The sequence below is a fragment of the Streptomyces sp. NPDC057702 genome (genome assembly GCF_042799315.1).
Lineage (GTDB): Bacteria > Actinomycetota > Actinomycetes > Streptomycetales > Streptomycetaceae > Streptomyces.
Genome location: NZ_JBHVJC010000051.1, coordinates 1 through 48,616, shown reverse-complemented (window position 1 = coordinate 48,616; position 48,616 = coordinate 1). Strand labels below are relative to the sequence as shown.

The 48,616-nt window shown below is 74.9% G+C and carries 35 protein-coding genes; 12 read left to right on the top strand and 23 right to left on the bottom strand.

Going from position 1 to position 48,616, the window contains the following annotated elements; genetic code table 11:
* Window positions 1-315: 315 nt before the first annotated feature.
* Window positions 316-678 carry a hypothetical protein gene (locus ACFVFR_RS29330; RefSeq protein WP_383707160.1) on the bottom strand — a complete coding sequence of 121 codons (363 nt, stop codon included), beginning with the start codon at window positions 676-678 and terminating at the stop codon, window positions 316-318.
* Between the two features lie 198 nt (window positions 679-876).
* Here ACFVFR_RS29330 and ACFVFR_RS29325 point away from each other — a divergent pair, with 198 nt between their 5' ends.
* Window positions 877-1,113, top strand: coding sequence for a hypothetical protein (locus tag ACFVFR_RS29325; protein ID WP_383707158.1), 237 nt, complete (start codon window positions 877-879; stop codon window positions 1,111-1,113).
* A 267-nt stretch (window positions 1,114-1,380) separates the two neighbouring features.
* The gene (locus ACFVFR_RS29320; protein WP_383707156.1) at window positions 1,381-1,626 is read left to right on the top strand and encodes a hypothetical protein; all 246 of its coding nucleotides are present in this window, start codon (window positions 1,381-1,383) and stop codon (window positions 1,624-1,626) included.
* A 289-nt stretch (window positions 1,627-1,915) separates the two neighbouring features.
* Here the strand turns inward: ACFVFR_RS29320 and ACFVFR_RS29315 are convergent, their stop codons facing one another.
* Window positions 1,916-2,734, bottom strand: a complete 819-nt coding sequence (locus ACFVFR_RS29315; protein WP_383707154.1) for an IclR family transcriptional regulator — start codon at window positions 2,732-2,734, stop codon at window positions 1,916-1,918.
* 1,120 nt (window positions 2,735-3,854) lie between these two features.
* On the opposite strand from ACFVFR_RS29315, the gene ACFVFR_RS29310 reads away from it, so the two are divergent.
* A complete protein-coding gene (locus tag ACFVFR_RS29310) occupies window positions 3,855-12,554 on the top strand; it encodes a type I polyketide synthase (protein WP_383707152.1) in 8,700 nt (2,899 codons plus the stop codon).
* A 648-nt stretch (window positions 12,555-13,202) separates the two neighbouring features.
* Here ACFVFR_RS29310 and arsB read toward each other — a convergent pair.
* The gene (gene arsB, locus ACFVFR_RS29305; protein WP_383707150.1) at window positions 13,203-14,315 is read right to left on the bottom strand and encodes an ACR3 family arsenite efflux transporter; all 1,113 of its coding nucleotides are present in this window, start codon (window positions 14,313-14,315) and stop codon (window positions 13,203-13,205) included.
* Window positions 14,312-14,620, bottom strand: a complete 309-nt coding sequence (locus ACFVFR_RS29300) for an ArsR/SmtB family transcription factor (protein ID WP_383707148.1) — start codon at window positions 14,618-14,620, stop codon at window positions 14,312-14,314. Before ACFVFR_RS29300 ends, arsB begins: the two co-directional genes overlap by 4 nt.
* A 239-nt stretch (window positions 14,621-14,859) precedes the next feature.
* Here ACFVFR_RS29300 and ACFVFR_RS29295 point away from each other — a divergent pair, with 239 nt between their 5' ends.
* Window positions 14,860-15,276, top strand: coding sequence for an arsenate reductase ArsC (locus ACFVFR_RS29295; protein WP_383707146.1), 417 nt, complete (start codon window positions 14,860-14,862; stop codon window positions 15,274-15,276).
* A gap of 113 nt (window positions 15,277-15,389) precedes the next feature.
* Here the strand turns inward: ACFVFR_RS29295 and ACFVFR_RS29290 are convergent, their stop codons facing one another.
* The 3 genes from ACFVFR_RS29290 to ACFVFR_RS29280 all read right to left on the bottom strand — a co-directional run bounded on the left by ACFVFR_RS29290 (window position 15,390) and on the right by ACFVFR_RS29280 (window position 17,652).
* Entirely contained in the window at window positions 15,390-15,914 is a 525-nt protein-coding gene (locus ACFVFR_RS29290; RefSeq protein ID WP_383707144.1) for an AAA family ATPase, read from the bottom strand.
* Between the two features lie 126 nt (window positions 15,915-16,040).
* Entirely contained in the window at window positions 16,041-16,778 is a 738-nt protein-coding gene (locus ACFVFR_RS29285; RefSeq protein WP_383707142.1) for a TetR/AcrR family transcriptional regulator, read from the bottom strand.
* Window positions 16,779-16,956: 178 nt separating this feature from the next.
* Complete coding sequence (locus ACFVFR_RS29280) at window positions 16,957-17,652, bottom strand: MBL fold metallo-hydrolase (RefSeq protein ID WP_383707140.1); 696 nt, start codon at window positions 17,650-17,652, stop codon at window positions 16,957-16,959.
* Window positions 17,653-17,832: 180 nt separating this feature from the next.
* Here ACFVFR_RS29280 and ACFVFR_RS29275 point away from each other — a divergent pair, with 180 nt between their 5' ends.
* Entirely contained in the window at window positions 17,833-18,330 is a 498-nt protein-coding gene (locus tag ACFVFR_RS29275; protein WP_383707138.1) for a metallophosphoesterase family protein, read from the top strand.
* 174 nt (window positions 18,331-18,504) lie between these two features.
* Here ACFVFR_RS29275 and ACFVFR_RS29270 read toward each other — a convergent pair whose 3' ends face one another.
* From ACFVFR_RS29270 to ACFVFR_RS29255, 4 genes are all read right to left on the bottom strand, one after another.
* Entirely contained in the window at window positions 18,505-19,185 is a 681-nt protein-coding gene (locus tag ACFVFR_RS29270) for a hypothetical protein (RefSeq protein WP_383707136.1), read from the bottom strand.
* Window positions 19,186-19,322: 137 nt separating this feature from the next.
* Window positions 19,323-19,889, bottom strand: a complete 567-nt coding sequence (locus ACFVFR_RS29265) for a DUF6114 domain-containing protein (RefSeq protein WP_383707134.1) — start codon at window positions 19,887-19,889, stop codon at window positions 19,323-19,325.
* On the bottom strand, window positions 19,880-20,500 hold the full coding sequence (locus ACFVFR_RS29260; protein ID WP_383707132.1) for a DUF6230 family protein: 621 nt from the start codon (window positions 20,498-20,500) through the stop codon (window positions 19,880-19,882). Before ACFVFR_RS29260 ends, ACFVFR_RS29265 begins: the two co-directional genes overlap by 10 nt.
* Before the next feature lie 310 nt (window positions 20,501-20,810).
* The gene (locus ACFVFR_RS29255; RefSeq protein ID WP_383707130.1) at window positions 20,811-21,254 is read right to left on the bottom strand and encodes a DUF3093 domain-containing protein; all 444 of its coding nucleotides are present in this window, start codon (window positions 21,252-21,254) and stop codon (window positions 20,811-20,813) included.
* A 271-nt stretch (window positions 21,255-21,525) separates the two neighbouring features.
* Between ACFVFR_RS29255 and ACFVFR_RS29250 the strand changes: the two genes are divergently transcribed.
* A complete protein-coding gene (locus ACFVFR_RS29250; RefSeq protein WP_383707128.1) occupies window positions 21,526-22,026 on the top strand; it encodes a DUF5709 domain-containing protein in 501 nt (166 codons plus the stop codon).
* A 138-nt stretch (window positions 22,027-22,164) separates the two neighbouring features.
* Here the strand turns inward: ACFVFR_RS29250 and ACFVFR_RS29245 are convergent, their stop codons facing one another.
* From ACFVFR_RS29245 to ACFVFR_RS29205, 9 genes are all read right to left on the bottom strand, one after another.
* Window positions 22,165-24,963, bottom strand: a complete 2,799-nt coding sequence (locus tag ACFVFR_RS29245; protein WP_383707126.1) for an ABC transporter substrate-binding protein — start codon at window positions 24,961-24,963, stop codon at window positions 22,165-22,167.
* A gap of 528 nt (window positions 24,964-25,491) precedes the next feature.
* On the bottom strand, window positions 25,492-26,676 hold the full coding sequence (locus tag ACFVFR_RS29240) for a 4-hydroxybenzoate 3-monooxygenase (RefSeq protein WP_383707124.1): 1,185 nt from the start codon (window positions 26,674-26,676) through the stop codon (window positions 25,492-25,494).
* Entirely contained in the window at window positions 26,676-27,962 is a 1,287-nt protein-coding gene (pcaD, locus tag ACFVFR_RS29235; protein ID WP_383707122.1) for a 3-oxoadipate enol-lactonase, read from the bottom strand. Before pcaD ends, ACFVFR_RS29240 begins: the two co-directional genes overlap by 1 nt.
* Window positions 27,959-29,329 carry a 3-carboxy-cis,cis-muconate cycloisomerase gene (gene pcaB, locus ACFVFR_RS29230; RefSeq protein WP_383707164.1) on the bottom strand — a complete coding sequence of 457 codons (1,371 nt, stop codon included), beginning with the start codon at window positions 29,327-29,329 and terminating at the stop codon, window positions 27,959-27,961. Before pcaB ends, pcaD begins: the two co-directional genes overlap by 4 nt.
* 118 nt (window positions 29,330-29,447) lie before the next feature.
* The gene (pcaG, locus tag ACFVFR_RS29225; RefSeq protein ID WP_383707120.1) at window positions 29,448-30,005 is read right to left on the bottom strand and encodes a protocatechuate 3,4-dioxygenase subunit alpha; all 558 of its coding nucleotides are present in this window, start codon (window positions 30,003-30,005) and stop codon (window positions 29,448-29,450) included.
* Window positions 30,005-30,754, bottom strand: coding sequence for a protocatechuate 3,4-dioxygenase subunit beta (gene pcaH / locus ACFVFR_RS29220; protein ID WP_383707162.1), 750 nt, complete (start codon window positions 30,752-30,754; stop codon window positions 30,005-30,007). The genes pcaG and pcaH overlap by 1 nt, the downstream gene beginning before the upstream one ends.
* A 99-nt stretch (window positions 30,755-30,853) precedes the next feature.
* On the bottom strand, window positions 30,854-32,044 hold the full coding sequence (locus ACFVFR_RS29215; RefSeq protein ID WP_383707118.1) for a thiolase family protein: 1,191 nt from the start codon (window positions 32,042-32,044) through the stop codon (window positions 30,854-30,856).
* 78 nt (window positions 32,045-32,122) lie between these two features.
* A complete protein-coding gene (locus ACFVFR_RS29210) occupies window positions 32,123-32,767 on the bottom strand; it encodes a CoA transferase subunit B (RefSeq protein WP_383707116.1) in 645 nt (214 codons plus the stop codon).
* A gap of 4 nt (window positions 32,768-32,771) precedes the next feature.
* The gene (locus ACFVFR_RS29205) at window positions 32,772-33,578 is read right to left on the bottom strand and encodes a CoA transferase subunit A (protein ID WP_383707114.1); all 807 of its coding nucleotides are present in this window, start codon (window positions 33,576-33,578) and stop codon (window positions 32,772-32,774) included.
* Window positions 33,579-33,830: 252 nt separating this feature from the next.
* On the opposite strand from ACFVFR_RS29205, the gene ACFVFR_RS29200 reads away from it, so the two are divergent.
* Complete coding sequence (locus ACFVFR_RS29200; RefSeq protein ID WP_383707112.1) at window positions 33,831-35,510, top strand: IclR family transcriptional regulator C-terminal domain-containing protein; 1,680 nt, start codon at window positions 33,831-33,833, stop codon at window positions 35,508-35,510.
* A gap of 174 nt (window positions 35,511-35,684) precedes the next feature.
* Here ACFVFR_RS29200 and ACFVFR_RS29195 read toward each other — a convergent pair whose 3' ends face one another.
* The 3 genes from ACFVFR_RS29195 to ACFVFR_RS29185 form a co-directional block, all read right to left on the bottom strand.
* Complete coding sequence (locus ACFVFR_RS29195) at window positions 35,685-37,142, bottom strand: benzaldehyde dehydrogenase (protein ID WP_383707110.1); 1,458 nt, start codon at window positions 37,140-37,142, stop codon at window positions 35,685-35,687.
* Between the two features lie 49 nt (window positions 37,143-37,191).
* Window positions 37,192-38,790, bottom strand: a complete 1,599-nt coding sequence (locus ACFVFR_RS29190; RefSeq protein WP_383707108.1) for a thiamine pyrophosphate-dependent enzyme — start codon at window positions 38,788-38,790, stop codon at window positions 37,192-37,194.
* A gap of 111 nt (window positions 38,791-38,901) precedes the next feature.
* The gene (locus ACFVFR_RS29185; RefSeq protein WP_383707106.1) at window positions 38,902-40,386 is read right to left on the bottom strand and encodes an MFS transporter; all 1,485 of its coding nucleotides are present in this window, start codon (window positions 40,384-40,386) and stop codon (window positions 38,902-38,904) included.
* 895 nt (window positions 40,387-41,281) lie between these two features.
* Between ACFVFR_RS29185 and ACFVFR_RS29180 the strand changes: the two genes are divergently transcribed.
* From ACFVFR_RS29180 to ACFVFR_RS29160, 5 genes are all read left to right on the top strand, one after another.
* The gene (locus ACFVFR_RS29180) at window positions 41,282-43,621 is read left to right on the top strand and encodes an MMPL family transporter (RefSeq protein WP_383707104.1); all 2,340 of its coding nucleotides are present in this window, start codon (window positions 41,282-41,284) and stop codon (window positions 43,619-43,621) included.
* A gap of 117 nt (window positions 43,622-43,738) precedes the next feature.
* Entirely contained in the window at window positions 43,739-44,527 is a 789-nt protein-coding gene (locus ACFVFR_RS29175; protein WP_383707102.1) for an IclR family transcriptional regulator, read from the top strand.
* A gap of 187 nt (window positions 44,528-44,714) precedes the next feature.
* On the top strand, window positions 44,715-45,767 hold the full coding sequence (locus ACFVFR_RS29170; RefSeq protein ID WP_383707100.1) for a glutathione S-transferase family protein: 1,053 nt from the start codon (window positions 44,715-44,717) through the stop codon (window positions 45,765-45,767).
* A gap of 598 nt (window positions 45,768-46,365) precedes the next feature.
* Window positions 46,366-47,382, top strand: coding sequence for an SAM-dependent methyltransferase (locus ACFVFR_RS29165; RefSeq protein WP_383707098.1), 1,017 nt, complete (start codon window positions 46,366-46,368; stop codon window positions 47,380-47,382).
* Window positions 47,383-47,516: 134 nt separating this feature from the next.
* Window positions 47,517-48,389, top strand: coding sequence for a polysaccharide deacetylase family protein (locus ACFVFR_RS29160; RefSeq protein ID WP_383707096.1), 873 nt, complete (start codon window positions 47,517-47,519; stop codon window positions 48,387-48,389).
* The last annotated feature ends 227 nt before the right edge of the window (window positions 48,390-48,616 follow it).

Sequence of the window (48,616 nt, the reverse complement as noted above, 5' to 3'; positions counted from 1 at the left end):
GCCCCCCCCCCCCCCCCCCCCCCCCCCCCCGCGCCGCGGCCCCCCCCCCCCCCCCCCCCCCCCGGCGCGCGGCGGCACGGACGCCGCGGCCCCTGCCAGGGGGCGGGTGCCCGGCGCCGCGGCCCGGCCCGCCCCGTGCGGCGGCCTCGTCAGCCGCCCCCGGGCCTCGCCGACGCGCCGGAGCCCGCCCCCTTCCCGCGCGACGCGCGCCACCGACCTCGCCGTCGGGCGTGACGCGCTCGCGCCCGGTCGCCCTCGGGTCAGCGTCTGCCGCGATCACGCGCCGGCCCGAGGGCGCTCAGGGCGGCGACCCGCTCAGGCGCTCCCGTCCGCCGTCGCCTCCCGCTCGGCCGTCCGCTCGCGTGCGTGCTTGAGCGCCATCCGCCCAGCCGGCACCCGGGGCCCCGACAGCGTCGCCCAGAACGGGTGCTGGCTCACCGTGGCGGCCAGCGTCAGCTCGCGCTCGCGCAACTCCGCCACCTCGGCGCGCTCCTCCGTCGGCCACCCGGGGGAGTCCGGTCGCTCGCGGGGTCGCCACAGGTCGCGGTCCGCGAAGCCCGCCACGGGTTCCACCGACCACGGCAGCCGCCCGTAGAGCGCCAGCAGGCGCGCACGGACCTGGTGCAGCTCGTCCTGGGCTGCCAGAAGATCACGAGGAAACTCGAACGTTTCGGCCATACCGAGAATGATACGACTGTTCGAATCTGATCGACGAAAGCCACGCCGACCAGCGTCTTCGTGTACGCCAAGAGGCGATACGAGCTCACAGCCTGCGCTTTTCAGACATCGATCGGGGCGATCACCCGCCGACGGCCCGGTCCGGGTCCGGCTCGGTGCCGGGATGCGGGCGTCGGTGGGCCGCCGCAGGGTGGAGGCATGGACGAGACGAATCGGCGCGGGTCGCCACGCGTGGTCGTGGACGCGCCGCTGGACGGGCGACGTCGGGTGACGATCGACGGCCGCGATGTGGGGGTGGCGGTCGAGCCGGCCGAGGTGGTGCGCATGATGCGCCACGCGGGCGTACCCGAGGAACACCTCACGCTGGACGACCCCACCGTGGTCGAGTGGCACGGCGGCGGCGCCGACGCGTGGCTGGACGCACCGCCGCGCTGAGACCCCGGCCGCCGCGGCCCCAGGCGTGGTCGCGGCGGGTCGGGGCGCGGGCCCGTGGCGGGCGTGAGCGCCCCGAGCGGCACGTGCCCCACCGGGCGGCCCCTGGCGGGGGTGCCAGCGTGCACGCGCTCCCCGGCGGGTGTGGCCGCTGGCGGGTGCGGGCGTACGAGTGGTGCGGTTCGGGCGGGACGCGCGCGGGCGCGGGGTCGGCCACCTCGGCCCGGTCGTCGGTGTGCGAGAGCGTCGAAGAGACGGCACCGTAGAGGCATGACCGAACGCGACAGTCCGCACATCTCGGCTCCCCGGTTCGTCGTGCTGCCCGTGCAGCCGGGCAGCCCGCCGTTTCGGTTGGTGGAGGTCGGCGGGGAGCTGGCGGGTACGGCCAGGTCGGTGGTGGACGTGATCGAGATCGCCCAGCAGCTCGGCGTGCACCACCTCGACCTGGAGGACCCGGACGCCATCCGGTGGGTCGGCGGCGACCAGTTCACCTGGACCCCACGCCGGCTGACCTGACACCCGTCGGCCCAGGCCGACGCGCGAGCCCGCGGCCGACAGACGAGCGGGACGGAGCGAACAGCCCGCCACCGAGGTCACCCTTCGCCGGCGTCGCCCCTCGGCCGCCGGCACCGTCCCGGCCCGCCGCCCCCCGGGCGGCCGTCGCGACCGCCTCTCCGCACATACCCGGACCGCCGTGGGCGTCGGGCCACCCGCCCGGCTCGCCACACACGCCCGACCGTCGTCCGCGCCCACGCCGGTGTCGCGAGGTCCCAGGCGCCGACCCGAGGCGGTTGGCGGGGGGGGGCTAGCTCGTACGGGCGGCCAGTTCCGCGGCCACGCGGATCGTCGTCCGCGCCGTCCGGGCGATCCACGCCTCGTTCGCACGCGACTTCGGCGCGGTGGTCACCAGCGCGGCCACGGCCCGCCCGCCACGGTCACGGACGGCCACGCCCACCGCGCTCACGTCGTCCTCGCTCTCGGCCCGGTTGACCGCGTACCCGCGCCCGCGCACCGCGTCCAGGTGGTCGCGCAGCGCCGAACGGGTCGCGGGGGCCCGCTCGGTGGGGGTGTCCAGCTGCTCGCAGGGGTACAGCGCGACCAGCTGATCCTCGCTCAGTTCGGCCAGCATGGCCTTGCCCGCCGCCGTGGCGTGCGCGGGCAGGCTCCAACCGATCCGGCTGCTGACCCGCACGGTCTGCTCACTCTCGACGCTGTCGACGTACAGCATCTGGGTGCCACGCCGCGTCGCCAGGTGCACCGTCTCGGTCGTCTCGTCGCGCAACCGCACGAGCGAACTGCGCGCCTGGACACGGATGTCCATGTTCCGCACCACGGACAGGCCGATGTCCACCAGCGCGGGTCCGGGGCGGTAGGCCCGCGACTGCGCGTCCTGCTCGACGAACTGGTGGTAGCCGAGCGTCGAGAGCAGGCGGTGCACGGTGGACCGCGAGAGCCCCATGTCCCGGCTGATCTGGTTGACGCGGATCACCTGGTGGTCCTCGAACAGGCTCAGCAGGCGCAGCACGTTGTCCACGGCGCCGATCAGCCCGGCCGGGCGGCCCGTGGCCGACTGCTCATCCGGCCCCCCGGCCCGCTCCAGGGCCCCGGCCTCCTCCGCGTCCATGCCCTGCACCGTAGCGCAGCCGCCCGGGACTTCCGTAGGGCCGCGACGAGTCGACAACACCCTTGCGACGCCTGACGACATGTAGCAGTATCCGGTCTGGTGTTCCTCATCGTGATACGTAACCTGCCCATCCGGCCCAGCGGTTGAGTCCTCACCACCTCGCGGCGTCCGTCGACGGGCATCGGGCCGACCGGATCGGATCGGGGTGGCGGACGGGCGCTGACCCGGTGCCCCGTCGCGATCCGGACCGCCAGGTGGGATGGGGCACTCGGCGTCCGACACGGGGCGGACGGCGAACGACCACACCACGACGCCGGGCGCGCGCCCGCGCGGGGACGGACGCGCGCCCGGTCGTACGCCGGCCCGCTCCCGAACGCGGGCACCCCCGGTGCGGGCCAGTCCGGAGAGCGGCGCCGACCTCCACGCCTCGCCGGCCGGCCGCGCACCGTCGAACGCGGCGACCTGACGGCCGCACCCTCCCAGGCCGAGGCCGTCATCGCGGCAGCCGACCGGGCCGGGGCGTCGACCCGGGCCCGGACCTCGCGGTCCAGCGACGCACCCCCCGACATCCCCGGCCGGCCCGTGGCGCGTCGCCCACGCCAAGCCCCGGCTCGCCCGCCTGAGGCGGACGACGGCCATGCCGTACGCCGCCCGCCCCGAGCCCGACGGCGCGGTATGTGCCGGCGGTGCGCGCCACGGACCGACCCGTGAGCGCGACCTCGGGCCCACGGGTCGACCGGCTCCGCCCGCGAGGGGGCGAGGCCGGCGACGGCCGGCCGCGTCGCTGGCCGCTGGGCCCGGGCCGCGTCGTGCGCCCGCCGCGCCGACCCGGTTCGTCCGGGTCCGCCACCGCGCCATGCTCAGCCCTGAGCTACCTCCTGTGGGTGATCAACTCTTCGGCGTGTTGGTCAACTTGACATAGATATTCAGCCAGGGAGGCGAGATTTTCGGTTTCTCCGTGTGAGCATCTGAAGGCATAGAGTGATTGCCCTGGGGAGTGGGGCGATTCGCGGAGAGCTGGCAGTCGACCCTCAGCAGCCACACGACGCGCTGCGGTGCGCGAGCCCCGGGCCCGACCCGTCAGCCTCCGCTCACGGTGTCGCGGGGGAGGAGCTGTTCAGTGACGGGTGGAGCGCACGAAGAACCCATCGCCGTCGTCGGGTTGGCCTGTAGGTTGCCCGGGGCCTCGGGCCCCGAAGCCTTCTGGCGCCTGCTCGCCGAAGGGCGCCACGCCATCGGGGAGGCCCCCGCCGAGCGCCGGTCCGCGCTCGCCACGGCCCCGGGCCAGCCCGGCCCCCCGGGCGGCTACCTGGAGCGGGTGGACGCCTTCGACCCGGCCTTCTTCGGCATCTCACCCCGCGAAGCCGTGGCCATGGACCCCCAGCAGCGGCTCGTCCTCGAACTGGCCTGGGAGGCCCTGGAGGACGCCGCGATCGTCGCCACCACCCTTCGCGAGAGCCCGACCGGGGTGTACGTGGGCGCCATGTGGAGCGACTACGCCACCGTGCTGCACCACGGTGACCCCGCCGCCGTCTCCCGTCACTCCATGACCGGCACCCACCGCAGCCTGCTGGCCAACCGGGTGTCCTACCTCCTGGGGCTGCGCGGCCCCAGCCTGACGCTCGACGCGGGCCAGTCCTCCTCCCTGGTGGCCGCGCACCTCGCCGTCACCAGCCTGCGCACCGGCGAGTCGCGGCTCGCCCTGGTCGGTGGCGTCAACCTCATCCTGACCAGCGACAGCACGACGACCTCCGAGCGACTCGGCGCGCTCTCGCCCGACGGCCGCTGCTACGTCTTCGACGCCCGCGCCAACGGGTACGTCCGCGGCGAGGGCGGCTGCGTCGCGGTCCTGAAGCCACTGCGCCACGCTCGCGCCGACGGCGACCGGATCTACGGCCTCATCCACGGCAGCGCCGTCAACAACGACGGCGCCTCCACCGGTCTGACCGTGCCCCACCAGGCCGCCCAGGAGCAGGTGCTGCGCCAGGCCTACGCCCGCGCCGGCCTCGCCCCCACCGACGCGCAGTACGTCGAACTTCACGGCACGGGCACCCCCGTCGGCGACCCGGTCGAGGCCGCCGCGCTGGGGGCCGTACGCGCGGGCGGGCATCCGGCGCCGGCGCCGCTGCGCGTCGGCTCGGCCAAGACCAACGTGGGCCACCTGGAGGGCTCGGCCGGCATCGTCGGGTTGGTCAAGACCCTGCTGAGCCTGTACCACCGGCAGCTCCCGCCCAGCCTCAACTACCAGAGCCCCCACCCCGACATCCCCCTGGCCGCGCTCGGCATCGCCGTACAGCGCGAACTGGAACCGTGGCCGGCGGCCGACAGGCCGCTGGTGGCCGGGGTGAGCGCGTTCGGCATGGGCGGCACCAACTGCCACGTGGTGCTGGGCGAAGCCCCCCGCGCACCGGTGTCCGGCGCCCCGCCCCGCACCCCGTGGACGCGCACCGCGTCCACGCCCCCCGCCGCGCATACACGTACTGACGCCGCCGCACGGACGGGTGCCACCTCGGCCCCGCCCGCCGCGGCCGACGCGCCGCCACCGGCCGCCGGGTGTCTGCCGTGGGTTCTCTCCGGCCGTGACCCGCGCGCGCTGCGCGCCCAGGCCCGGCTGCTGGCCGCCCACCTCGCCCGCGACCCCGCGCCCCGGCCGTGTGACGTCGGCTGGTCGCTGGCCACCGGGCGAACCCCCTTCGAGCACCGTGCGGTCATCGTCGCGGACGACCACGCGGGCTTCGCCGCCGCTCTGGCCGCGCTCGCGCGCGGGGAGAGCGCTCCCCAGCTCGTCGAGCCCCCGGTGGGCGGCGCCGGTCCGGTCAGTCAGCGGGCCGTCTTCGTCTTCCCCGGCCAGGGGTCACAGTGGGCCGGCATGGCCACCGAACTGTGGGACCGGGCACCGGTGTTCGCGCATCGGATGGCCGAATGCTCCGAGGCGTTGGCCGAGTTCGTGGACTGGGACCTGGAAGCGGTGCTGCGCCAGGCACCCGGCGCGCCCCCGCTGGCGCGCGTGGACGTCGTGCAACCCGCCCTGTTCGCCGTGATGGTCTCGCTGGCCGCCCTGTGGCAGGCCCACGGCGTGGTCCCGGCGGCCGTCATCGGCGCCTCCCAGGGCGAGGCCGCCGCCGCCTGTGTGGCCGGCGCCCTCTCCCTGCGCGACGCGGCGCGTGTGGTGGCCCTGCGTTCACAGGTCATCACCACCCTCGCGGGCGAGGGCGCCATGATCTCTCTCGCCCAGGGCCCCGAGGAGGTGGCCGACCGGATCGCCGCCTGGTCCGGCCGGCTCTCGCTGGCCGCCGTCAACGGCCCCGCGTCCGTCGTCGTCTCCGGCGAGGCCGACGCCGCGGCCGAACTGCTGGCCCAGTGCGCCACCGAAGGCGTCCGCGCCCGCTGTGTCCCTGTGGACTACGCCTCCCACTCGGCCCAGGTCGAGCCCGTCCACGCGCGCCTGACCCGCGCCCTGGCGGGCATCGAACCCCGCGCCGCCACCATCCCGCTCTACTCCACGGTCACGGCCCAGCCCCTGCGGGGCACCGAGCTGGACCCCGAGTACTGGTACCAGAACCTGCGCGGGACCGTGCGCTTCGCCGAGACCGTCGACGCGGTCCTCGACGCGGGCGACGCCGTCTTCGTAGAACTGTCCCCCCACCCCGTGCTCGTCCACGGCATCGAGCAGAGCGCCGAGGCGCGCGGCGCCGAGCACACCGTGGCCATCGGCGCCCTGCGCCGTGGCGAGGGCGGCCCGCGCCGCCTGACGACCTCGCTGGCCGAGGCGTACGTGCACGGCGTCACCGTCGACTGGACGGCCTCCTTCCACGGCACCGACGCCACCCGCACCGACCTGCCCACCTACCCCTTCCAGCGGCAGCGCTACTGGCCCGGCGGGCACAGCCACCAGGCGTACGAGAGCCCCGAAGGCGACGACGGGCCGCCGCGCGCCCGGCTCACGACGGCCGACGCGGGCCAGCGGCGCCGAGCCGTGGCCGAACTCGTGCGCTCCCAGGCCGCCGAGGTCCTGGCGTACGCACCGGACGACGTCGACGCCCGACGCACCTTCAAGGACCTGGGCTTCGACTCGCTGGGCGCGGTCGACCTGCGCAACCGCCTCGGGCGGGCCACCGGACTCCGCCTGCCCTCCTCGCTGCTCTTCGACCACCCCACCATCGCGGACCTGGAGCGACACCTCGACGCCGCGCTGGCCCCCGTCGCGCCCGACCGTCGCCGCGCCCCGGTCGCCTCCCCCGAGCCCGGCGCCCCGGCCGCCCTCGCGAGTGCCGGCGACGACATCGCCATCGTCGGCATGGCCTGCCGCTACCCCGGCGGTGTCACCTCGCCCGCCGACCTGTGGCGCCTGGTCGCCGACGGCCGCGACGCCATCACCGGATTTCCCTCGGGGCGCGGCTGGGACGAGGAACTGTACGACCCGGACCCGGAGCGGTCGGGCAAGAGCTACGCCCGCCAGGGCGGGTTCCTCCACGACGCCGGCGACTTCGACGCGGCGTTCTTCGGCATCTCGCCCCGCGAGGCGCTCGGCATGGACCCCCAGCAGCGACTGCTGCTGGAAACGGCCTGGGAAGCGGCCGAGCGCGCCGGCCTGGACCCCACCACACTGCGGGGCAGCGCCACCGGCGTCTTCGTCGGCGGCACCGCCCTCGACTACGGCCCGCGCATGCACGACGCGCCCGAGGGCGTCGAGGGGCACCTGCTCACCGGCGGCCACACCAGCATCCTGTCCGGACGCATCGCCTACCACCTGGGGCTGACCGGCCCCGCTCTCACCGTGGACACCGCCTGCTCCTCCTCGCTGGTCGCCCTCCACCTGGCGGTGCGCTCGCTGCGGCAGGGCGAGAGCGAACTGGCCCTGGCGGGGGGCGCGACCGTGATGGCCACCCCCGGCATGTTCCTCGAGTTCTCCCGGCAGCGCGGCCTGTCACCGGACGGGCGCTGCAAGCCCTTCGGCGCCGGAGCCAACGGCACCGGCTGGTCCGAGGGCGTCGGACTGCTGATGCTCGAACGCGTCCGGGACGCGCGGCGCAACGGCCACCCCGTGCTCGCCGTGGTGCGCGGCACCGCGGTCAACCAGGACGGCGCGTCCAACGGCCTCACCGCGCCCAACGGCCCCTCCCAGCAGCGCGTCATCCGACAGGCACTGGCCGACGCGCGCCTGGGCGCCGGCGACGTCGACGTGGTGGAGGCCCACGGCACCGGCACCGCGCTGGGCGACCCCATCGAGGCCGAGGCCCTGCTTGCCACCTACGGCCGCGACCGGCGCGGCGTGGAACCGCTCTACCTGGGCTCCCTCAAGTCCAACGTCGGCCACACCCAGTCGGCGGCCGGGGTCGGCGGCATCATCAAGATGGTCCAGGCCCTCCACCACGGCCTACTCCCCAAGACGCTGCACGCCCGCGAGCCCTCGCCGCACGTCGACTGGGACACCGGGACCGTGGCCCTGCTCACCGAGGCGCGCGCGTGGCCCCGCGCGCCGCGCCCGCGCCGCGCGGCCATCTCGTCCTTCGGGATCAGCGGCACCAACGCACACGTGATCCTCGAAGAGCCACCGGCCACGCCGGCCGCCGCCGACCCGCGCCAGCGGACCGTCGGACCCGCGCCCGCCGCGCCCCGGTCCACCCCCGGGCTCTGGTCGCTCTCCGCCCGTGGCCAGGCGGCGCTGCGCGCACAGGCCGCGCGGCTGGGGGCCTTCCACGCCGACCACCCCGAGGTGTCCCCGGACGACATCGGGTTCTCGCTCGCCGCCACCCGTACCGCCTTCGAGCACCGCGCGATCGTCTTCGGCACCACCCCCGAGGCGTTCCGCGCCGGCCTCGACGCCCTGGCCCACGACGACAGCGCGCCGAACCTGGTGCGCGGCGAGGCCGCACACGCCGGCGCCACCGCCTTCCTCTTCACCGGCCAGGGGGCCCAGCACCCCGGCATGGGAAGGGAGTTGTACGCCAGTCAGCCGGTGTTCGCGCGAGCCCTGGACACCGTCTGCGACGCGCTCGACGCCCACCTGGAGCGCCGCCCGCTGCGCCAGGTGATGTTCGCCCACGAGGACCCCACGGAGACCGCGACAGGCGATCGGCCCACGGCGGAGCTCCACCAGACGGCGTACGCCCAGCCGGCGCTGTTCGCCTACGAGGTGGCGCTGTTTCGGCTGCTGGAGCACCACGGACTCACCCCGGACGCGCTCGCCGGGCACTCCGTCGGCGAACTCGCCGCCGCCCACCTCGCCGGCGTTCTCACCCTCGCCGACGCCGCCACACTGGTCGCGGCCCGGGGGCGCCTCATGCAGAGCGCCCCCACCGGGGGAGCGATGTACGCCGTACAGGCCACGGAGGCCGAGGCGCGGCGGTCCCTGGCCGAGCACGCCGGGCGGGTGTCGCTCGCCGCCGTCAACGGGCCCACCGCCGTCGTGCTCTCCGGCGACGCGGCAGCGACGGCACAGGTCGCCGACCACTGGCGACAGCGGGGCCGCAAGATTCACCGACTCCGCGTCAGTCACGCCTTCCACTCCGCGCACATGGACCCGGTGCTCGACGCGTACCGCGCGGTGGTCGCCGGCCTCGACCTGCGGGCCCCGGACCGTACCCTGATCTCCACGCTCACCGGCCGACCGGCCACGGCGGCGGAAGTGACCTCGCCCGACTACTGGGTGCGCCAGGTGCGCGAACCCGTGCGGTTCCTCGACGCCGTCCGCACCCTCGAAGAGCGCGGCACCACCACCTTCGTCGAGCTCGGCCCGGACGCGGCGCTCACGGCCATGGCCGCCGAGTCGCTGACCGGCCGGGCGGCCGAGGCCATCGCGTTGCAGCGGGCCGGCCGACCGGAAGGCGAGACGCTGATCGCCGGACTCGCGCGTGCGCACACCCGGGGCGCGCCGCTGGACCTGGCGACCTTCTTCCCCGGCGCGCGGCGCGTGGAACTGCCCACCTACGCCTTCCAGCGCGCCCACTACTGGCTCACCCCGCCGCCCCGGACCACCCCGCGCGGCCTGGGCCTGGAGTCGACCGAGCATCCGTGGCTGACCGCCGCGCTGCCTCTGGCCGACGCCGGCACGGCCGTGCTCACCGGTCGCCTCGCGCCCACCGAGCACCCCTGGCTGGCCGACCACACCATCGGCGAGCGCACCCTCGTCCCCGGCACCGCGTTCCTGGAGCTCGCCCAGGTGGCGGCCCGCCACATCGGAGCCGCGCAGGTGACCGAGCTGAACCTGGAGGCCCCACTGCCCCTGCCGGCCGGCGGCGCGCTCCAGATCCAGCTCACCGTCGGCGCCCCCGACCCCGCCGGTCAACATCCCCTCACCCTGCACGCCCGCCCGGAGAGCGCGGCCCCCGACCCCTGGACCCGCCACGCCTCGGGCGCGCTCGGCCCAGCGACACCGGACACCCGGGACGCGCCTCCCGCACCGCCCGCCACCTGGCCACCCGCCGGGGCCCAACCTGTCGCGGTGGCCGACCTGTACGCGCGGCTGGCCGACCACGGCTACGACTACGGCCCGGCATTCCACAACCTCACGGCCTGCTGGCGGGCCGGCCAGGACCTGTACGCCGAGGTGCGGCTCCCCGCCGAGCGCGCCGAAGACGCCGCACGCCACGTGGTGCACCCGGCCCTGCTGGACGCCGTGCTCCACCCGCTGGCCGAGGACGCCGCGCGCCGGGGCGCGCCGGACGAGATCCGGCTCCCCTTCACCTGGGCCGGCGTCACCGCGCACACCACCGGCGCGACCGCGCTGCGTGCCCACCTCCACCCCGTCGGCCCGGACGCCGTCGCCCTGACGGTCACGGACCCGACGGGCGCCCCCGTGATCTCCGTACGCTCCCTGACCCTGCGGCCGGTGCGTACCGCCACGCTCGCCCACGCCGCCCCGGCCCGCCCCGGCCCGCTGTACACCGTCGCCTGGGAACCGCTGTCCGGCCCCGAGACTCCCACGACCCCACCGGTCGTCGCCGAGATCACCGGATGGGACGGCACCGCGACCACGGTGGAGGGCGCTGGCCGAGACCCGGCCGAGACGCCGTCGGACGCGGTGCCACCGCAGCCCACACCGACCCGGGGCACGGTGGCCGACACCCTCGACGCACTACCCGCCGTGGACGTGATCCTGGCCCGCGTGCCCACCGCGCCCCCGCGGGAGGATCCGGTGCGGGCCGCGCACCACACGGCGCGGCGCGTGGGCGAGCTCGTCCGTGGCTTCCTGGACGATCCCCGCCTCGCCCACACGCGGCTGGTCATCGCCACCCGTGGTGCCGTCGCCACCCGCGCCGGCGAGGACGTGAGCGCGCTCGCCGCCGCCCCGCTGTGGGGACTGATCCGCTGCGCCCAGAGCGAGCACCCGGGCCGCGTCACCCTCGTCGACCTCGAACCGTCGGGCGGCGACGACCTCCTGGCCACGGCCCTCGCCAGCGGCGCACCACAGCTCGCGGTGCGCGACGGCCGCCTCACCGCACCACGCCTGGCGCCGCCGCCGAACACCGACACGTTCACGCGAGCCACCGCCACCACACTCGATCCCTCGGGCACCGTCCTGATCACGGGCGGCACCGGCGGGTTGGGCGCACTGGTGGCCCGACACCTGGTGACCGCGCACGGCATCCGGCACCTGCTGCTGGTCAGCCGCCGAGGAGAGGAGGCGCCGGGCGCGCGCCAACTCGCCGCCGAACTCGCCGGCCACGGCGCGAAGGTGACCCTGCGCTCGGTGGACGCCTCGGACGCCGAGGCGCTCGGCCCTCTGCTGGCCGCCCTCTCGCCACGGCATCCGCTGACCGCCGTGGTGCACGCGGCCGGCATCGTCGACGACGCCACGCTGGCCACCCTCACCCCCGAGCGACTGTCGCGGGTGATGCGCCCCAAGGTGGACGCCGCGTGGAACCTGCACCGGCTGACCGACGGCGCCCCGCTCGCCGCGTTCGTGCTCTTCTCCTCGCTGTCGGGCCTGATCGGGGCCCCGGGGCAGGCCAACTACGCGGCGGGCAACACGTTCCTGGACGCGCTGGCCGCGCACCGGGTCGCCCGGGGCCTGCCCGCCACCTCCCTGGCCTGGGGTCTGTGGGAGGCCCCGCGGGGCATGGGCGGCGCGCTGACCGACGCCGATCTGACGCGGTGGTCCCGAGCCGGGGTCGCGCCGCTGTCGGTGGAGCGCGGGCTCGCCCTGCTCGATGCCGCCCTCGCCAGGCCGCGCGCGCTGCTGGTCCCGGCCTCGCTCCAGCTGGCCAGGTTCCGGGCCCACCCCACGGAGACGCCCGCCATGCTGCGGGGGCTCGTCGACGCCCCCGCGCCGCGGCCCCACCAGCCCGTCGACGACAAGGACGCCACCCCGGCCTCGTGGGCGCGCCGGCTGGCCACCCTGTCGGCGGACGAACGCGAGCACGCGGTAGGGGAGTTGGTGCGCGATGTGGCCGCCGCCGTTCTGGGCCACACCGACTCCGGCGCCGTCGATCCCGATGACGACTTCAAGGAGATCGGGTTCGACTCGCTGGCGGCGGTGGAACTGCGTAACCGGCTGCACATCACCACCGGCGTACGACTGGCGGCCACGGCCACCTTCGAGCACGCCACGCCGGCGGCGCTCGCCACGCACCTGCTGCGCACGCTCACCGCCGAAGCGGGTGAGACGACGGGTTCGATCGCGGCGCGGCTGGGCGCGCTGCGGCCGGCCGTCGAGGCGGCTGCCTCGGCGCCGGAGGGATACGAGCAGGTCACGGCCGAACTCCGGGCCCTCCTCTCCGCCGCCCACACGGCCGGCATGGACACGGCGTCCGCGTGGTCGACGGGGGAGCCGGTGACGAACGCGGAACTGTTCGCGCTCTTCGACCAGCGCGACTGACCGCCCGGGCAGCGACTTGCCCGACGGGGCTGGCCGGGCGTGCCCGCCGGTGTGCCGTTCGGCGTGGAACGACGCTGGTCCGCCGCCGGCGACATCCGGGCGTCGCGGGGGCGACGGCGGTGGCGGACGTAGCGGGGGGCCGCCGTCCCGACGGGGTGGGGCGGGCGGATGTCTCCACCGGTGCGCGGTGCTGCCCGACCCGACCGAGGCGGAGCGGCGCGTCGACCCGGAGTCCTGGGGTTGGTCGAGCCGGCGGGTTGGCGGGATCGTGACGGGGGCGGCGGGCCGGTGCACCGCCGTAGTCGGGCCACGGTCGGTACGTCGCAGTGGGCCACGGCGCCGGCCCGGGCTCCTGCTCAGCCGGAGTGGCGGTCGGGGTGCGGCCCCGGGGCGCCGCCCCGGCCGTGGCCGGGTGGGCGGTTCGGAGTCGAACCGTGGGGGCTTTTGCGGCTCGACGGGCGGTTCCCCCGGCTGGCGCGCCCGTCCCTCCTCGCCCGCGGTCGCTGGGTTGGTCCAAAGGCTCGTCGGGCCTGGTGCGGGACGAGTCGCCCGGCCGCATGGTCACCGCATCGCTGTCCCGCCGGCGCCGCCGGACGGCACGGTCGCCGGTGTCGCCGACGGGGAGGGCTGTGGGTCCCGCGCTCTCGCTCACGGGGCCGTGGTGACCGTGCCGGCGGCGAACCTCCGTCGCCAGGCGAGTGCGACGTAGACCAGGCCGATCAGCACCGGCACCTCGATGAGTGGGCCGACGACACCGGACAGGGCCTGGCCGGAGGTGACGCCGAAGGTGGCGATGGCGACGGCGATGGCCAGCTCGAAGTTGTTGCCGGCCGCGGTGAAGGCGAGGGTCGCGGTGCGGTCGTAGGCCAGGCCCAGGCCCTTGCCGAGCAGGAAGGTGCCGAAGAACATGACCGCGAAGTAGACCAGCAGCGGCAGCGCGATCCGCACGACGTCCAGCGGCTGCGAGGTGATCGTCTTCCCCTGCAGGGCGAAGAGGACCACGATCGTGAACAGCAGCCCGTACAGCGCCCAGGGGCCGATCCTCGGTAGGAACCCGCGCTCGTAGGCGGTCCGGCCCCACGTCCGCTCGCCGATGTGGCGGGTGAGGAACCCGGCGACCAGGGGGACGCCGAGGAACACGATCACGTTCAGTGCGATGTGCCACATGGGGACGTCCAGGCCCTGGCCGCCGCCGAGGTGCAGCCAGCGCGGCAGCAGGTCGAGGTAGAACCAGCCGAGCAGGCCGAAGGCGAGGACCTGGAAGACCGAGTTGAGCGCGACCAGGACGGCCGCCGCTTCCCGGTCGCCGCAGGCCAGGTCGTTCCAGACGATGACCATGGCGATGCAGCGGGCCAGGCCGACGATGATCAGGCCGGTGCGGTACTCGGGCAGGTCCGGCAGGAAGATCCACGCGAGCGCGAACATCACCGCGGGTCCCACGATCCAGTTGATGGCCAGGGACGAGGCCAGGAGACGCTTGTCGCCGGTGACCGTGTCCAGCCGGTCGCACCGGACCTTCGCGAGGACCGGGTACATCATCACGAGCAGGCCGAGGGCGATGGGCAGGGAGATCCCGCCGATCTCGACCTTGGCCAGGGTGTCGTTGAGGCCGGGGACGAGCCGGCCCAGACCCAGGCCGACGGCCATCGCGACGAGAATCCACACCGCGAGGTAGCGGTCGAGGGTGGAGAGCCTTCTGACGATCGACTCGTCGCCGCCTCCGGCCAAGGCGACGTCGGTGGTGGGCTCGGTGAAGGTCACGGGCAGGCCCTCTTGTTGTCGGCGGCGGTACGCGCCTGCTCCGCCAGGTCGGCGAACTGCCCGGCCAGCTGGGCGATGACGTCCGCGCGGAGCCGGTAGTACGTGAAGCGCCCGCAGGGCTCCGTCTCGACCACTCCGGCCTCGCGCAACACCTTCAGATGGTTGGACAGGTTGGTCTGCCGGGCTCCGGTCTCCTCCACCAGATGTGTGGTGCACAGGGTCTCTCGGGCCAACAGGGTCACGATCTGGAGCCTGAGCGGGTCGGCCAGCACCCGCATCAGGTCAGTGTCGACTGACGTCATCATGGGCTGATACTGTCACATCATTGGGTGCTGATACCAGTCTGGGCTGACCTTCGAGGTTCGGGAAGAGGGGCCGTTCCATGTCCGCGTCGTCCACTCCGCCCGTTCCTCGCATCCACGACCGATCGGCGTCGGCGCCCGGCTCGCCGCCGCGCACGCCGCCCGGCTCCGCGTCGCTACCGCGTACGGACACAGCCGCCCCCGCGCGCCCTGGCCGCCCTCGGGAAGGAAGAGAAGAACCGATGACCGCTCCGCTCGCCTCCGTGCTGTTCGTCTGCGTCCACAACGCGGGCCGCTCGCAGATGGCCGCCGCGTTTCTCACCCATCTCGCCGGCGACCGGGTCGAGGTTCGCTCGGCGGGCTCGGCCCCCGGTGGCCAGGTCAACCCCGCCGCCGTCGAGGTCATGCGGGAAGCCGGCGTCGACATCTCCGCCGCGACCCCGAAGATCCTCACCGCCGAGGCCGTCCGGGCATCCGACTACGTCATCACCATGGGCTGCGGGGACGCCTGCCCGGTCTTCCCCGGAAAGAAGTACCTCGACTGGGTGCTGGAGGACCCGGCCGGCAAGGACGTCGAAGCCGTCCGCCCCGTCCGCGACGAGATCAGGATCCGCGTCGAGGCGCTCATCGCCGAGATCGACGCCCGACGCGAGGGGTGACTCCCGTGGCGCCGTCCGAGGGTGCGCGCGAGGTCGTCACGCGGGAGGCGAGCAGCCGCTTCCAGGTCGCGCGGCGCCCCGACCCGGTGCCGCGCTGACGGGTGGTCAGGTGGTCAGGTGGTGGCGTGTCGCGCACGCGCCGCGTCGAGTTCCCGGCGTAGGTCGGCGGCGCAGCTGGTGACGTCGCGGTTGGCGGTGTCGAGCACCAGGTGCTGGCGGTGCCAGGGTGCGTAGGGCCGGCTCACGATGGCCTCCCAGTCCGGCAGGGCCAGATCGGGGATGTCCACGGTGCGGTGCTCGGCCCGGTGACGGTGCTCGGCGGTGTCGGAGCAGATGATCTCGGCCTCGAGCGCGGGCACACCGGCGCGTACGGCCACGCTCAGCCAGGCGTCGCGGGTGACGTCCAGCGGGTTCACCGACTCGGCGACCACGGTCAGCCCCTGCCGCAGATGCTCCTCCGCGAGGGCGTAGGCGACGGTGTAGCCGGCCGGACCCACGGGGTGGGTGGCCAGGCCGGAGCGTACGATCGCCTGCTCGATGGTGTCCACGCGCACGTGGACCGCGTCGATCTGGCGGACGAGGGCCCGGGCCAGGGTCGTCTTTCCCGTCGCGGGCAGGCCGCAGATGATGACCAGCATGGGGCCATGGTGCCCGACGCCTCGCGCGGGATCGCCCGGGGGGCTGTGCCGGCTGGCCGGGCGGGGTGTGTCGGGCTCGTGCGTTGGGCGCGAGCCTCGGGACCCGCATCGGCACGGGGAGGGGAGTCAGCGGGGCGGGTGGCCGGTGGGTCGGGTCTGGCTGGGACGGGCGGTGGGTTGGTGTACCTGTTCCAACCCCAGCGGCGCCGGGGGCGGTAGGGGGCCGGCGCCCTCGGCCCGGAAGGACTGGAGCAGATAGCCGACCAGGCGACGCGACGCGGCCAGCGAGACCGGCGCGGGGTGGCCGGTCAGGCCGCTGTTGGCGAGCATCAGCAGGGTGATGTCGCTCAGGTGGAAGTCGCGGCGTAGCTGTCCGGCGTCCTTGGCGCGCTGTACGAGGCGGGCCAGCGCGTCCTCGGCCCAGGCCCGTTCGCGCTCGTAGGCGCTGGCCTCGGGGAACTGGGTGAGGAAGGCCCGGGTGAACCCCCGGTCCGTGGCCTGGGTGGCACACAGCCTGTCGACGGCGGTGGTCAGGCCGCGCCACGGGTCGGGATCGGCCAGCGCTTCCTTCAACGTGGCCACACAGTGCGCCAGTTGCTCGGCGAACGCCTCGGCGATGAGATCGGCCCGGGTGGGAAAGCGCCGGTAGAGGGTGGCGACGCCGACGCCCGCGCGACGGGCGATGGTCGCCAGCGGCACGTCGAGACCGTCGGCGATGTACGCCTCGCGCGCGGCGGTGAGAATGCGCTCGCGGTTGCGCTGGGCATCCGCCCGCAGCCGCTCGGCCGCGGCGGTGCGGGGCGCGGGAGCCTTGGGGGTGCCGGGCGCCGAGGCGCGGTCGTGCCGAGGGGGCTGGGCGGACATGCCCTCACCCTAGCGCTACCGGCTCCCGCCCCCGGCGAGCCCAACTGGCCCCGCCGAGCAGGGCGGTAGGCCGACCGCGCGGGTGGCCCCGACCGCTTCTGACCGATGGGCGCCACACGGTTGCCGCGAGGTGAGCGCCGGTTCGACCCCGTGGCGCGGGTGTGCGGCTGGCGTGTGTCTACGGCTCCCACACCGCGCGGTCGTGGGCGAAGAACACGCGTCGTGGGGCGAAGTCGGCCAGCCGGTCCAACCACCGGGGGTAGGGCGGCAACGGCGGCTCGACCCCGTCCAGCGTCGCCTGTCGGGCCAGCTGGTCCGAGGCGAACTGGGAGGCGAGGTCGCGCGCCTGGCCGGCGAGTACGACGGTGCCCTCGGCCCGGTGGAGCACCAGCGACTGGTGCCCGAGGGTGTGCCCGGGCGTCGGGACCACCCACAGGCCGGGCCAGACCTCCCGCTCACCGGCGAGCTCCTCGTAGACCGCCCCGGGGAAGTCGACGAGGCTGTCGACGGTGTAGTCGCCCTGTCGAGCCGTGGCCAACTCGCGCTCCTGGACCAGGACGGGGGTGCCGGCCCACAGCGGGTTGCCGCCGCAGTGGTCGAAGTGCAGATGGCAGTTGACCACCAGATCGATGTCGCCCAGAGCCACCCCCGCCGCCGCCAGGGCCTCGCGCAGCCCGCGTCGGCGAGGCCGGTAGTGGGCCTCGGTCTCCGGGCCCGCGTCGCCGATGCCCGTGTCGAAGAGCACCAGCCCCCGAGGGTGGCGCACCAGATAGGCGAGTGCGGGCTCCACCCGGGGGTGCGGAAGCCCCGCCTCGGCCGCGGGGCGGACGAAGTAGCCCAGGTCCAGGCGACGCACTGTCGTGTTCTTCCCCATCCGGCCATCCTGACAGGCCGCGACCGCGCCGCCAGCCCGCTCCGCTCACAGCGCACGCCTTCGCTCACGGCGCACGCCAGGGCGCGCCGGGCCACGTGGGCGGGTCCCGCCGTCCAACCCCGGCCGACCCGTCCGGCCGGGTCGGCCCCAGGCGGCCGGGTGGGGCGCTACGGTGCTCGGGTGCGACTGCTGCTGACCTCCGACACCCATCTGCCCCGGCGCGCCAAGGTGCTGCCGCCGCCGTTGCTCGCCGAGATGGATCGCGCCGATGTCGTGATCCACGCGGGTGACTGGGTGGACGTGGCGACGCTCGACCTGGTGGAGGCGCGTGCCGAGCGGCTGGTCGGGGTGTGGGGCAACAACGACGGGCCCGAACTGCGGGCGCGGCTGCCCGAGGTGGCGTACGCGGAGTTGGGTGGGTCGCGGTTCGGGGTGGTGCACGAGACCGGGGCCGCGCGGGGTCGCGAACGGCGTTGCGCCGCGCGCTTTCCCGACGTCGACGTGCTGGTCTTCGGGCACAGCCACATCCCGTGGGACAGCGTGTCCGAGGACGGCCGGCTGCGGCTGCTCAACCCCGGTTCGCCCACCGATCGGCGACGACAGCCCCACCACACCTATCTGACGCTCACCGCGACGGCGGGTCGGCTGACCGACGTGGAGTGGCACCGGCTGCCGTGACAGACGGAGACGTGCCGCCGTCGTGGCAGGGGGGTGACCGTCGCGACAGGGTGGGTGGGGCCACCGGGTGGGCACCTGGCACCTGGCGCCGTGTCGCGAGGCGGCGCCCCCGCCGTGGGTGTGTCGAGGCGGGGGCGCCGCTGAGGGTGGGTGTGTGGGGTGAGCGGGGGCGGGTCAGCCGCTCACGGTGATCTGGGACCCGGGGTCGGTGACGTCGGTGACGTCGTAGGTGGCGCTGAACGTGGAGCTGGTGGCACTGGTCGGGCAGCCGAACCCGCCGACCACCTTGACCGGCACCGACACACCCGCGAACGTCAGACGCGAGGGCGCCCCGTTGGTCCAGGAGCCGGCGAGGGACGCCTCGGCCGTCGGCGCCGCGGTGACCGTACACGAGGCCAGGCCGCTGTTGGTGAGGACGAAGCCCCCGGTGGGCATCGTCAGGTTGGCGCTCACCGTGCTCCCGTGCTGGACCGCGATGCCCCAGGAACCGCTGGTGGCGATGGTGGCGTTCACCCCTGGCATGCTGGTGGTGCAGGAGCTGTAGGTGGGTGGGTTGAGGGGGCCGTCGACCGGGCCGGCCGGGTTGGTGTTGGCCGGAGCGGCCGGTACCTGGTTGGCCGTGCCGCCTGTCGGCTGGGTGGTGGAGACGGTGCAGGTCACCGTCACGGACCCGGCCTTGAAGGTGGCCTTGCCGTTGAGCGTGGCCTTGAAGTGGTGGCCGGCCGGAGTCACGGTCGTGGGGCCCGCCGTGACGTGGGGGCGGGCGTGCGCGGTGCCGGCGAGCGCGAGGGCGGCGACACCGGCGAGCCCGGCGCCCGCGGCTATGACGGAACGTAAGGGGAGGGTACGAGACATCGTGCGGCTCCTTCGGGTGGGGGAGTTCCATGATGGTGGTGCGTGACACGCGGACCGGGACGCGGGAGTGGCCCACAGTGCGATGGAGTGGCGTGCGGTGGGGTGACCCACGGTGCGGTGGGGTGGCGCGCGGGCCGTTACGCCGACGGGTCGACGGTCGTGTCCCGTACGCCGGTCGTCCGCTGACGATCGACCACCTCCGGCACGGTGGCCGTGATGTCGTCGCCGCCCGCCCGGCGTTGGTCAGCGCCACGAGGGTGCGCGGTCCGCTCGGTGGGCGCCGTGCCGCTGGTGGTGGCGTCGCGTGGGGCGGGTGTGCCGATGCCCTCAGGTTGGGTCGGGGGCGGTCGTGGCGCCTCGGGTGGCGGCAGCGGCTGCCAGGCGAAGACCAGGCTGCCGCCGAGGACGCCGACGATCGTGCCGACGAAGAAGCCACCGAGGTTGGACAGGACCAGGGCTCCGGCCGCGACCAGTACGGCCAGCACGCCCGCCAGGCCGCGGTAGTAGGGCGCGAACCAGGCGCTGAGCCCCATCAGCACCAGGACCAGCCCCATCAGGACCGAGACGAAGCCGGTGACGCCCTGGAGGACCATGACCCTGAGCGGGGCCAGCGGGATCGCGGCGATCTCCACCCCCGCGACGACGGTGGTCAGCCCGCCCCAGAACGGCCGGCCCCGGCGCCATCGGCGGAAGGTCAGAAGCATTCCCTGGTGCCCTTGCTGATCTTCATGCTCAGCCCGTTGAGCCGAAAGGTGCCCGCCGTGGTGGCCCAGGCGACCGTGCGGAGTTTGGCGATGTGAATGTCGTCGGCCTGCTGGGCGAACGCGTCCTGCATGCCCTGCGCCCCGTCGGGCCCCTTGTCGACGGTGGAGGCGTCGCGGCCGATCTCGATGCTGTTGAAGCTCGCGTCTCCGGCGATGTCGGTGGCGTCCATGTACAGGTCGGTGGCTCGCACCGGCGTGGACCCCGTACCGGCCGACAGCTTCAGCGAGATCGTGCCGACCACCGGCAGCTTGGTGACCACCGACTGACACAGGTTGCTGAGCTCGGCCTTCTTGATGGCCGTCACCGCCACCGGCAGCAGGTCACCACGGGCGTTGGTGTCCACGCCGCCGTACTGGGCGAAGCCCTCGCCCTTGAGGTCGTCGGCCGCCACCTTGAACTGCTGGCCGGAGACGGCGAAGGACGCGGCCAGCGCGCCGTTGGCCAGCGCGACGGCCAGCGCGGCCGTCGCGGCGAACCCCGGCACCGAGACCACGGCGAAACGCCGCCATCGCACACGACCTACTACATGTCTTCCTTGCTCATCTCTCATGGCGATATATCCCCTTCGAAGAGCAGGGCGGCGCACACGGCGACGTGCGGGAGAGGAACGGGCGCGGGGGCCCCGGCGGCTCGGCCTGACACCCCACATGAATGACCCGTGCATGCCAACTAGGTTGGGCTTACTAGAGAGTAAGTACGCTCCGACGCACTGACAAGATGCCGAGCGGCGCGATTTTCGAGGCCCCGTCAGAGGCCCGGCCCAGCCCGCCCGACACGCGGTGCGACCCGGGCCGACGCGCGCGAACAGGCCCTGATCCACGCCGTGTTGGCGTCGCGCGCGACGGCCGGGGCGATGCGCCTCAGCGCTTGGCGAAGGCGAGCACGGCCACCAGCGTGTGCGGCTGGCGAGTCGAGAGATACAGGTACGGCGCCCCGTAGTCGGGCGCCGTGATCTCGATGCGCAGCGCCGTCGGCACATGACTGCGCAGCAGCATCAGCGCGTGGGCGTCGGCCCGCCGGGTGCGCCAGGCCAGCGCCTCCTCCGGGTCCAGGATCTCGGGCATGCCCAGCGCGTCGATGGGTAGCCGGATCGTGCCAGCGGTCAGGGAACCGATCGTCACCCTGATCCGCGAGCGGCCGTACGCGTACGTCCCGGCGGCCATCGCGCACGAGGCCAGCAGCAGCGCGCCGAGCGCCACCGGCGGACCGAACGGCAGCAGCACCAGCGCGAGCGCGAGGCCGGGCAGTGGCACCCACAGCCACCAGGCGGGTGGCACACTCAGCCGCTCGTCGTAAAGAGACATGCGCCCAGAATGACAGTTCCGGGCCGCTGGGCACTCTCCGGCCCCGCACCTCGCGGGCCGCGCGTGCGGGACGCGAAGTGGGGGTGTGAGGTGGAGCGAGGGTGGGAACCCCGTGCCCGGGGTGCGCACGCCCGCCGGCTCGGGCCCGTCGCCGGGGCCGTCGGCTGTCGCGAGGTGCCGGTGGGTGGCTCGGGCGCATGATGGAGACAGTGGGCCGTCCCCACCGGCGAGGCGCGAGCGCGACCCGACAGCAGCACCACGCGGAGGAAGCATGAGCGACGACATGGCGGATGACGTGCACCAGCCCACGGGCGGTAACGAGGAGCAGGGGGACGCCGCCCCGCTGGACGCCCAGAATTCCCTCGATGAGCGCAGTTACGACGAGATCCTCGACGAGGGTTACTCCCCTCCGGAGAAGCCGCTGGGTGTGACCAGGACCGGTACCACCGCCGAGGAGCAGCAGCACGGCGAGAGCCTGGACGAGCGGTTGCGTCAGGAGGCCCCCGACGTGGGTGTCCCCGAGGGGGACGGCAGGGGAGACCTGTCCGGGGGTGACGGCGAGCTGATCGACGACGAGGTGGGCGACGGTCGCGCGGGCCGCCTGCTGGCCCCCGACGAGGGCGCCCACCCCGACCGCACCAAGGACCTCTTCGCCCGCGACGTGGGCGTCGACGGCGGCGCGGCCGGGCCCGAGGAGGCCGCCGTACACCTCGTGGAGCCCGAGGAGTACGCCGACGAGGAGCCGGACGCGGCGGGCCCCGGCGACCGCTGAGCACGCCCGGCCGCCCCCGCCGCCCCGGGAAGGCTCCCCGCGCGCACCGCCCGGCCCCTGACCGGTCGCGCCCACGGGTCGGGCCCGTGCGGGCGGGCCTCGCGCGATGCCGGTGGGGGCCGGGCGGGGCCTGGCGGGTTACGGCGCGCAGGGTACGCCCTGCGTGGCGTACCGCAGGCCCTGGGTGTACGCGCCACAGGCGGCGGCCGTGCGGGGCCCCTTGGCGGTCAGCCGCAGGATCACCAGGGTCTTGTCGCGTGGCGGGGCGTTGCTGCCCGGGGCGTAGCGGACCGATCCGGTCGCCCCGTCGAAGGAGACCCCCGACCGCAGTGCGGTGGTGACCGCGCTCCTGCCGACGCTGTTGTCGGCCCGCGCCAGGTCCACCGCCTGGGACAGGGCGTGCAGCGCGTCGTAGGTGACGGCGGCCTGACCGTCGTCGCGCCAGGGGTCACGACCCCGCTCGCCCGCGACGAAGGCGTTGTACGCGGCCACGAACTGCTGGGTCTTGCGGCTGGCCAGCGGGTCGGCGTCAGGGAGGCGATGTGCCGCGTAGTACAGCCGCAGCCACTCCCTGCCCTCGAACTCGCCGGTCTGGGCCACGTTCGTCAGCTCGTTGCCGGCCAGCACCGTCACGGCACGCTGACCACACGCGTTGAGCGCGTCCAGCGCGTCGACGAAGGCGGCGAAGTCCCGGGTGCGCGCGGCCCAGTAGACCACCGTGCGGTGGTTGGCGCCCAGCGCCTCGCACACCTTGTCGGCGAGGTCACGGGGCCGCGAGTACCCGAACACGCCGGGGTCGGAGCGGTCGAAGTTGCCCTCCTGGGAGAAGTTGACCACCTCGGCGGTGCCCGCGCTCCCGTCGCCCCGGGCGCCGCTGGTGAAGTCACCCTCGAACAGGCTGGCCAGGCTGCGGCTGTAGAGGTCGCCCGAGCTCTGCACCACGATCGCGTGCCGGGCCGGCGTGCAGCCCGCGCCCCCGGGCCGGGCCACCAGCCGTTCGTTGCGGGCGAAGGAGGCGACCACCCGGGCCTCGGTGCTGTTGACCGGCGTGCTGGGCCAGTAGTAGTCGCCGACCTGCATCTCGTCGGCGGTCGCCGTCGTGCCCACGGCCGGGATACGCGCCCGGGCCAGGACGCGCAGCGCCTCCCGGGTGGTGTCGCGGCTCTGCGCGAAGCCCAGCACACCCACCACCTCCCGGGCGCCGGTGCGGTGGCCGGCCTCCACCTCGGCGACCAGTTTCCGCGCCTCCCCGGCGGCCCGCGCGAAGGCCCGGCCGGTGTCGCGCACCTCCACGCGCAGCGGCACCCGCGAGTCGTCGGAGAACGCCTCGCTGTTGAGCCGCTTCTGCCACAGGGTGATGCCGCGCAACTCGGGCACGATCCCGTCGAACAGGGTGCCCGCGTCGCTCTCGGGCCCGACCGAGGCGAAGTAGACGATGGTGCGCACCGTCCGGCCGCGCTCGGCCAGTTCCTCCGCCCGCCGGTTCTGTGCGTCGATGGCCCGCAGCGCGGTCCGGTACCACTCCAGAGGGTGCACCTCCCGGGGCATGGCGCGGTTGGACGCGGTGGCCTCGCCGGCCACACACGTCGTCGGCGGGCTGTCGGCCAGCCAGTCCCGGGAGACCGGCGGGATGATCGACGCCACCACCAGCACGCTCCCCCCGGTGCACAGCGCCGTCTGGGTGCGCCAGTCCAGCCGGAAGCGGCGCGGCGGCCGGCCCCGTAGGGGCAGGCCGTGTCGCTCGAACGGCTCCCGCGCCAGGTCGACCAGCACCGGCCGGTCGGCGCCGTGCCGCAACGCCTGCCCCGCCTGGGCCAGGTCGGTGCTCTCCGGGTCGATGTCGCCCAGCAGGGCCGGGGAGAAGCGGCCCACGGCGATCACCAGCGGGCCGGGCGTGGGCGCCTGGGTGCGGGCCCGCGCGTAGACACGCAGGAAGCGTTCGGCCGCGCGGGCGCCCGGTTCACCCACGGGCGGTACGTGCACCAGCACCACCGGCCGGGTCGTGCGCCGTCGCCGCTTGGGCAGCAACCCACCCACGCGCGGGCGCGCGAGGTCGGCCAACAACGCCAGGGTCATCAGCTGTTCCAGCACCGTGAACGCGTCCTCGCGCTGCCGCTGCCCCTCGCGCAACCCCAACCGGCCCGCCTGCCGGGTCGCGACGCCGTCCATCACCTGGAACAGGTCCTCCCGCCCCCGGGTGACGTTCAACTCGGCGCCGAGCCAGCCGCGCCGGCCACCACCGCGCCGACGCCCGCCACGGACCAGCCCGCGGGTCACCCGACGCGTCCACCACCAGCGGGGCAGGGTGTGCGTGAAGGACAACCAGAAGGTCCGCAGCAGCCACCCGCCGAACCCCGCGCTGTCCGGCACCCCCGCGCCACCCAGCGACCACAGCACCTTGGGCAACCCACCGCGATGCACCCTGCGCTCGTACGCGTAGTCCCGCAACCCTTCCGCGTCCTCGGGCGCGAGCGCGGTCGACGCCGTCGGGTCGGCGGGGTCCGCGCCCGGCCGGGTCGCGGCCGGCGAGCCGTCCGCCGGCCGGGTGTCGGCACGCGCCCTGATGGCGGTCACCAGATCCCGCATCAGGGCCACGTCACACAGCCGGTCGGGGGTCATACGGGCCGGGATGCCGAAGGAGAGCTCCCGACTGGCCTGTTCCGCGACGAGTTCGTCGTCCGTGCTGGGGTGCGCCACCGCGTGCGGGACCAGCTTCTCGCCCTGCCCCTCCAACGGCTCGCGCAGCGCCGCCACCACCCGCTTGACCTGGGCGCGGTAGGTCTCCGCCGACTCCCGCTCCGGTGGCTGCGGTACCTGGAGCAGCAGCAGCGGCGACCTGACGGTCAACTGCTGGCGGTCAGCGGGGACGACGGCGGCCGGGTATTCGCGAGCGAAGTCATCGGCCCCCGTATCGTCGGGAAAGGTCGTGTCGGCCATGTGGGTCCCCCGAACCGAATGTGCCGTACATAAAAAGGGGGCCCAGATTACGCCTGTCAACTTGGGAGAGGTCCCCGTTCTCCATTCGCTCACCATAGGCCGCCCAGGGTCTGTGGTAGCCCTTTCGGTTCACTGTTTGAGCTCGATCTGAGCTTGCGCCGAACGGCCCGGGGTGAGGAGTTTCCGACCCTGTCCCGTATGTGAAAGTGCCCTGTCTTTCCAGGGCCCGCGATGCCGCGCCGGAACCGCTCGCCACCGCTGCGGGACGTGTTCTGTCCGTATCGGGAAAGGCGATCATGAATAGGTGTGGGGAAGGGGGAATTCCCTTTCGACCGGCGGGGGAGAAGCCGAGGGAATTCCCGTCGACCGGCCGGGGAAGCCACCGGTGGAGCTGAGCTGGCGGGCGCGGAAGAGAAGCAGGGGCGTGGTCCGTCCGGACCGTCGCGGCACCGGGCGCGGGGCACCGGGCGCGGGGCCGGCGCGCCCGGCGCCGTCGCGTTCTCCCTGGGCGCTGCGCCGCCCGAGCCGCTAGCACGGCAGGGGCGGCCCCGTGTAGTTGTCCGCCAGTTCGGCGGCGGCGTGCGGCGAGGTGGCGAACCGTGCCAACTGCGCCAGTTGTAGGCGGGTGTCGAAGGGGGAGTGGGCCGGATCGGTGTGCAGGGTGGTGGTCATGAGGTACGAGAAGTGCTCGGCCCGCCACACCCGACGCAGACACGTGTCGGAGTAGGCGTCCAACAGCGCGGTCGAGCCGGTGTCGCGCCGCTGGATCAGCGCGCGGGCCAGCACGGTCACGTCGGCGGCGGCCAGGTTGAGCCCCTTGGCGCCCGTCGGCGGGACGATGTGGGCCGCGTCCCCGGCCAGGAACAGACTCCCGTAGCGCATCGGTTCACTCACGTGACTGCGCATCGGCAGCACCGCCTTGGCCGTGACCGGGCCGCGCTCCAGCCGCCAGCCGGGGTCGTCGTCCACGGCGAAGCGGGCGTCCAGCTCGTCCCAGATCCGCTCGTCGGACCACGCGGCCGGGTCGGTGCCGTTGGGCACCTGGAGATAGAGCCTGCTCACCGTCGGCGAACGCACGCTGGCCAGGGCGAAGCCGCGCGCGGAGTGGGCGTAGATCAACTCCTGGTAGACCGGGGCCGCCTGAGCCAGGATGCCGAGCCAGGAGTACGGGTACGCGCGCTCGAACGAGGTGCGCGAACCCGCCGGTATGGTCGTGCGCGCCACCCCGTGGAAACCGTCGCACCCCACCACGTACTCGCAGGTCAACGTGTGGTTCTCGGCCCCGTGCCGGTAGTGGATGACCGGGCGGTCGCCCTCGATGTCCTCGACGCCGTCCACCTGGGTCTCGAACAGCAGCGGGCCGCCGCCGGCCAGCCGCAGCGCGATCAGGTCCTTGACCACCTCGGTCTGCGCGTACACCATCACCCCGCGCCCGCCGGTCAGCGAGGGGAAGTCGACGCGGTGGGCGCCCCGGTCGAAGCGCAGCTCGATGCCGTGGTGCGCCAGCCCCTCGCGGTCCATCCGTTCGCCCGCGCCCGCCGCCCGCAGGGTGTCCACCGTCTGCTGCTCCAGGATGCCCGCCCGCTGGCGCTGCTCGACATACGCGCGGTCGCGGCGCTCCAGTACGACGTTGTCGATGCCCGCGTTGTCGAGCAGCCGACCCAGCAGCAGACCGGCCGGGCCGCCACCGATGATCCCGACAGTGGTACGCATCAGGGTGTCTCCTCGTTGTCGCCGAGGGGCCGGGGCTCCTCGGGTGGGGGCGGGGGCGCTCCGGTGGTCGCGGTGTCCACCTCGGACAGGACCCGGTCGGCCACCTTGAAGGCCGAGTTGGCGGCCGGCACGCCGCAGTACACGGCCGTCTGGAGCAGCACCTCGCCGATCTCCTGGGGCGTGAGACCGTTGCGCAGTGCGGCCCGCACGTGCATGGCCAACTCCTCGTCGTGGCCGCCGGCGACCAGCGCGGTGAGGGTGACACAGCTTCGCGTGCGACGGTCCAGCACCTGACCGGTCCAGATCTCGCCCCACGCGTAGCGGGTGATGAAGTCCTGGAAGCGGGCGGTGAAGGCGGTGGTGGTCGCCACCGCGCGATCCACGTGGGCGTCCCCGAGCACCGCGCGCCGTACCGACATCGCCTCGGCGCGCGAGAAGGCCCCCGAACGGTCCGCGCCGCCCTCCCACGGGCTCGGCGGGGCGCCGTCGCCCGGTGGGGCGGCCTCGGGTCCGGTGACCGGAGCGGCCAGATGGGCCCGCAGCGCCGCCAGCACCGCGCCGGGTTGCTCGACACAGGCCAGATGCCCGGCGCGGGCGATCTCCACCAGGTGCGCGTCGGCGATGCCGTCGGCCAGCGCGCGGGCGTGCGCCGGCGGCGTGGCGACGTCGCCCCGCCCGCCGACGACCAGCGTGGGAACGGTGATCCGCGCCAGCTCGGCCCGCAGGTCCAGGCGGGCGATGAGCTCACAGCACGCCGCGTAGGCCGCCGGGTCCGCCGCGCGGTGGTCGGCCACCAGCGCGGCCACGGCCTCGGTGTGGCCGGCCACGAAGCCCGGCGTGAACCAGCGGTCCGGGGCGCTGTCCGCCAGTTGGTCGATGCCCTCCGCGCGCACCGCGCGGGCCCGCTCGTGCCACGCCTCGGGCGCCCCGAAGCGGGCCGAGGTGCACAGCAGGGCCAGCGCGCGCACCCGCCCGGGATGGTGGGCGGCGAGCCAGGTGCCGACCGCGCCCCCGAGCGAGACGCCGGCGTACGCGAAGGAGTCGACACCCAGCGCGTCGGCCAGGGCGATGACCTGCCGACCCAGGTCGGCCACGGTGGGCTCGGCGCCCAGCAGGTCGGCCGGCGAACCGCCGTGGCCCGGCAGGTCCCAGCGGATCACCCGGTACTCCCCGGCCAGGGCGGCGGCCTGCCGGTCCCAGAGCGACAGCGAGGTACCCAGCGAGGGGCCCAGGACCAGGGCGGGGGCGTGTGTCGGGCCGTCGAGGCGGTGGTGGAGGAGGGTCATCGGGGCTCCTGCCCGGAGTGCGGGGAGTAGGGGGCGCGCCGCAGCGCGCGGTCGGTCAGGGCGCCGGCCGAGCCCAGATAGCCGGCCGGGTCGGTGAGTTCGCGCAGCCGCGCGGCGGGGAGCGCCTGGCCCACCTCGGGCTCGGCGCGCAGCGCGTCGAACAGGCTCGTGCCGTGCGCGGCGGCGTGCCGCGCGGCCCGCGTCAGCGCGGCCCTGGCCCGGCCCCGCCCCAGCCGTGGGGCGAGCTCGGTGGCCAGCCGCTCGGTCAGCGGGCGGCCTCCGGTCAGGTCGAGGTTGGCGCGCATCCGGTCGGCGTGCACGGTCAGCGACGTGCTGAGCTCGGCCGCCGCGCGGGCCGCCGCGCCGGTCAGCCGCAGCGCGTCGCGCAGCGGCTGCCACTCGGCGTGCCAGGGTCCGGCCGGGCGTTCGTCGGGCGCGACCAGCGCGCCGACCAGCACCCCCGTCAGCGCGGGCACCTGTCGGGCGGTCGCCGCGATGAGCGTGGCCCGCACCGGGTTGGCCTTGTGCGGCATGGCCGAGGAGGCGCCGCCGACGCCCTCGTCCAGCTCGGCGATCTCGGTACGCGCCAGGACGAGCACGTCGCCGGCGACCTTGCCCAGGGCTCCCGCGCAGAACGCGAGCGCCGCACCCGTGTCGGCGACCGGCGTACGCAGCGCGTGCCAGGGCAACTCCGGTGTGGCCAGGCGCAGTTCGGCGGCGTACGCGGCGACCAGGTCCACGCCCACCTCGCCGCCGGCGCGTCCCGGGGTGGCCTCGGCGAAGGCGTGGAAGGCGGCCAGGGTGCCGGCCGCACCGCCCAGTTGCACCGGCAGTGTGGCCCGCACGCGGACGATCCGCTCGTACGCGTCCAGGACCAGCGCGCGCCACCCGGCGATCTTGAGTCCGGCGGTGGTGGGCACCGCGTGCTGGGTCAGGGTGCGGCCGACCATCGGCGTGTCGCGGTGGCGGGCCGCCAGCGCGCCGCACGCCTCGGCCGTGCGCGCCAGATCGGCGGCGATCAGGTCCAGGCTCGCGGCGGTGACCAGCATGCACGCCGTGTCCATGATGTCCTGGCTGGTCGCACCGCGATGGACGTACTCGGCGTGCTCGGTGTCCGCCTCGGCCACCGCGTGCGTGAGGTCGGCGACCAACGGGATGACCGGGTTGCCGCCCTCGCTCGCCCGCCGGGCGAGCGAGGGCAGGTCGAACCGGTCGACGCGGGCCGCGGCGCTCACCGCGTCCGCGGCCGGCGCCGGGGCGAGCCCGACCCTCACCTGAGCCCGGGTCAGCGCGGCCTCCGCGTCGAGCAGGGCTTGCACGACGGCGCGGTCGCTGGTGAGGGCCTCGACGGGGCTGGCGGCGCGCACCGGGGCCAGCAGCCCGACGTCCGCCCGGTCGGCGCCGGTCTCCGCGCCCGTGTCGGGCGCCGACCGGGCGGAGGCCGGTCCCCGCTCGCCCGCCGGGGCCGGGGCGGGCCGGTGGGGGTCAGTGGGTGAAGTCAAGGAAGACCGTCTCCTTCTCCCCCTGGAGGTGGATGTCGAAGCGGTGGACGCGAGGGCTCTCCGCGTGGGCCAGCAATGTCGCTCGGCGCGGTGTCGGCAGCCCGTCGAGCAGGGTGTCGGTGGCGGGTTCGGCCAGGTAGGCGCGGGTGTACAGGTGGTGCATCAGCCCCCGGGCGAACACGCACACCGCCAGGTAGGGCGCGCTCGCCGGCGGGCGCAGGGTGTGCACGCTCCAGTGGCCGTCCGCGTCGGTGGGCACCCGCGCGAAGCCCGTGAAGCGCACTCCGTCGCGACCCAGGAACCCGCCGGTGACCGGGTCGCGACGCAGCGATCCGGGGTGGCCGGCCAGCGAGCCGTCCGGAGCCGCCTGCCAGAACTCCAGGAGCGCGTCGGGTATCGGCTGCCCGGCCCCGTCGCGTACGACGCCGTGCACGGTCAGCGCGTCGGGGTGGTCCCGGGGCGCGGGGTGCGCGCCGTCGGTGAAGGGCAGGGCGTAGCCGTAGAAGGGGCCGACGGTCTGTGAGGGGGTGGGGCGCGGCATCAGGAGCCCTCCTCGGGGTCGGGCAGGGTGGCGGCCGGGCCGTCGAGGACGATGTCCCAGTGGTAGCCCAGCGACCACTCGGGCACCGAGAGCGCGTGCTCGTACGCGGCGACCAGGCGCTGGCGCGCGGCCGGGTCGGTGACCGACTGGAGGATCGGGTCGTAGGGGAAGAGCGGGTCGCCGGGGAAGTACATCTGGGTCACCAGGCGCTGGGTGAAGGCCGTGCCGAACAGCGAGAAGTGGATGTGCGCCGGCCGCCAGGCGTTGTCGTGGTTGCGCCAGGGGTAGGCGCCGGGCTTGATCGTGGTGAAACGGTAGCGGCCCTGGTCGTCCGTCAGGCACCGGCCCACGCCCGTGAAGTGCGGGTCCAGCGGCGCCGGGTGCTGGTCGCGCTGGTGGGCGTACCGGCCCGACGCGTTGGCCTGCCAGATCTCCACCAGTTGGCCGCGCACCGCACGGCCCGCCCGGTCGGTGACCCGGCCGCTGACGGTGATCCGCTCGCCCAGCGGTTCGCCCGGATGCTGGCGGGTCAGGTCGGCGTCGGTGTCGGTGATGTCGGTGACGCCGAAGACGGGACCGCGGAGCTCGGCCGCCTCCGGGTCGCCCACGCCGACCAGCGGGTGGTGGGGGTGGCGCAGCACGCTGCTGCGGTAGGGGGCGAAGTCGCGCGGAGGGTGGTCGGGCGGGGCCGCGCCGGCGGCCACGGCGCGGTTCCCTCGCGCGTGGAGTGCCGTGATCTCCGCGCTGATGTCGTGTTGCGTCGTGGGGCCCGGGGGAGGCTGCGGGGCTCGGGGCGCGGGGGCGCTGTTCGTGCGCTGGGGCGGCAGGGATGCGGGGGACACGTGGAATCACCTCTCCAGGACGAGGGCCAGGCCCTGACCGACGCCGATACACAGGGTGGCCAGGCCGGTTCCGGAGCCCGCGGCGGCGAGCTGGTGGGCGACGGCCCCGGCCAGGCGCGCCCCCGAGGCGCCGAGCGGGTGCCCGAGGGCCAGGGCGCCCCCGCGTGGGTTGACCACGGCCGGGTCCAGGTCGGGCCAGTGGCCCAGGCAGGCCAACGCCTGTGCGGCGAACGCCTCGTTGAGCTCGACGGTACGCAGGTCGGTCAGGTCGCGGCCCGCCTTGCGCAGGGCGCGCTCCACGGCCGGGACCGGGCCGGTGCCGAAGTACTGCGGCTCCACACCGGTGACGGCCGAGGCGGCGACGCGGGCCAGCGGTGGGCGGCCGGTGGCGCGCAGCCCCGCCTCGTCGGTGAGCAGCAGGGCGGCGGCGCCGTCGTTGAGCGGCGAGGAGTTGCCGGCGGTCACGGTGCCGTCCGGGCGGAAGACGGGGCGCAGCGTGGCCAGCGCCGCCGCGTTGGTGTCCGGCCGTACCGTCTCGTCGCGGTCGAGTGCGACGCCCGCCACCGGCACGACCTCCGGCGCGTACTGCCCCGCCTCCCAGGCCCGGGCCGCCTTCTGGTGGCTGGCCAACGCGAACGCGTCCTGGGTCGCGCGGTCGATGCCGTGACGGTCGGCGAGGAGCTCGGCGCCCTCGCCGAGCGGCACCGTCCACTCGGTGGGCATGCGGGGGTTGACCATCCGCCAGCCCAGCGTCGTGGAGTGCAGCTCCTGGTGTCCGGTGGGGAAGGCCCGGTCGGACTTGGGCAGCACCCAGGGGGCGCGGCTCATCGACTCGACGCCGCCGGCCACCGCGATCGAGGCGTCGCCGACGGCCACGGCGCGGGCCGCCTGGATGACGGCCTCCATGCCGGAGCCGCACAGTCGGTTGACCGTGGTCCCCGGCACCGTGACCGGCAGGCCGGCCAGCAGCACGGCCATGCGGGCCACGTCCCGGTTCTCCTCGCCGGCGCCGTTGGCGTTGCCGAAGAACACGTCGTCGACGCGGGCCGGGTCCAGGTCGGGGAAGCGGTCGAGCAGGGCACGCAGGACCGTGGCGGCCAGGTCGTCGGGGCGCACCCCGGACAGGGCGCCGCCGTACTTGCCGATCGGGGTGCGTACGGCGTCGACGACGTAGACATCGCGCAGACCGTCAGTCATGTCAGCTCCAGGTGCGAGCGGCCGGCCGGCGGGCGCCGGCGCGGGGTTCGGCGGGCGGCGTGGCGGGCCCGGGGGCGGTCACGGGGTGGGGGCGGGGACGCGGACGGGTGCGGCGGTGTGCCGCCGGATCTCCGCCACGCTCACCTGTGGCGCGGTCTCGACCAGGACCAGGCCGGTGGGACTCACGTCGAGCACGCCGAGGTCGGTGATGATCCGGTGGACGCACCCGGCGCCGGTCAGCGGCAGGGTGCAGCGTTCGACGATCTTGGGTGAGCCGTCCTTGGCGACGTGATCGGTGAGGGCGATCACCCGGCGGGCGCCGTGCACCAGGTCCATCGCGCCGCCCATGCCCTTGACCAGCTTGCCCGGCACCGACCAGTTGGCCAGGTCACCGGCGGCCGAGACCTGCATGGCACCCAGCACGGCCACGTCGATGTGCCCGCCACGGATCATGCCGAAGGAGAGCGCGGAGTCGAAGAACGCGGCACCCGGCAGGGCGGTGACCGTCTCCTTGCCCGCGTTGATCAGGTCCGGGTCCACGTCCTGGGGCGCGGGGTAGGGGCCCACGCCCAGGATGCCGTTCTCCGAGTGGATCACGACGTCGACGCCGGGCGGCAACAGGCCGGGAATGAGCGTGGGCAGCCCGATCCCGAGGTTGACGTACGCCCCGTCGGTCAGTTCGGCGGCGGCTCGCGCCGCCATCTGTTCGCGCGTCCAGGCCATGACCTCACACCGTCCCTTGCCGCGCCGGCGCGCTGGTCGTACGCCGCTCGATGTCCTTGGCCGCCGCCTGCTCGGGCGTCAGCTCCACCACCCGCTGGACGAACACGCCGGGTACGTGGACCGCGTCCGGGTCCAGCGTGCCGGGCTCGACCAGCTCCTCCACCTCGGCGATGGTGATCCGACCGGCCATCGCCGCCAGCGGGTTGAAGTTACGGGCCGCGCGGTGGAAGACCAGGTTGCCGTGCCGGTCCCCGCGGGCCGCCCGCACCAGCGCGAAGTCCGTCGTGATGCCGCGCTCCAGCACGTAGGCGCCGCCGTCGAAGGCGCGGACCTCCTTGGCCGGCGAGACCACGGCCACCTCGCGGGCGCCGGGGTCGGCCGCGTCCGCGTCGGCCGGCGGCGCGTACCGCCAGGGCAGGCCGCCGTCGGCGACCTGGGTGCCGACACCGGCCGGCGTGTAGAAGGCGGGGATGCCACAGCCGCCGGCCCGCAGCCGCTCCGCGAGCGTGCCCTGGGGCACCAGCTCCACCTCCAGCTCGCCGCTGAGGTACTGACGCGCGAACTCCCGGTTGTCGCCGATGTAGGAACCGGTGACCCGGGCGATGCGCCCGGCCGCGAGCAGGACGCCCAACCCGCCGCCGTCCACCCCGCAGTTGTTGGAGACCACGCTCAGACCCCGGACGCCGCGCGCGTGCACCGCGTCGATCAGGACGTTGGGCACACCGCTGAGCCCGAAGCCGCCCACCGCCAGCGAGGCGTTGTCCGTGAGGTCCGCGACCGCGTCGGCGGCGGTCGCCCTGACTTTGTCCATGCAGGGGTTTCCCTCTCCCGAGCTGGCGCGGCGACCAGAAGCGCCGAAGCGGGTCTCCGACCTCGCCAGCGTTCGCCAGATGAACTAAAGTTCATTGATGTGGCGCCAGTTTGCGCCGCCCCGCCACGCCTGTCAACGCCCCACCGCCCCCGACCCGACCGAACGCGGCTACGCTCCGCTACCGCACCCGCCCCGCCGCGCCCAGCCCTCCCGGGCCCGCGCGACCGCCGAGAGATCCACCCGGAGAACCCGATGCCAGCCCAGCGCCCCACCGGCCCGACCGACCCCGCCCCACCAGCCGAGGCGGTCGGCCCGCTGCTGCGCGGCATCGCCGTCCTGCGGGCCCTCAGCGAGGCGGACGGCAGGCTGAGCCTGGGCGAACTGGTCCGCACCACCGGGTACGCCCGCTCCACCGTCGACCGGGTGGTCGCCACCCTGGCCCGCATGCACTACCTGCGCCGGGACCAGTACGCGGCCGAACTCGCCCCGCGCCTGATGGAACTGGGCAACGCCTACCTGGCCGCCCTCGCGCTGCCCGGCCCACTGGGTCCGCTGGCCGAGCACCTGGCCGACGAGCTCGACGAGTCGGTCTCCCTGGCCGTCCCCGACGCCGACGGCATCCGCTTCGTCCACCAGACCACCCGCCGCCGCGCCATGTCGCTCACCTTCCGCATCGGCGACCTGCTGCCCGTCGAACGCACCGCCCCCGGGCCGCTGTTCGCCGCCACCTGGTCCGCCGAGCGCTGGGCCCAGTGGCGCGCGCGGCGGTCGGCGGACCAGGACGGCACCGAGTACGCCGCCGTGCTGCCGCCCGCGCCCCGGTCGGGCGACACCGGCGGGCACCCGACGTTCGAGGAGCGCGCCGCCGCCGCCGACCGCGACGGCTGGGCCGCCGACGACCAGCTCATCGAGCCCGGCCTGATCGCGCTCGGCCTGCTCGTCCGCGCCCCGGACGGCCAGCCCGCCTGCGCGCTGAGCGTGGTCAGCCACACCAGCCGGCACAGCGCCACCTCGCTCCGTCAGGCGGTGCTGCCCCGGGCCCGCCGCACCGCCAGGGCCATGGAGGACGCCCTGCGCCGCGCCCCCCAGCCGCCGCCCGCACCACCCGCCGGGCTCGCCGACTGGACCCACGCCTCCAAGCGGGAACTGGGCGCCGAGTTCGTGGAGTCCCTGGCCCGCGGCCTGACCGTCATCACCGCCTTCGACCAGGGCCGGGACCAGCTGACCCTGGCCGACATCGCGCGCGCCACCGGCCTGCCGCGCGCCACCGCCCGGCGCGCGCTGATCACCCTGGAACACCTGGGCTACGCCACCGCGCAGGCCGGCGGATTCCGCCTGACCCCGCGCGTGCTGGCCCTGGGCTACCCGCCGCTCTCCCGCACCACGCTGGCCGACATCGCCGCGCCGCACCTGGGAGCCCTGGTCCAGCGCGTGCGCGACTCGGCCTCGCTGGCCGTGCTCGACGGCGACGACATCCGCTACACGGCGCGGGTGGCCACCTCCCGCGTCATGAGCGTCAACATCACACCGGGCACCCGACTGCCCGCCTACGCCACGTCCATGGGGCGCGTCCTGCTCGCCGACCTGCCGGCCGCCGACCACCCCACTCGGCTGGCCCGCGCCCGACCCCGGGCCCTGACCCCGCACACCCGCACCGACCAGGAGGACCTGGCCGCCTGCCTTGAGCGGGCGCGGCACGAGGGGTACGCCCTGGTGGACGAGGAGTTGGAGGAGGGGCTGCGCTCGCTGGCCGTGCCGGTGCGCGACCGGGCCGGGCGGGCGGTGGCCGCGGTCAACGTGGCCATGCACACCAGCAGCCGCACCCTGGCGGCCTGCCGCGCGGAGGTCCTGCCCGCGCTGCGCGAGACGGCCCGCGCGATCGAGGCCGACCTGCACGTGGCCCAGCGGTTCGTCCGCGTCCCGACCCTGTGAACCCGCCCGCCCGAACCCGACTCCCGCTCCCGCCCGAGGCGGCCGGGGCCGGGCGGGCCTCGCGAGATCCGGAGCGGGGCGCGGGGGCGACACGGCGCCCGGGGCGTGGCGCGCACGACGACCGGGCGGCCCCCCTGCCGGTGAGGAGGGCCGCCCGGTGTGGGGACGCGCGGCTCAGATCGGATAGACGGCCTCGTCGGCGCGCACGGTGATCCACCGTGTCTCGGTGAACGCCTCGATGCTGGCGGTGCCGCCGAAGCGGACGCCGGTGCCGGAGATGCCCACGCCACCCATCGGGGCGGGCGCCTCGTCGTTGATGGTCTGGTCGTTGATGTGGACCAGACCGACCGGGACGCGCTCGGCCAGCTCCAACCCCCGCATCACGTCGCGGGTCAGGACGCTCAGCGCCAGCCCGTACGGGTTGGCGGTCACCTGGGCCACCGCCTCGTCCAGGTCGGAGAACGCGCGGATCGGGGCGACCGGGCCGAAGACCTCCTCGGCGTAGGCGGGGGTGGACTCGCTGACCCCGGTGAGGACCGTGGGCCGGTAGAACAGGTCCTCGTGGGTGCCGCCGGCGGCCAGCCGGGCGCCGTCGCGCACGCTCGCGCTCACCAGCGCGTGCACCTTGTCGCGCTGGGCGGCGTCGATGATCGGCCCGAGCGCCACCTCGCCCTTGGCCGGGTCACCGACGGCCAGCGCGTCCGCCTTGGCCGCCAGGCGCTCGGCGTACTCCTCGGCGATCGACTCGTGCACCAGGTGGCGCCCGGTGGTCATGCAGATCTGCCCCTGGTGGAAGTACGAGCCCCAGGCCGCGGTGGACACCGCGCGCTCCAGGTCGGCGTCGGGCAGCACGATCATCGCGGAGTTGCCGCCGAGCTCCAGGTGCACCCGCTTGAGGTGCTCGGCCGCGCTCGCCCCGACCCTGCGGCCGGCCGCCGTGGACCCGGTGAAGGAGACGATCTGCGTGTGCGGGTCCACGACCAGCGCGTGTCCCGCCTCCGCACCGCCGGGCACCAGCGCCAGGACGCCCTCGGGCAGCCCGGCCTCCTCGAAGATCCGCATCAGCACCACGCCCCCGCACACCGCCGTACGCGGGTCGGGCTTGAGCACCACGGCGTTGCCCAGCGCCAGCGCGGGCGCCACCGAGCGCATGGACAGCACCAGCGGCGCGTTGAACGGCGCGATGACACCGACCACGCCGGCCGGGACGCGGCGCACCATGCTCAACCGGGGCTCGGCCGAGGGCAGCAGCTCGCCGAACGGGCGGGAGACCATGGCGGCTGCCTCGTAGCACTCCTGGGCCGCCAGGTTGGTCTCGAACGCGGCCTTGGCCGGCACGCAGCCCGCCTCGCGGATGAGCCAGTAGTGGATCTCCTCGATGTGCTGGTTGATCAGGTCGCCCGCCCGGCGCAGCACCGCGGCCCGCTCGGTGTAGGGCGTCGCGGCCCACCCTCGCTGTGCGGCGGCGGCCCGCTCGGAGGCGCGCGCGATGTCGGTGGGGTCCGCGGAGCCGACGTGCTCCAGGGTCTCGCCGGTGGCCGGCTCGACGACGGCGCTCCGACCGCCGGCGGCCACGGTCCAGCCGCCGATGCCGATCTTGCCGGACCAGTGGGACGGATCGAGTAGGGACATCACAACCTCCTGGGGAGACAGGTGGACAGGAATGAGGGCGCGGCCCCGGTCACGGCTGGAAGGCCGCCTCCGGCTCGACGACGACCTCAAGGACGAGCGGTTCGGTGCGCGTGGTGAACGTGTCGGCCAGCGACGTCAGCTCGCCGACCAACTCCTCGTAGCGGGTGATCCGGCGCGCCGGGCACCCCAGCGACTCGGCCAGCGAGCGCACGCTGACCTCCTCGAACGCGGGCCAGGGCGCCTTGCCCCCGTGCTTGTCGGCGAGCCGGTCCATGACCGCGTACCGGCCGTTGGCCAGCACGATGAACACGGCGCCGACCTCGTAGTGCACGGCCGTCCACAGCGCCTGGATCTGGTAAAGCGAGGAGCCGTCGCCGACGACGGCCACCACCGGGCGCCGGGGCGCGGCCATCCGGATGCCGATGGCCGCCGGCAGCGCGAAGCCCAACCCGCCCATGGCCGCGCTGACGAAGTCGAGCGGTTTCCGCGCGGGCACCAGGGCGTGCAGGTCGGGACGGCTGGACGGCGTCTCCTCGACCAGGACCGCGTCGGCGGGCAGCCGCTGGGCCAGCGCCGCCAGGACGTGCGTGGCACGCAACGCCTCGCCCGGCGACGGCGGCTTCGGCATCGCGGCCCGGGCGGGGATCACCGGCGCCCCCCCGCGCGCGGGAACCCGCGCCGCCAACGCCGCGCAGAACGCGGGCAGCGGCGCCAGCACCGCCAGATCCACCGGCGCGCGCTGGGCCTCCTCCGCGTCGTCGGTCAGCAGCGCCAGCCGAGTGGTGGCCGGGGCCAACGGGCCCTCGGCGTAACCGTACTGGCGCAGCACCGGAGCGCCCACGGCCAGCACCAGGTCGTAGGGGGCCAGGGTCGCGCGCAGCCGGGCGCGGTCCCCGGGCAGATGCCCGGCGAACAGCCGGTGGTCCTGCGGGAAGCCGGCCCGCGCGCCGAACGACTCCTGCCACACCGGGCAGTTCAGCCGCTCGGCCAGCGCCGTGAGCCCGGCCCAGCCCGCCTCGGTGTCGGCGGCGGAGCCGGCCACCAGGGCGGGGGAGTGGGCGCCGGCCAGCAGGTCGGCCAGGTGCGCGACGACCTCCGGATCGGCCCCCGTGGCCTCCCGCAGCGTGGCCGGCGCGGGCACGGGCAGATCGTCGGCCGGCTCGGCCCAGTCGTTCATCGGCACGATGACCAGCGCCGGGCCCCGCCGCAGCCGGGCGGCGTGCGCGGCCCGACCGATCGCACCGGGGACGTCCTGCGCCCGGATCGGGGTCTCCACGCGCACCGGGTAGTCGCCGCACAGCCCCTCCAACCGGCCGGCCAGGAACGGCTCCTGCGCCAGATGCCGCCGGTCCTGCTGACCGACGAGCACCACCAGCGGCGCGCGGTTGACCCGCGCGGTGGCCAGCGCCCCCACGGCGTTGCCGAGCCCGGCCGTGGTGTGCAGCAGGACCAGCGCGGGCTCCTCGCGGGTGATGGCCCACCCGGTGGCGGCGCCGACCACCGAACCCTCGTGCAGGGCCAGGACGAAGGTGAGGTCCTCGGGGAGGTCGGCGAGCAGGGCCACCTCGGTGGAGCCGGGGTTGGCGAACAGGGTCGTCATGCCGTGGTGACGCAGGACGTCGAAGGCGGCGTCGCGGACGGTGCGCATCGTGTGGTTCCTTCGTTCTGTGAGGGTGGTTCCCGGGCGTGGTCGGGGGAGATCCGGTACCCGGGCGAGCCGCCCGCCGGGGCGGGGCGGCAGGTTGGCGCGATGGGGGGCTCAGCCGGGACTCGCACGTTGGGAGCGGACGCCGGCCAGCAGACAGAAGCCGACGACGACGATCCCCGCGTCCAGCCACACGGCCGCCGACCAGCTCCCGGTGGAGTCGCGCAGCACGCCGCCGATGGCCGGCGAGAGCACGGCGCCCGTCTCGCCGATGAGGTTTTGCATGCCGAACGCGGAGCCGCGCAGTTCCGGCGGGGCCAGGTCGGCGGTGAGCGCGTGGCCCACCGGCTGCAGGGCGTTGAAGAAGAGACTGGCGGTGAACAGCAGCACACCCATCACCCACAGCGAGGGCCGCTCGACGGCGCTCAGGTACCAGGCGAATGCGACGGTGAGCACGGCCTGGATACCGGTGAAGGTGAGCATGATCGACTTCCGGCCCCAGCCGCGCCGTACGCCGTGGTCGGACAGCCAGCCGCCGGCGGGGAACCCGAGGATGCCGGCGCCCGCGTTGAAGCCGGCGGTCAGCGCGGCGCTCGCGAACGAGGAGTGCGCGGCGCCCGCGACGATCGACACCGACCAGAAGCTGAAGAACCACAGGTTCCACAGGATCGCGATGTTGGCCAGATAGATGAGGAACAGGTCCCGGTTCCTGAGCACCGGGCCGAGTTCCTCACCCTTGCGGGTCAGCGCGAACAGCACCAGCCCCGCGGCCAGCACGACCTCCAGGACGGCGATCCACAGGTCGGAGAGGCCGGCCCGGTCCCCGATCAGATAGACGGCCATGATCAGCGTCAGGGAGACCAGCGCGTACGCGCCCAGGTGCGCGGTCGCCCGGCACACGGTGCGCCAACGCAGATGCGCGCGGAAGTACCAGGTGGTGACGGAGCCGACGAGCAGGGTCGCGACGCCCAGAATCCAGAACGCCATCCGCCACGCGTCGACCTCGGGCAGGAACGCCTTGCCCACGTCGATGAAGTGCGGCGTGCCGACGATGGCGATGGTGATGCCGAAGGCGAGCCCGGTGATCACCACTCCCATGCCCAGGCTGCGGTCCCGCTCCGGGGTGGCGGCGGTGATCAGGGTGCGGTCGTTGGAGTAGAACGCGCCCTCGCCGAGCCCGGTCACCACGCGGACCACGATGAACGCGGTCAGCCCACCCAGGAACCCGGTCAGGATGGTGGCGACGCCGGCCCACAGCAGGCTCACCACGATGAGTGTGCGGTGCCCGTACCGGTCGCCGAGATAGCCGCCGGGAAACTGGGTGAGCATGTAACCCGCGAAGAACAGACCACCGATGAGCCCGCCCAGGGCGTGCGGGTTGTCGGCGTCGGCGAGGAAACCCACCCCGTTGTCGATCATCCAGGAGACCACGGGTCCGGTGACGGCACGGTCGGCGGCGCTGACCGTCCACCCCAGCAGCAACAGAAACCACAGGGTGTGCCAGGGGCGCAGCCGCCTCGGCCGCCCCTCCGCGACCGGTTCGACCCCCTGGTTCGCCACCGGGCCCGGGGCCGGCGCGTCATCCGGTACAGCCTTCATCGGATCTCCTTGCTCGGGGGCGGACCGCGGCCGGCGGCGTGCCACCGGGGAGGTGCAGGGACGTGCCGCCGCGCTGACGCGCGCGGGCGGTGCCCGCCAGGGCCGGCGAACGTGGGGCTCCGTGCCCCGCGCGCCGCTCCACACGGCGTCCGCGCACCCGCCGGCGGCGTCGACCGCTTGCGCGGGGGCCAGGAGCCTCAATCTAGGCACGTGATCTATATAGCGGAACGGCTGAAGGGTGTTGTTCTGCTATGTGGAACTCTTGCTCTCGGGAAGTGCGCCCGAGGTGCGCGTGGGCCGCTGACGCTGTGCCCCTCGCCCACCCCTGCCCCGCTCGGGCGGCGGCCGAACGTCCGCATCAAGCCCACCCACGCCCCTCGGCGGGGCGCGTGAACGCGCAGGTGAAGCGGCATGTCGCGGTGCACGCCGCCCCCGACGGCGGCCACGCGCCCGGCATCGCCATCTGCCCGACCACGGCGGTACGCGCACCGTGGGAGCCGCCGGGAGTGGCGTCGCCGGACCCCGTGCGCGCCAGCGCCGCCACCCCGGCCGGAGCGGAATGCCGCTGACCGCCGGGGCCGCCGTGTGCTGGGGCGGCCGCGCGAGGTCGGCCGCCGTGTCCGGGAACGGCACTCGATCTCCGTCCGTACTGGATATGGTGAGTATCACTGTCTATTGTGGATAGCGAAGCTAGCTATATAGCGGGTCGACGCCGCGCACCCCACCCCGGGAACGCCTTCCGACCCACAGCGGCCCGCGCGGCATGTGGGCGACAGCCGACCACCACCCCGCCGCACTCCGCACCGACGCACGCCCACCCCACCGTGCGAGCGAGCGCCCCCGCACCCTCCGCCGGCGCGGCCACCGAGGCCGTGACCCCGAGGAGATGAAGCCGATGTTCACCTGGATCGCCCGCCTCGCCCTGCGGCACGCCCGGCGCGTGCTGACCGTCGCCGCCGTGGCCGTGGCCGCCCTGGGCGTCGTCGGCGCGGGAGCCTTCGGCGCGCTGCGGGGCGGCGGCTTCGAGGACCCGGGCGCCGACTCCACCCGCGCCCAGCGCCTCGTGGACGAACGCTTCGGAGGCGACACCAACCTGGTGTTCCTCGTCCAACCGACCCACCAACCCCCGACCCACCAACCCCCGACCCACCAACCCCCGACCCACCAACCCCCGCCGGCCCAGGCGCCGCGTGACCGGGGCGACGTGGCCGAGGTCGCCGGCGCCGCGCGGGCCCGCGCCCTGGCCGACGGGCTGCGCCACGAGGCGGGCGTCACCCAGGTCCGCTCGGCCCAGGACGCCGGCGGCGCGGCGCTCACCTCCCAGGACGGACGTCGGACGCTGGTCGTCGCCCATGTGCGCGGCTCCGAGGACGAACGCGGCGACCGGGCGCGCGAACTGGTCGACACCTACGCCCGGGACGGGGGCGGCGTCACCGTCACCGCCGGCGGGGACGCCGCCGCCGGCAACGACATCACCGGACAGGTCGGCCGGGACCTCGCGCGGGCGGAGGCCATCGCCATCCCGCTGACCCTCCTGCTGCTCGTCCTCGCCTTCGGCAGCCTGGTGGCGGCGGCGCTGCCGCTCGTCGTGGGGCTGGTCGCGATCGTCGGCACCTTCGCCGCGCTCTCCGTCCTCGGTCAACTCACCGACGTGTCCGTCTTCGCCGTCAACCTGACCACCGCCCTGGGCCTGGGTCTGGGCATCGACTACGCCCTGCTCCTGGTCAGCCGGTTCCGCGCGGAACTGGCGCGCGGCGCGCCCCTCGCGCGGGCGCTGCGCGTCACGGTGCGTACGGCGGGGCGCACCATCGTCTTCTCCGCGGCCACCGTCGTCGCGGCCCTGGCGGCCCTGCTCGTCTTCCCGCCGTTCTTCCTGCGCTCCTTCGCCTACGCGGGCATCGGCGTGGTGGTCATGGCGGCGCTCAGCGCCCTCTTCGTCATCCCGCCGCTGCTGGTCGTGCTGGGCCACCGCGTGAACAGGGGCCGGGTGCCCCTCGTCTCCAGCGCGCGCGGGGCGGACGCCCCCTGGTGGGGGCGGCTGGCCGGCGCCGTCATGCGCCGCCCCGCGCTGACCGCCCTCCCCGTCCTCGCGCTCCTGTTGGGCGCGGCGAGCCCGCTGCTGGGCGTCTCGTTCGGCACCCCGGACGAGCGGGCCCTGCCGCCGAACGCGCCGAGCCGCCAGGTGGCCACCCAGGTGCAGCGCGACTTTCCGGCCGGCGACGGCGACGCCCTCCAGGTCATCGCGACCGGCCGGGCTACCGACGGCGCCGTGCGCGCGTACGCCGAACGCCTCGCCCACCTGGACGGCGTCGCCCGCGTGGACACCAGCGCCGGCCCCTTCCCCACCGGCCAGCGCCCGGACCCGGCGGCCACGGCGTCGGCCCTGGCCCGCCCGGACGCCCAGCGCCTGATCGTGCGGGGCGAGGCCGCGCCCGCCTCGCCAGCCGCGCGGGACCTGGTGCACGCCGTGCGCGCGGTGGAGCCACCACCCCACACCCGCGTGCTGGTCGGCGGCGAGGACGCGCGGTCCGTCGACACCCTGCACGCCGTCGGCTCCCGACTGCCGGTGGCGCTCGCGCTCGTCTGCGGCACGACGTTCGTGTTGTTGTTCCTGTTCACCGGCAGCGTGGTCCAGCCGCTGCGCGCCCTGGTCCTCAACGCGCTCAGCCTCTCGGCGGCGCTGGGGGCGATGGCCTGGATCTTCGCCGAGGGGCACGCGTCCGCCCTGCTGGGCTTCACCGCCCAACCGCTGGACCTGTCCATGTCCGTCCTCCTGCTGTGTGTGGCCTTCGGACTCTCCATGGACTACGAGGTCTTCGTGACGAGCCGGATGAAGGAGGCGCGCGACGCGGGGGCCACCGGGCGACGCGTGGTCACCGACGGCCTGGCCAGAACCGGGCGCATCGTGACGATGGCCGCCGGCCTCCTCTCGGTCAGCCTCTTCGCCTTCGGCACCAGCCGCATCAGCTTCCTGATGATGTTCGGCCTGGGGAGCGGCCTGGCGATCGTCATCGACGCACTGCTGGTGCGCGGCATCCTGCTGCCCGCCGCGCTGCGCGTCCTGGGCCGCACCGCGTGGTACGCGCCCGCCGCGCTGCGCCGGCTCCACACCCGCCTGGGGCTCGCCCACCCCGCCACCCGGCCCACCCCGGGCCCGCCCCAGGCCTCCCGTCCCGTCGCCGGCGCCCACCTCGCCACGGCCACGCCGCGCGACAGGGCGCGCGGCGACGGTTGAGCGGCGCGCCACGGCGCCGGAGCCGAGCGCCGTCGCCCCGCCCCGGGCGGCCCGTGACGACCACCGCGGGCGCGAGAACTTCCCCCTGGCGGAACACGAGTGAGTAGGCTTTCCGTTATGCAGAACTCGATGGAAGACGACGTCTACGGCGCGAGCTCCGTGGCCAACGCCCTGCGCACGCTGGTCTACCTCGGCGGTCGGGACGCGGTGCGGGTGACGGACGTGAGCGAACACCTCGGCGTGGCACGCTCGACCGCGCACCGTCTGCTGTCCACGCTGCGCGGCCACGGCTTCGTCGAACAGGTCCCCGACGGCCGGCAGTACCGCCTGGGGCCCGCACTGCTCGGTCTGGCCCACGGCCGGGTCGCGGTGGAGTCCCGCAGACGCATCGGCACCGGGGAACTGGTCCGCCTCGCCCGCCCGCACCTCAAGCGGCTGCGCGACACGGCAGCCGAGACCAGCAACCTGCTCCAACTCGACGGCCCCGACGCGGTGTTCCTCGACGGCGTGGAGGGCCCGCACCCGCTGCGCGTCGCCCCGCGCACCGGCGACCGGCTGCCCGCCTACACCACCGCCGGCGGCAAGGCGCAGCTCGCCGAACTGCCCTGGGAGGCGGTCCGTATGACCTACCCCCAGGGTCTGGAGCGCCTCACCCCGACGACGGTGGCCGACCTGGCGGCGCTGGAGGGGGACCTCGCCGCGTGTCGGCGCCGGGGCTACGCCCTCAACATCGACGAGAGCGTGACCGACGTGCACGGCATCGGCGTGGGCGTACGCGACCGCGAGGGAGTGTGTGTGGCCGCCGTGACGATCTCCGCCCCCAGCACCCGGCTGGGTGTCGCCCGCGCCGCCGCCATCGCCCCCCTGCTGCACACGGCCGCTGACGCGATCAGCGCCGAACTCTAGGCCCCACCCCGGCGCACCGTCACCCCCGCCCCGCGCGGGGCCCACGGATGGCGGTGCGGTCAATGCGCCGGGCCGACCCGACAGCGGCGCAGGATGGCCAGGGTGACGCGGGGCGGTGCCGCGCGGGCCGGCCGTCACGGGCCGGGCCGACCGCGTACGGCGAGGGCGACCGAGGAGAAGAGGCACGATGGGCGAGACCGGAAGCCACCCACACGAACAGGACGCCCCGGACCGGGACGGCAACAGCACGTACGGCCGCAAGCCCTTCCGGCGCTCACGCAGTCACTTCACCGACCGGGTGACCGCCGACGGCGCGGACGGCTGGCCCGTCGAGGCCGGCCGCTACCGGCTGGTCGTCAGCCGCGCCTGCCCGTGGGCCAGCCGCGCGGTGATCGCCCGCCGGCTGCTCGGCCTGGAGGACGCCCTGTCCCTGGCGATCGCCGACCCGATCCAGGACGACCGCAGTTGGCGCTTCACCCTCGACCCCGACGGGCGCGACCCCGTGCTCGGCATCCGCTTCCTGAGCCAGGCGTACGACGCGCGCGAGCGGGACTACCCGGGCGGGGTGAGCGTGCCCGCGGTGGTCGACGTGCCCAGCGGTCGCCTGGTGACCAACGACTACCAACAGCTCACCCTCGACCTGGCCACCGAGTGGCGGGCCCTGCACCGGCCCGGCGCCCCCGACCTCTACCCCCGCGCCCTGCGGGCGGAGATGGACGCGCTCATGGCCACCATCGGCCGCGACCTCAACAACGGCGTCTACCAGGCGGGCTTCGCCACCGGACAGGAGGAGTACGAACGCGCCTGCCGGGCACTGTTCGCACGCTGGCAGCACGTGTCGCGGCGGCTGACCGAGCACCGGTACCTGATGGGCGAGACCATCACCGAGGCCGACATCCGACTCTTCACCACCCTGGTGCGCTTCGACGTCGTCTACCACGGCCACTTCAAGTGCAACCGGTGGAAACTCGCCGAGGACCCGGTGCTCTGGGCGTACGCCCGCGACCTGTTCCAGACACCCGGCTTCGGCGACACCGTGGACTTCGACCACATCAAGCGCCACTACTACCAGGTACACACCGGCATCAACCCCACCCGCGTCGTCGCCCTGGGCCCCGACCTCGCCGACTGGCTGACCCCGCACCACCGCGAACGCCTGGGCGGCCGGCCCTTCGGCGACGGCACACCCCCCGGCCCGGTCCCCGAAGGTGAGGAGGTCAGCGCCCCGGGCCGCCCCTGAACACCCACCCGCGCGCCACCCACCAGACCCGTGCCACCACTCCATCCACACCACCCACACCAGCCGGGCCTCTCCGCCCAGGGCCCGACCACCTCCCCTCGGGCCAGGCCCACGGGCAGCCCCGCGCGACGGGAACCCGGGCGTGTACGAACCCGGCGCACGCCACCTCCCGCGCCCGCGTGCCACGCCGGCCAGCGGGCGCGTCGGTGGCCCGCGACACACGGGGAATCGGTCATGTTCGCCGGGCCGTCCCGGCGGCTCCACCGGCCCCGCCATGAGCGGACAGCGCGGCTCCGACGCTGGTGACGGGCGCGCCCGCGTACCCGAGGCGTCCCGCGCGGGCCCCGGCGGGGCGGGGCCGGACTCCGAGCCCGGCCGGCCGAGCGCGCGACGGCGCCGCAGACAACCGCCGGCCCGGCTGGCACGCTGACCGTGGGACCGAGGCACCGCCGGGCGCGGCCCGCGACCACCGGTTCACGCGCGACACGTCTCCTCGCCGTCGCCCCGCACGCCACCCAGGCCCCGGCCCGTTCCGCACCCGCCCCGGGCGCCCGCTCCGCCGGCGCCCCTCGCACACACCACCACCATCAGCCTCCTCGTGTTGAAGGGACCCGTGACGGCCATGGCCGACGACGCCACACCCCGGACGGACACCACCCCCGCCCCGACCCCCGCCACCCCGGCAGCGGGCCCCGGCCCGGACACACCCACCCTGGCCGAGGCCCCCGAGGCCACCCCCGCCGCGTCCGGCCCGCCCGCCCGGTCCGGCACCGGCCCATCGCCCGAGGAAGTCGGCGCGATGTACGACGAGTTCGGCGACATGCTGGCCATGACGCTCGGCGGCGCCGCCGTACACGTGGGCCTGTTCGTCCCGCACAACACACCCAACCGGGCTCCCACGCTCGTGGACGTGGCCGACCTCGCGCAGGAACGACAGACCGACTTCCTCATCGACACCCTGGACGCCCAAGGCGCCACCCGCCTGCTCGACATCGGCTGCGGCACCGGCGGGCCGGCCCTGCGCCTGGCCCAGCGCACCGGCGCGCGCGTCACCGCGGTGACCGTCAGCCGCCAACAACTCGCCCAGGCCCAGGAGCGCGCGAGCACCCAGGGCCTCGCCGAGCAGGTCACCTTCGAGCACGGCGACGCCATGAACCTCGCCTACGCGGACGCCTCCTTCGACGCCGCCTGGTCCATCGACTGCTTCGCCCACCTCACCGACCGCCCGGCCGGCCTGCGCGAGGCCCGGCGGGTCCTGCGCCCGGGCGGGCACTTCCTGCTCACCGAGTTCTCCCGCCGTGGCACACCCCCCGCCGAGGACGAGGCCGCCTTCACCCGCCTGTGGGCCAGCCCGCCCCCGACGCCGTTCGCCACCCTGCTCGCCGAGGTGGGGGAGGCCGGCTACGAGATCCTGACCGTACGGGACATGACGCCGAACATGGTGCTCGGCGGCGAGGTGATGGCCCACCTCTACCAGGACCGGCACGCCGAGATCGAGGAGCGGTACGGCAAGGAGGCGATGGCGTACACGGACGCGCTGATCGGCCCCTACCGCCGCTTCTGTCGCGACTATCTGGAGTACCACGTGCTGGTGCTGCGCGTCCCCGGGGACTGAGGCCCGGCGACGCCCGGGGCGGCGGGTCCGCGCCCGCGGGGCCCGGGCGGTGGCGGGGCCGGCGGGCGGGGACCGTGGATCACTACCCTGGGCGGGTCTACCACTGCCCACCACGGTGAATGAGGCCAGCGCTGATGGACCACCAGCTCTACGACTACCGTCCCATCGTCGAACGCGAGCCGATCCACTGGCCGGCCGGTGCCCGCATCGCCTTCTACGTCGGGCTCAACGTCGAGCACTACCCCATCGACCGCCCCGGCCTCAGCCTCGCCCACAGCACCTCCGGCCTCACTCCCGACCCGCTGAACCACGGCTGGCGCGACTACGGCCCCCGGGTGGGCATCTGGCGCATGATGGACTGCCTCGACCACCTGGGCCTGCGCGCCAGCGTGATGCTCAACTCCGACGTGTGCGCGCGGTACCCGCAGATCATCGAGGCGGGGCGGGCCCGCGACTGGACCTGGGTGGCCCACGGCAGGAACAACTCCCTCTACCAGGCCGACATGGAGCCCGCCGTGGAGCTGGCCCACACCCGCGAGATCGTCGACACCATCGAGCGGGCCACCGGCCACCGGCCGCGCGGTTGGCTGGGTCCGGCGCTGACCGAGACCTTCCACACCCCCGCCGTGCTGGCCGAGTTGGGGCTGCACTACGTACTGGACTGGGCCAATGACGACCAGCCGTACTGGCTGAACGTGCCGGGCATGATGAGCGTCCCCTACCCCATCGAGGTCAACGACATCACCCTGTTCGTCGGCAGGAACCTCAGCGGTCCGGAGTTCGTGCGGATCGTGCGGGACCAGTTGGACCAGCTCTACGCCGAGTCGGCGGACAGCGGGCGGGTGATGTCGCTGGCCCTGCACCCCTTCGTCATCAACCAACCCTTCCGACACAAGTACGTGGCCCAGGCGTTGGAGTACGTCGCCCGCCACCCGGGGGTCTGGCTCACCACCACCGACGAGATCGCCGCCCACTACGCGCGGTACCACGCACCCGACAGGCCCTGAGCCGCCCGTCGCCCGCTGGGTGCCGCGCGGGCCACGGGGCCGCGCCGGGCAGCCGACCGGCCCGGCCGCGTGGTGCGCGGCCGGGCCGGGATTCCGCTCGGGGCGGGGGCCCCCCCCGCCGGGGGGGTGGGCCCCCCGCGGGGGCCCCCCCAGCCCCGGGGCGGGGCCCGCCCCCCGGCCCGGGGGGGGGCCAAACACCCCCCCCCGGAACAACCCCCCTGTAGCAT

What these genes read in the sequence shown, in the direction of transcription:
- ACFVFR_RS29330 (WP_383707160.1), bottom strand. Translation starts at nt 678, where the DNA reads ATGGCCGAAACGTTCGAGTTTCCTCGTGATCTTCTGGCAGCCCAGGAC.
- ACFVFR_RS29325 (WP_383707158.1), top strand. Translation starts at nt 877, where the DNA reads ATGGACGAGACGAATCGGCGCGGGTCGCCACGCGTGGTCGTGGACGCG.
- ACFVFR_RS29320 (WP_383707156.1), top strand. Translation starts at nt 1,381, where the DNA reads ATGACCGAACGCGACAGTCCGCACATCTCGGCTCCCCGGTTCGTCGTG.
- ACFVFR_RS29315 (WP_383707154.1), bottom strand. Translation starts at nt 2,734, where the DNA reads ATGGACGCGGAGGAGGCCGGGGCCCTGGAGCGGGCCGGGGGGCCGGAT.
- ACFVFR_RS29300 (WP_383707148.1), bottom strand. Translation starts at nt 14,620, where the DNA reads ATGATGACGTCAGTCGACACTGACCTGATGCGGGTGCTGGCCGACCCG.
- ACFVFR_RS29295 (WP_383707146.1), top strand. Translation starts at nt 14,860, where the DNA reads ATGACCGCTCCGCTCGCCTCCGTGCTGTTCGTCTGCGTCCACAACGCG.
- ACFVFR_RS29290 (WP_383707144.1), bottom strand. Translation starts at nt 15,914, where the DNA reads ATGCTGGTCATCATCTGCGGCCTGCCCGCGACGGGAAAGACGACCCTG.
- ACFVFR_RS29285 (WP_383707142.1), bottom strand. Translation starts at nt 16,778, where the DNA reads ATGTCCGCCCAGCCCCCTCGGCACGACCGCGCCTCGGCGCCCGGCACC.
- ACFVFR_RS29280 (WP_383707140.1), bottom strand. Translation starts at nt 17,652, where the DNA reads ATGGGGAAGAACACGACAGTGCGTCGCCTGGACCTGGGCTACTTCGTC.
- ACFVFR_RS29270 (WP_383707136.1), bottom strand. Translation starts at nt 19,185, where the DNA reads ATGTCTCGTACCCTCCCCTTACGTTCCGTCATAGCCGCGGGCGCCGGG.
- ACFVFR_RS29265 (WP_383707134.1), bottom strand. Translation starts at nt 19,889, where the DNA reads ATGCTTCTGACCTTCCGCCGATGGCGCCGGGGCCGGCCGTTCTGGGGC.
- ACFVFR_RS29260 (WP_383707132.1), bottom strand. Translation starts at nt 20,500, where the DNA reads ATGAGAGATGAGCAAGGAAGACATGTAGTAGGTCGTGTGCGATGGCGG.
- ACFVFR_RS29255 (WP_383707130.1), bottom strand. Translation starts at nt 21,254, where the DNA reads ATGTCTCTTTACGACGAGCGGCTGAGTGTGCCACCCGCCTGGTGGCTG.
- ACFVFR_RS29250 (WP_383707128.1), top strand. Translation starts at nt 21,526, where the DNA reads ATGAGCGACGACATGGCGGATGACGTGCACCAGCCCACGGGCGGTAAC.
- ACFVFR_RS29245 (WP_383707126.1), bottom strand. Translation starts at nt 24,963, where the DNA reads ATGGCCGACACGACCTTTCCCGACGATACGGGGGCCGATGACTTCGCT.
- ACFVFR_RS29240 (WP_383707124.1), bottom strand. Translation starts at nt 26,676, where the DNA reads ATGCGTACCACTGTCGGGATCATCGGTGGCGGCCCGGCCGGTCTGCTG.
- pcaD (WP_383707122.1), bottom strand. Translation starts at nt 27,962, where the DNA reads ATGACCCTCCTCCACCACCGCCTCGACGGCCCGACACACGCCCCCGCC.
- pcaG (WP_383707120.1), bottom strand. Translation starts at nt 30,005, where the DNA reads ATGCCGCGCCCCACCCCCTCACAGACCGTCGGCCCCTTCTACGGCTAC.
- ACFVFR_RS29215 (WP_383707118.1), bottom strand. Translation starts at nt 32,044, where the DNA reads ATGACTGACGGTCTGCGCGATGTCTACGTCGTCGACGCCGTACGCACC.
- ACFVFR_RS29210 (WP_383707116.1), bottom strand. Translation starts at nt 32,767, where the DNA reads ATGGCCTGGACGCGCGAACAGATGGCGGCGCGAGCCGCCGCCGAACTG.
- ACFVFR_RS29205 (WP_383707114.1), bottom strand. Translation starts at nt 33,578, where the DNA reads ATGGACAAAGTCAGGGCGACCGCCGCCGACGCGGTCGCGGACCTCACG.
- ACFVFR_RS29200 (WP_383707112.1), top strand. Translation starts at nt 33,831, where the DNA reads ATGCCAGCCCAGCGCCCCACCGGCCCGACCGACCCCGCCCCACCAGCC.
- ACFVFR_RS29195 (WP_383707110.1), bottom strand. Translation starts at nt 37,142, where the DNA reads ATGTCCCTACTCGATCCGTCCCACTGGTCCGGCAAGATCGGCATCGGC.
- ACFVFR_RS29190 (WP_383707108.1), bottom strand. Translation starts at nt 38,790, where the DNA reads ATGCGCACCGTCCGCGACGCCGCCTTCGACGTCCTGCGTCACCACGGC.
- ACFVFR_RS29185 (WP_383707106.1), bottom strand. Translation starts at nt 40,386, where the DNA reads ATGAAGGCTGTACCGGATGACGCGCCGGCCCCGGGCCCGGTGGCGAAC.
- ACFVFR_RS29180 (WP_383707104.1), top strand. Translation starts at nt 41,282, where the DNA reads ATGTTCACCTGGATCGCCCGCCTCGCCCTGCGGCACGCCCGGCGCGTG.
- ACFVFR_RS29175 (WP_383707102.1), top strand. Translation starts at nt 43,739, where the DNA reads ATGCAGAACTCGATGGAAGACGACGTCTACGGCGCGAGCTCCGTGGCC.
- ACFVFR_RS29170 (WP_383707100.1), top strand. Translation starts at nt 44,715, where the DNA reads ATGGGCGAGACCGGAAGCCACCCACACGAACAGGACGCCCCGGACCGG.
- ACFVFR_RS29160 (WP_383707096.1), top strand. Translation starts at nt 47,517, where the DNA reads ATGGACCACCAGCTCTACGACTACCGTCCCATCGTCGAACGCGAGCCG.